Here is a 57,671-nt window from a genome sequence, read left to right as displayed (position 1 = left end):
CATTATGTTTTACCTGAGCATAACATTATGTAATTTATAGGTATTTTATTTTTTAAATAGGGGGTGGTCTTGTATTTGTTATCGAAAAACACCTGTTATTAAGCGTAAAGTTCAGAAAATAAAGGGGTGGCTAGTTGGCTTGTTTTGTGCATTACTAATAATGGTATCACGTGATACCCGTGTAATAAGGAGCGCATTTTGTCCAGACCCTTTTCTCAACTTAACCCGCTAGAGTGTTCTCAGCAGGCATTAGAATGGATCATGAGCGATACCCTTAGTCAGGAAGACATGGAGACGCTAAATAAAGAAACGCTTAACGCTTTTCGCGATTATGTTAACCCGGGTTTTCTTGAATATAGAAAGTCAGTCACCTCAGACGGAGGTTACGGCGTTGTCGAATGGCGCTCGAACAGCCCCAACACGTTACTCGATACGCAGGGAAATGAATATCTGGATTGTCTGGGCGGTTACGGTATTTTCAACGTTGGGCATCGTAACCCCACCGTTTTGGCCGCAGTAGAAAAACAGCTATCAAAGCAGCCGTTGCATAGTCAAGAATTGTTAGACCCGCTGCGTGGCATGCTGGCGAAAACGCTGGCCGCCATCACTCCCGGTAAACTGAAATACAGTTTCTTCAGTAATAGTGGTACGGAGTCTGTCGAAGCCGCCCTGAAGCTGGCGAAAGCTATCAGGCTCCCCACGGTAAATTCAGCTTTATCGCCGCGAACGGCGCGTTCCATGGCAAATCGCTGGGATCGCTTTCAGCCACCGCCAAGCCGGTGTTCCGCGAACCGTTCATGCCGCTGGTGCCGGGTTTTCACCATGTTCCGTTCGGCGATATCGAAGCGATGAAACAGCAGGTCCAACAATGCCAGCAGGACGGTGAAGGTATCGCCGCCGTGATCCTGGAACCAATCCAGGGCGAAGGCGGGGTGATTTTGCCGCCGGAATCGTATCTGCCCGCCGTTCGGGCGCTCTGTGATGAAATCGGCGCATTATTGATATTGGATGAAGTGCAAACCGGGATGGGGCGTACGGGCAAGATGTTTGCCTGCCAGCACTATGGCGTACAACCGGATATCCTGTGTTTGGCGAAGGCGCTGGGCGGCGGTGTAATGCCGATCGGTGCCACACTCGCGACGGAAGAAGTGTTCTCCGTCTTGTTTGAAAACCCGTTCCTGCACACCACGACGTTTGGCGGCAACCCGTTGGCCTGCTCGGCGGCGTTAGCGACCATCAATGTGCTGCTGCGAGACGATCTGCCGGGTCAGGCTGCCAAAGAGGGCAAGTTCTTACTGGACGGGCTGCAAAAACTCGCGGCCAAATATCCAGATCTGATCCTGGCGGCGCGAGGCAAAGGGCTGCTGCTCGCCTTCGAGTTCCAGGAAAACGAGATTGGTTACGCGTTCGCCAGCGAGTTGTTCCAGCGACACGTACTGGTTGCGGGTACGTTGAACAATGCGAAGTCGGTGCGTATTGAGCCGCCGTTGACGATTACGCATCAGCAATGCTGCCAGATTCTGACAGAAGCGGAACGCGCGCTTGAAAACGTGCGAGCGGCCTGCGAAAAGGAAGCTGAAACGAATTCCGCGGACACGGAATTCGCCCTGTAATTATCCCTGTAGCAAAAGCATAAGGTCGGCCTAGGGGGCTGGACCGGGACCCAAGCCAGCCTGTCAACAGGCTGGCTTTTTACTTGAAAGGTCAGGCTATTTTCGCTGGCTTATCTGTTTTATGCGTATCTTAATCAATTTTTTTAAACATGATTTTTGAGACCACGGCCACAAAAATCGATATTTACACTTCATGCTCGCCTCTCTGACTTCGCACTTTTTCGATAAAAGTTACTTCCTCATCAACATATTGATGGTTTAAGTCTGCCATTTGTAAGGATTTAATCAGTTTTACATCAAGAAAATAACACTTGTGTCCTCTAATTGTTAATGATAATCGTTGTCATCCAAAATAATCACAGGAGGTGGTGAAGGATGGCACAGCAGCAGTTGGCAATGAGTCGGCATCTTAATCAAAAAAATTCAGACTTCCTGACACGGCAGTCGTGGATGGAATCCAACGTGCGCAGTTACCCCAGAAAGTTGCCGCTGGCGATCGCCAAAGCGCACGGCGCATGGGTGACGGACGTGGAGGGCAAAGACTACCTCGATTGTCTGGCCGGCGCGGGAACGTTGGCGCTGGGTCATAATCATCCCGAAGTGGTCGCCAGCATTCAGGATTTCCTGCTCTCCGGTTTACCCATGCATACGCTTGATCTCACCACGCCGCTCAAAGACGAATTCAGCCAAACGCTCTTGGCGCTGCTACCCGGCGGCGCGGATAGCTACTGTCTACAGTTTTGCGGTCCATCCGGCGCCGATGCCGTAGAAGCGGCCCTCAAACTGGCCAAAACCTTCACCGGACGCGGCGGCGTTATCAGCTTCTCGGGTGGCTATCACGGAATGACGCACGGGGCGCTGGCCGTTACCGGCAACACCGGCCCGAAAGATCCGCTACAGAATCTGATGCCCGGCGTGCAGTTCCTGCCTTTCCCACACCTTTACCGCTGCCCGCTGGGGATTGGCGGTGAGGCGGGCGTGAAGGCGCTGAATCACTATCTCACTGATTTTCTCGCCGACGTAGAACGCGGAATGCCGTTGCCCGCCGCCGTGATTGTGGAAGCCGTACAGGGAGAAGGCGGCGTCAATCCTGCGCCGGACAGCTGGCTGCGGACGCTGCGAGACGTCACTCGGCAGTACGGCATCGTCCTAATTGTGGACGAAGTCCAGGCAGGTTTCGGACGCACCGGCACCTTGTTCGCGTTCGAGCAGGCCGGTATTGAGCCAGACATCATCGTAATGTCCAAGGCCGTCGGCGGCGGGCTGCCCCTTGCGGTGCTGGGGATCCGCCGTGCATTCGACGCCTGGCAGCCGGGTGCGCATAGCGGCACGTTCCGCGGCAATCAGATGGCGATGGCGAGCGGAAAAACCACGCTGGAGATCCTGGCCCGCGACCGGCTTCCCGAACAGGCCGCCGCGCGCGGTCGATGGTTGACGCAGGCACTGACTTTTCTGACGCAACGCTTCCCCTGCCTGGGGCAGGTCCGTGGCCGCGGTCTGATGCTGGGGATTGAAATCGTGGACGAGCGCTTGCCGCCGTCCTCCGACGGCAGTTACCCCATCGATGCGCCGCTGGCGGCCGCGATCCAACAGTGCTGCTTCCAGCAAGGTCTGCTGTTGGAGCGGGGCGGCCGCCATGGCAACGTGGTACGGCTGCTGCCACCTCTGACGATTTCACCGGCGGAGTGTGAAATCGCTGTTGCGCGCTTTGAGCGGGCGCTTGGCGAGGCGCTGGTTATCGCCCGCCCATAACGATTTATACGCGGGCGGCAATGCAGGCCGACGCGACATTTCCGGCACCGTCCCAAGGTCGGGCCGTATTTCTGGGAAAACATCACGAGGTCAACTGAATGAAGGCTCGGGCATTTTATGCGTTAACGCCGTTGTTGCTGTGGTCGCAAGCCAATGCGGCGGACAGCGTCGCCAACAATGATAACGAACTGGTGGTGACGGCCACGCGAACGGACACGGAAAAGAAGGACTCGCCGCAGGTTGTCACGATTATTTCGAAAGAACAGATTGAACAGCAGCGCCAGTTGACCTCCGACTCGTCGCAAATCTTGAGCAATTTGCTGCCGTCGATGGCGCCGAGCCGCCAGAAAATGAGCGGCAGCGGCGAAACTTTTCGCGGTCGCGCGCCGCTGATTCTGGTGGATGGTATCCCCCAGTCCAACCCGCTGCGTCCCACGGGGCGTGAAATGCACACCATCGACTTTTCAATGGTCGAGCGCATCGAAGTGATCCACGGCGCCAGCGCCAGCAACGGCATCGGCGCGACCGGCGGGGTCATCAATATCATCACCCGACGCCCCGCGCCGGACTCCTTCAGCCAGCATTTCAGCGTGGAAGCCACGACGCCGACGTCACAGCTGGAAGGCGATACCATGAACTACAAAACCACCTATGGTTTCAGCGGTCGCCAGGAGTATCTGGATTACCTGTTCTCGCTCAGCTACGAAGATCAGGGACTGTTTCTGGACGGCGACGATCGGGCGATCGGAGTCGATAACACGCAGGGCGATTTGATGGACTCACGCGCCTACGACATCCTCGCCAAGGTCGGCTACTGGCTGGATAACGACCAGCGCGTCCAGCTCAGCTTCAACCGTTATCAGATCAAAGGAAAAATGAACTATCTGAGCGTGACCGGCGATCGCGACAACGGTATAGCAACCACCTCGGAAAAAGGGCGTCCGGTCGGCGATGCGCCGCAGAACAGCGTCTGGACCACCTCCGCGACGTATGACAATTACAACCTGAGCGGCATGAAATTCAACGCGCTGGTCTATTACCAGAACTATGAATCCCTGTTTGGCGCGGACCGGTCGGCCTCCTTCCAGGATCCTGCGCTGGCGCCGAACGGCCAGCTCTACGACCAGTCGCGCGTCGTCTCCAGCCGCTATGGCAGCAAGCTGGCGCTGACCAAAGACGATATCTGGGACGATTACCTCAAGGCCACGCTGGGCTTCGACACCCTGTTTGATCGAGGCAAACAAGACCTCTGGCTGACCCAGCGTACCTATGCGCCGGAAATGAAATACACCGATCTGTCGCCGTTCTTCCAGCTGGATATCCAGCCGATAGACTCGCTCAAGCTCACCGCTGGGGTGCGTTACGAATACGCCAAGTTGGATATCGACAGTTTCCGCACCGTCGCGGCCAACAACGGCGTCGATGTTGAAGGCGGCAAGCTGGACTTCGACAAAACGCTCTATAACGTCGGCGCCGTCTGGACCACGCCTTACCAGCCGCTGAGCCTGTTCGCCAACTATTCACAAGGCTTCGGTATCCCGGACGTTGGGCGTACGCTGCGCGGTATTCGCACCGCCGGACAGTCTGTGTCCCAGCTGCCGCTGGAGCCTATCGTCACCGACAACATCGAAGCCGGGTTCCGCGTCCAGCAAGATCCGTTCGACCTTGAGGTCAGCTACTACGAATCCGCCTCCAAACTGGGCGAACGCGTGGTGGACGTGAACGGCACCTACCAGAGCGAACGCCAGAAAACCCGCATTGACGGCATCGAAGCGACGCTGGGCTACAAGGTTAACGACGACCATCGCCTGAAAGTGGGCTATTCCCACATTCGCGGCCGCTACGACAGCGACGGCAACGGCAGCCTTGATGGCAAACTCGATGGCCTGAATGTGCCGCCGGACCGCCTGACCGCGAGCTGGGCCGCGACTTGGTCGCCGAACTGGACGTCCTTTATCCAGGCCAACTATGCGTTTGATCGCACAATGGACGACGCGGAGAAAGACTTCAACGGTTACCTGCTGGTCGACGCCGCGGTGGGCTACGCGCTGCCGCGCGGCAAGCTCAAGCTGGCCGTGGCCAACCTATTCAACAAAGAGTACATCACCTACTACTCGCAAAGCGCGATTGTGAATTCCGAACGTTACTTTTCCGGGCGGGGAAGGACCCTCACGCTGGGGTACAGCGTCGATTTTTAACTCGCTTTTCAGGATGAAAAAAACGCTCGCCACGGTAGAGGCACCCGGACGATCGCACTATTTATGGAGCAGAGATGAATAACCTCGATCACGCCGTCTTATCGAGAATGACGGGCGAAAAAGCGGCCGTACACGGCTTGCTGAACTGCCTGATCAAAGAGTTCGCCATTCCGGAGGGTTATGTTCGTTATACCTGGCCCGATGATATGCGCGGTATCCCGCCCGGCGCTGACTTCGACGGAGCCGAATGGCGAGGGATCCCGCTGACGATCCAGCTTCCCGCGGAAGGGGAACTGTGGGTCATGGTTGACCGTCGGGATAGCCTTGGAAGTCAGTATTATCTCTCGGACGTTTATTTAAAACGGCCGGGCGAATGTTGGCACTGTCCGGTGTTCGACCGCTTGGTCGCGGACCTGCTCACCGCCTGCGAAACCTGGGTCGGCCGCCGCAACCCCGAGCTGCAGGCTCAAATCGCGCAGAGCCAACAGCTGGTGCAAGCGATTGTTGCGCACAACGGTCGTCGCCCGGCGGCTTCGCCTCTCAGCCACTATCTGCTCAGCGAACAGGGGCTGTGGTTCGGTCATCCCAGCCATCCTGCGCCCAAGGCACGGCTGTGGCCTAGCGAGTTGGGGCAAATGCCGTGGGCGCCCGAGTTTCAGGCCCAAGCGGCGTTGCACCAGTTCGAGGTGCCGAAGGACGGGTTGCACATCGGCGCTAACGGCCTCACGCCGGAACAGGTGCTGGACGGGTTCGCCGACCAGCGCCAGGCGGGGGCCGACCGGGCCATCATTTGCATGCATCCGGTTCAAGCAAGGCTGTTTATGCAGGACGAACGGGTGCAGCAGCGGCTGCGCGCCGGCGAAATCCGCGATCTGGGCGCCAGCGGCCGGTTAGCCAGTCCAACCGCCTCGATCCGCACCTGGTACCTCGACGAACACGACTATTTCATCAAAGGATCGCTGAACGTTCGCATCACCAACTGTGTCCGCAAAAATGCCTGGTATGAGCTGGAAAGTACGGTGCTGATCGACCGCCTGTTCGCCGATCTAATGGCGAGACAGCCAGACTCGCTGGGCGGTCTGGTGGCGGCCAGGGAGCCGGGCGTGCTGAGCTGGAGTCCGGCGGCGGCCAGCGAAAGCGATCGCCACTGGTTCAGGGAGCAGACCGGCGCCATTTTGCGGGAGAATTTCTGCCGTCGTACCGGCGCGCAAAACAGCCTGATGGCCGGAACGTTGTTCGCTCGCGGCACGGATCTGCGCCCGCTGATCCACCCCTTCCTGCATGCGCACTATGGGTATCCGCTTGACGATTTCAGCCTGCTGCGCTGGTTCGACGACTACCAGTCGCTGCTATTGCGACCGGTGCTGGCGCTGTTCTTCAACCACGGGGTAGTGATGGAGCCGCACTTGCAAAATAGCGTCCTGGTGCACCGGGAGGGACGGCCGCATCAGGTGTTGTTGCGGGACTTCGAGGGCGTGAAGTTAACCGACGAGTACGGCATGCGGGTGGTTGGCGACGAGGTGCATCCCCGCGTGCGGGCTTCGCTACGCTATTCGCGCCAGCAGGGTTGGAATCGCATTCAGTACTGCTTGCTGGTGAATCATCTGTCGGAAGCCGTCTTGGCGTTGAGCGACGCACGCCCGGCGCTGGCGCCGCAAATGTGGCAACGGGTGCGTGACCAACTGAAGGCAATCCAGAGCGAGCTTCAAGGTCCGTCACCCGAGTTGGAGGCCTTGATTGAGGGCCATCCGATCGCCTGTAAAACCAATCTCAAGGTACGGCTTTCCGCCGACGCAGACCGGGCTGCGGGCTACGTTCACCTGCCTGCGCCCTGGTTCGAAGAGGGACGCTATGACTGAGCTTCCGTCCCACGTCGTCGCGGCCATCCGACGCCTGCAACAACAGGAGTCCGACCCGCTGGCGGCCTTCGTCTATGACCTGACGGCGCTGAAACGGCATGTGATGGCCGTCACGGCCGCGCTGCCGCCCGGCGTCGAGCTTTACTACGCCATCAAGGCCAACAGCGAGACGCCGATTCTGGACACCGTCGCGCCGTGGGTCGACGGGTTTGAGATCTCGTCGGGCGGCGAAATCGAGCGGGTGGCGGGGTGTTCGACGCCGCGGCCTTTCGTGTTTTCCGGTCCGGGCAAGCTCGATGCCGACTTCGATGCGGCGTTGCAGCGCGAGGTGGCGGCGGTGCATGTGGAGAGCCTGCACGAAATCACCCGCCTGCAACGCCGCGCGGAGCGGCATGGGCGAATACAGCCGGTATTCATCCGTATTAACCCCCAGCTGTCCGACGGGCTGACCACCAAGCTGGCGATGGCGGGGAAGCCGACGCCGTTCGGCATCGACGAGTCTGAACTGGCGGCGGCGGTCACGGCGGTTGACGACGCCAGCCAGCTGCGGCTGCAAGGGTTCCACGTCCATGCCATGTCGCACCAGCTTCAGGCGGAGCGACATCACCAACTACTTGACTTCTATCTCAGCCGCTGGCCTGGCTGGAAAGCGCTGTCGCGCCAGCCGGAGACGATCACGCATCTCAACGTCGGCGGCGGTATTGGGGTGGACTACCTCAACGCGGCGCAGTTTGACTGGCCGTCGCTGTGCCGTTTTCTGGCGCAGCGGTTGGCCGCGCAGGAGGATGCGCCGGTGGTGCGCTTCGAACCGGGGCGGTTCATCAGCGCCTACTGCGGCTATTACGTCGTCGAGGTGCTGGACACGAAAGTCAGCCACGGCAAGGGGTTTTTGGTCTGCCGCGGCGGCACGCATCAGTTCCGTCTACCGGTCGCTCAGGGGCACGATCATCCGGTGATTCATCTGACGGAAGACGCGCGCGAACCGACAAACTGGCAGACGTGGACGGTCGTCGGACAGCTGTGTACGCCCAAAGACGTCCTGAGCCGAGACCGTCGACTGGCCGATGTCCGCATCGGCGATCTTCTGGTGCTCCCGATGGCGGGGGCCTACGGCTACAACATCTCTCACGCCGACTTCCTGTGCCATCCGCGTCCGCCGCAGTGGTTTGTGTCCGCCCCCGAAGAGGGCGAGGAGCGTCATGAGCGCTAGCGCCCGTGCTCGTGCGCTGGTGGTGACCAACGTCTTGTTCGGCACGATCACCGTCAGCCTCAGCAACAGCGCGCTCAACCCGGCACTGCCCGCGTTTATGAGCGCGTTCAGCGTCGGGCCGCTGCTGGCGACGTGGATCGTCGCCGGATTCATGGTCAGCATGACGATGACCATGCCGCTGACCGGATATCTCGGTGCGCGTTGGGGGCATAAAAGGCTCTATCTCATTGGCGTGACGCTGTTTATTGCGGGGTCGCTCGCTGGCGCGATGGCGACGTCAATGTTCGGGGTGATCGGCGCGCGCGTGATTCAGGGGATCGCCAGCGGCCTGATGATCCCCCTGTCGCTGACGCTGATTTTTGCGGTGTATCCGCGGGAGCAGCGCGGGGGCATCACGGGGATATGGAGCGCCGTGGTCATGCTGGCGCCGGCGGTGGGGCCGCTGTGCGGCGGGCTGTTGCTGGAGGTGTTCAGCTGGCGCGCGTTGTTTGCCGTCAATCTGCCGTTCGGGCTGCTGGCGCTGCTGATGGGCGGGCGGGTTTTACCCTCGATGCCCCCTAATACCAACGCGGCGTTCGACGCCAAGGGCTACGCGCTCATCGCCGCCGGTATTGGTCTGTTGCTGCTGGCGACCAGCCGCCTGCATCAGATCTCCGCGTTGTCCGAACCGCTGAATATCGCGCTGCTCGCGCTGGCGGCGCTTAGTTTGACGCTCTTCGCGTGCCGCGCCTGGCGCAAGGCCGAGCCGCTACTGAATTTGCGTATGTTCCGGCTGCGCGGTTATCGCCTGAGCGTGGCGATCACCGTGATTCAGTCCGTCGGCATGTTTGAGTGTTTGGTGTTGTTGCCGCTGCTGGTGCAGCTGGTGCTGGGCCACAGCGCGATCGACACCGGTCTGGCGCTGCTGTGTACCGCGCTGAGCGCCAGCCTGTTCGGGAAAATCGGCGGCGGTCTGCTGGATCGCCACGGGCCGTCACGCGTGGTCGCGACGGGTCTGTTGCTGACCGGTCTCGCGACCTGCGGGCTGGGCCTGCTGGGGCCGCAGAGTTCGCTCTGGGTGGTCTTCGTCCTGATGGTGCTGCGCGGCGCGGGGCTGGGCCTGTCTTATATGCCGGTGACCACCGCCGGATTGAACGTGCTGCCGGATGCGCTGGTGACGCAGGGCGCGGCGATGAACAACATCGCGCGCAGGCTGGCGGCCTCGCTGGCGATGGTGGTGGCCGCGCTCTACCTCGAATGGCGGATGACCGGCGGCCCGGCGGCGCTGGCGACCTTGCGGTCGTCGGCCATCGGCGAAACGTTTATCGCCACCGGCCTGTTGATTTTTCTGGCGCTGCCGTGCGCTCTGCGTTTCCCCCGCGCGGACGAGGCGGCGGATTTACTGGCCCCGTACAGGGAGCCGCACTGAAGCGAAGGATTTTGTTAACCGTCAACGGATAAAGGTAAAACTCATGGAGACATCGTTACCCGCCGCACAGCGTGCGTACGCCGCCGACTGTCAGTGGCTGTTGCAGATGGATAAGACGCGTTACCAGCAGGTGGTGCAGCGTGTGGTCGGGCAACTGCTGCAAACGCTGTTGTATGAAGAGGTGCTGACCTTCCGGCGGACGCCGCGTGATGACGGGCAGTCGCTGTTCGTGATTCAGGGCCGCGACGCGGAACACCGCACGGTGGAATATCGTTGCACAGGTCTGTTCAGCGACAGCTTCGATCTGATTCGACTGGACTACGCCAGCCTTCGCCGGTTCGATTGTGACGGTGGGGGCGCGATCCCGTCACTGCATCAGTTGCTGTCCGAGCTGTTGAGCGAGAGAGAAGATCCGGCCTGTCTGGCTCGCTTCGTCCAGGAGCTGGAACAGACGCAGCTAAAAGATTTGCAGTCCCGCGCGCAGTCCTACCCGCCCAACGCGGAGCCGCATCGGCTGGATTTCGACGCGTTGGAGCGCCACTTTATGGACGCCCACAGCTACCATCCCTGCTACAAATCCCGCATCGGCTTCACGCTGGATGATAACGCGCAGTGGGGACCGGAATTCGCAGAACCGATTTCGCTGGTCTGGCTGGCCGTGGCAAAGGGGCTGGCGTCCGTCAATCATTCATCGCGTCTGGATTTGGTCAGCTTTCTGGACGAAGAAGTGGGCGAGGTCTGTCGGCGAGCCTGGGCCGAGCAGCTGGAACGGCAGGGATACCGGCTGGAAGACTACTGGCTGATCCCGGCGCATCCCTGGCAGTGGCGCAACGTGATCCTGCCGGCCTGTCATACCGAGTTGGTTAGCGGCGCGTTGATCTGTCTGGGGACGACGTCAGACCGCTGGCAGGCGCAGCAGTCGATCCGCACGTTGGCGAACCGCTCGGTTAACACCCGGCCTTACGTCAAGCTGTCGCTGAGTATCACTAACACCTCCAGCACCCGAATTCTGGCCCGCCACACGGTCATGAACGGGCCGATCATCACCGACTGGCTGCAGCAGTTGATCGAAAGCGATCAGACCGCGCGTAACCTGAAATTTGTCATTCTCGGAGAAATCGCCGGGGTGAGTCTGGATACCCGTCTGCATCCCGCCAGCCGCAGCGCCCAGACCTATGGCGTGCTCGGCGCGCTGTGGCGTGAAAGTATTCACCCTTATTTGCAGCCGGGCGAACAGGCGATCCCGTTCAACGGATTAAGTCATGTCGAAAATCGCTATTGTGAAGGGGCGCCGGCTCCGTTTATCGACGTCTGGATACGGCAGTATGGGTTGGGCAACTGGACGCGGCAGCTGCTGAACGTCACGGTTTTACCGATTGTGCATATGCTGTTCGCCGAGGGGATCGGTATGGAGTCGCACGGTCAGAACATTGTGCTGATCGCCCGCGACGGCTGGCCGCAGCGCATCGCACTTAAAGATTTTCACGACGGCGTGCGCTACTCGCCGCAGCATCTGGCGCGGCCGGATCGCTGTCCGGAACTGGCGCCATTACCCCCCAGCCACGCCAAAATCAACCGCAATTCGTTCATTCTGACGGACGATGTGGACGCGGTGCGCGACTTCACCTGCGACGCCTTTTTCTTTATCTGTCTGGCGGAAATGGCGATTTTCCTGCGCCAGCACTATGGCCTGGAAGAATCGCGCTTCTGGCGAATGACCGCCGACGTCATTCTTGACTATCAGGCCGCGCATCCGCAGCACCGCTCGCGCTATAACCTCTTTGACGTGTTCGCGCCCACCTACGAGGTGGAAGCGCTCACCCAGCGCCGTCTGTTTGGCGACGGCGAACGGCGCTTCAAAGCGGTGCCGAATCCGCTCTATCCCTTTAGGCCGTCCTCATGCTGAGAGTCAACGCGTTGAAACGCAAGCTGGCGGCGGGAACGCCAGCCTACGGGCTGTTTGCCTCAATTCCGTCGCCCGCGTCGATAGAGCTGATCGCGGAGGCGGGCTTCGACTTTGTCATTATCGACACCGAACATGTGCTGATAAACCCGGAAACGGTGGAGAACATGATCCGCACCGCGGAATCTTATGCCCTGACGCCGCTGGTGCGGGTCGCCGACGGGAACCCGAAAACCATGCTGCGCCTGCTGGATGGCGGCGCTCAGGGCATCGTGCTGCCGATGGTGGAGCAGGCGGAGCAGGTGCGGGAGGCGTTGGCCGCCTGCTTCTATCACCCCAGGGGCATTCGAAGTTTGAACGCGGGCCGTCCCGGCGCGTTCGGCAAGGAGAGCCTGGCGGAGTATGTACGCCGGGCCAACCAGGAAATTCTGTTGGTCGCGATGATTGAAAGCGGGGTGGGCGTGGCGCAGGCGGAGGCTATCGCCGCCGTCGAGGGGCTGGACATGATTCTGGAGGGCGCGGCGGATCTCTCTCAGTCGCTCGGGATACCGTGGCGCATTGACGACCCGGCGGTCCAGCGCGCGCTGACAACGGTATGGCGGGCGGCGCAACAACGGGGCGTGCCCTATTGCGCTATTCCACGCCAGCCGGGAGACCTCGACCGTTGGCGCGCGCGCGGCGTCGGGGCATTTGTACTGGGGGATGAACGAGGCATCGCTTTTCGCGCACTACAGGCCAGATTGGCCACCACATTTTCGTCGGATAAGGGAGTCTAAGTATGGAAACGTCACTGTCCTTTCATCGTCTGCGGGCGGAACAGATCGTCATGCAGGATCTGATCGACTGCCTGCTGGCAGAGCAGTTTTTCGGCGCAGATGCGCTCACGCTGTTGACGGAAACCGCGTGGCGACAGAAGTACGGTCACCCCAGTCCATTGAGCGCCTGCCTGTCTTCGTCGGAGTATGCACGTCTGTGGCTGTGGCGCGGCCAATCGCCGGAGGCGATGACGCTGCTGGTGGCGCTCAGGCCGGGCATCACTCAGGCGTGGGAGAAAGCGCCGCTGTCGTCGGTTTATGTCGGTGATCCTGAAACGGCGGAGTGGCAGGCGCTGTCACCGGAAGACTTCATGCGCTGGGTCTTCGCCGCTCAGGGCGCATCGAAGCAAAACGCGGAGGGACAGCGGTTGTTTCTTGAAGCGCTGGAAACCAGCGTGCAGCAAACGGCGCTGTCGCAGTCACACCGTATTGAGACCGAGGGATTGCTTGCGCGCGATAATGCGGACTTCTTTCATATCATGGAGCAGTGGGCCTCGCTGCGCGACCGGCCATATCACCCGACCGCCAAGGCGAAGCAGGGGTTGAATGCACAAGATTATCAGCACTACGTGGCGGAGTTCGCCCGGCCAGTGACATTGTGTTGGGTGGCCGTCGCCCGTAACTGCCTGCTGTGCGGCGAAGGGATTGAGGAGCTTCCTCGACAAACCCCGGCGGACTATCTGTTGACGGCGGACGATCGCCTCCGGCTGGCCGACGAATTGGTGGATCGCGGACTGGACGAAAGTCACGTAGCGCTGCCGGTTCACCCCTGGCAGGACACGCACGTGTTGGATCAACTTTTGGGCGATGCGTTGCACGATGGACGCTGCCGCCGGCTGGCGTTTCGATCCGACGGGGCGTTGCCGACCTCGTCGTTGCGCTCCATGACGCCCGGTTTCGCCAGCGCGGATTACCTGAAGCTGCCGATGGCGATCTATTCGCTGGGCGCGTCGCGCTATTTACCCGCCGTCAAAATGATCAATGGCAATTTGAGCGAGGCGCTGTTGCATGAGGCGCTGGCGCGTGATGAGGAGCTAAAAGCGCGGTTGTTCCTCTGCGATGAACGACGTTGGTGGGCGTATATGCCGCCGCAGGCGACGCTGTTCGACGAAGCGCCGCGCCACCTGTCCGCGATGGTGCGCCGCTATCCGCCTCAGCTGTTGCAGGATGCGGAGTGCCGACTGCTGCCGATGGCGGCGTTAGGCACGTTATTGCCCGACAGCCGTCGCCACTTCTTCGACGACTGGTTGGCTTACCGTGCGCTGCCTGTCTCCGAAGAGAACGTATTGACGCTGTTCGCCGAGCTGTGCCGCTGCTTCTTCACGCTGAATTTCCGCCTGTTCCGGCTGGGGATGCTGGGGGAGATTCACGGCCAAAACGCGGTGCTGGTCTGGAAGGCGGGGCGGGCGCACGGCCTGCTGTTGCGCGACCATGACTCGCTGCGGGTCCACGTCCCGACGCTAAATAAGCATGGCATGCAGGACCCGGTCTACCGTCTTAAACCCGGCAATACCGCCAACACGCTCTATCACGAACGACTGCAGGACCTGCTGTTCTGGCTGCAAACGCTGGGCATACAGGTCAACCTGCGCGCCATCATCGACACGCTGGCCGCCGTCTACGCCATCGCGCCCGCCATGCTGTGGCGCACCTTGCGGGCTGAGATCGAACAGGCTATCGCGGACGTCATCGTGGAAGCGGATATACGGCAGATGCTGCACGATTCGCTGTTTGAGCGCGAAACCTGGCCGCAAAAGCTGCTGATCACTCCGACTATCGCCGCGCGGCGGACCGGGCAGCATGCCATTCGGCAAAGGCGAGGTGGTGAACCCGTTTGTGCAGCTAGAAAGAGGTTTCCACTAACGTGCATCGCAGACACCTTTCTCGCCGCAGCGCACTGCGGCTGTCGTTGGGCTTGCTGCCGCTGGGGCTGAACTGGCCGCGTCTGGCGTGGGCCGAGACGGCTGAACCTCGGGTGGTCACCCTGTTCCAGGGGGCGACGGATACCGCCGTGGCGCTGGGCATGACGCCCGTCGGCGTGGTGGAGTCCTGGAGTGAGAAGCCGACCTACCGTTATTTGCGCTCGGCGCTGTCGGGGGTGCCGATTGTCGGGCTGGAGACGCAGCCCAGCTTGGAAGACATCGTGATGCTGCGCCCTCAGGCGATTATCGCGTCCCGATTTCGGCACCAGCGGATCTCCGCGCTACTGTCGCGTATTGCGCCGGTGACGATGCTGGATGAGATCTATCAGTTCAAGCAAACGGTGCTGGCGATGGGGCAGGCGCTGCAACGGCAGGCGGCCGCACAGGCATTGCTGGCGGACTGGCAACGTCGGGTAGCGCAGTTGCAAGGACGGCTGCAACCACCGTTTGGCCGTCGGTGGCCGCCGACCGTCGCGGTGTTGGATATTCGCGAGGATCACATTCGCAGCTATCTGCCCGCGAGCTTCCCAGGATCGGTGCTCACCGAGCTGGGATTTGGCTGGAGCGAAGCCAGCCGCGCGCAGCCGGGCGTCTCGCTCAAACTCACCAATCTGGAAAGTCTTCCGGTCGTGGACGCCGATATCTTCTTCGTATTTCTGCGTACGGAGCGCGCTTCCGCCATGCGTCATTACGAACGCGTTATCGCACACCCGCTATGGCGGCAGATGCGTGCTCCGCAGCGGGGGCAGGTGTGGCGAGTGGACGGCGTCACCTGGAGCTTGTCCGGCGGCATTCTGGGCGCGCAGCACATACTGGAGGATGTCGAACGGGTCATGCAAGGCGGCGTATCATGAGTCGGGGCCACGCACGGGAACGTTATCGTGTTATCGCACTGGCGAGCTGTGTTCTGCTCGTCTTCCTGCTGGCACTGTTCAGCCTGACGGTGGGGCCGGTATATGTCCCGCCGACACAGGTGGCGGCGGCGTTTCTGGATCCGGACGTCATGAACGTGAGTCACAGCATAGTGACCTCGACACGGCTGACGCGGACGACGATCGCCATCGTCGTTGGCGGCAGTCTGGCCGTCGCTGGGGCGCTGATGCAGGCCTTGACTCGAAATCCGCTGGCGTCGCCGGGATTGTTCGGCGTCAATGCCGGGGCGATGTTTTTTCTGATTGTGTGTGCGGCGCTGCTGCCCTCGGCGTCGTTGCAGGTTGGCCAGTGGTCGGCCTTTGCGGGCGCGGCGTTGGCCGGCGGGCTGGTGTGGTTGACCGGCACGCTGGGGCAGGGGCGGCTCAACCCGCTGCGCATGGTGCTGGCCGGGGCGGCGATTTCGGCGATGTTCGCGGCATTCAGTCAGGCGATTCTGGTGGTGAGTCAGGAGGGGTTGGATACGGTCCTGTTCTGGCTGGCCGGATCGGTGGCAGATCGCGATCTGATGATGGTTCGCCCGCTGCTGGCGGGGTGCTTCATCGCGCTGGCGGCCTCGCTGCTGTTGGCGGGGCAGGTGAACGTCCTGGGCGCGGGCGAGGCGATTGCCCGTGGGCTTGGGCAGCGCACCGGCCTGATACGGCTAATGATGTGCGTATTGGTGGTGGTACTGGCGGGCAGCGCCGTGGCGATGGCGGGCAATATCGGTTTTATCGGTCTGGTCGTCCCCCATATCGCCAGGCGGCTCTTTCCCGTCGACCAGCGCTGGCGGCTACCGGGATGCGCGCTCTTGGGTGCGTCGCTGTTGCTGCTGGCGGATATTCTGGCGCGTGTCGTCATCATGCCGCAAGAAGTGCCGGTCGGGGTGATGACCGCGCTGCTCGGCGCGCCATGTTTCTTGTCTTTACTGCGTCGGGGAGGTCGGCATGGATAAGATCCTGCTTGTGCGTGGGCGCGGCTTTTCCCGGCAGATCAATGTCTCAACGGCGGTTCGTCTGCTTATCGCCTGTGTGGTGTTGCTGAGCCTGCTGCTGCTCTCGCTGTGTCTGGGCAAGATCCCGTTGTCGCCTTGGGCGGCGTTGCAGTCGTTGGCTGTCGGAGGACAGGGCGGTATCGCCTTTATCGTGACGGAATTGAGACTGCCGCGCAGCCTGCTGGCGATGCTGGTGGGCGGCGCGTTGGCGCTTTCCGGCTTGTTGTTGCAGGCGATGATCCGCAACCCGCTGGCCTCGCCCGATATTCTGGGCATCACCAGCGGGGCCAGCGCCGCCACAGTCTGCTATCTCTCTTTCCCGACGGTGGCGCTGGGGGCGGGCTATTTGCCGCTCGCCGCTATGACGGGCGCCGCCGTCGCGGCGCTGGCGGTATATCTGCTGGCCTGGCGGGCGGGCGTCTCGCCGCAGCGACTGGTGCTGACCGGCGTGGGAATTTCGGCGCTGCTGACCGCCGTCACGACCTTCCTGTTGGTGTTCAGCCCGTTAACGACCACGCTATCGGCTTATGTCTGGTTGACCGGCAGCGTCTACGCCGCCAGTTGGCAGGAAACCGGGACGCTCGCCGGTTGGCTGTTGGCGATCGTTCCACTCTGGATGGGGGTGGCGCGGCATGTGACGGCGCAGCGGCTCGACGATGATTTGGCGCGGGGGATCGGCCTCCACGTGCAGTGGATACGGCTCGGGCTGCTGGCCGTTAGCGTGGCGCTGGCCGGCGCGGCGATTGCCTGGGGTGGGGCAATGGCGTTTGTCGGACTCATCGCGCCGCACATCGCCAAGCGGCTGGTCGGTCCCGCTTTCGGCGGTCAGGCCGCCATGACCGCCCTATGCGGCGCGGGTTTGGTGCTGTTGGCCGACCTGTGCGGACGTACGCTGTTCCTGCCGCTGGACCTGCCGGCCGGTATTTTTGTCTCGGCGTTAGGCACGCCGTTTTTCCTGTATTTGTTGTTGAAACAACGTCATTGAGGTAATGGAAATGACTGCTATCACCAGCCGCGATCTGACGCTCGGCTATCCGCATCAGATCATCATCGACCGGCTGAACATTCAGCTGCCGCGAGGCAAAATATCGGTGCTTATCGGTAGCAACGGCTGCGGGAAAAGTACGCTACTAAAGTCGTTCGCGCGGTTGCTGGCGCCACAAGCCGGTGCCGTCCTCCTCAACGGCGAGGACATCCATCGCCAGTCTACGGTCGCCGTGGCCCGGCAACTGGCGATCTTGCCGCAGCGGCCGGATGCGCCGGAGGGGATTACCGTCCGGCAGCTGGTCAGTCTGGGGCGCTATCCCTACCAGAACTGGTTTCAGCAGTGGTCGCAGGAGGATGAAGTCCGTGTCTCTCAGGCCTTGCAGCAGACCGGGACCACGGAGTTGGCCGAACGGCCGGTCGACGCATTGTCCGGCGGCCAACGACAGCGGGTGTGGATTGCGATGACGCTGGCGCAGGATACGGAGGTATTGTTGTTGGATGAGCCGACGACCTATCTCGATCTGGCGCATCAGATTGAAGTGCTGGATCTGTTGCGCGATCTGAACCGTCAGGCCGGTAAGACGATGGTTATGGTGCTTCACGACCTGAATCTGGCCTGCCGCTACGCCGATCACATGGTGGCGGTGCATAACCGCACGGTGTTTGCGCAGGGGCGACCCGCCGACATACTGACGGAGGCAATGGTGAAAACGGTGTTCAACCTGGACTGCCGTATTATCCCCGACCCCTTTTTCCAGACCCCGCTGTGTATTCCTTTTGGCCGCGAGCGGCCAGCGTCAGAGAAGGCGATCCGATGACTTACGACCTATTGCCGCGTCAGCAGAATGCGAGCGACGATCTACTGGCCCAGTGGCGGCGAATCGAGACCTCCACGCTCGGCCATCTGACGGATGAGGGCTATTTGCGCGGCATTCGAGCGTTGTCTCCGGGCGTCAGTGTGGCGGGGAATGTGGTGACCGTCAGCCTCCGGATGCCGGACGGCGGCGCACTGCGCGAGGCGCTGCTGCTGAGTCAGCCGGGCGATGTGCTGGTCATCGACGCGATGGAAGACGCCGAGCGTGCCTGCTGGGGCGAACTGAGAACGTTGGCGGCGCAAATCAAAGGCGTGGCGGGCGTGATCGTGTCAGGGGCAGTGACGGATGCGCGGGCGTTGCGAGTATTAGGATGGCCGGTATTCTGCCGCGGTGTCAGTGCCATCACCACGCGGGCACAGGGACGCGGCGGCGAGGTCAACAATTCCATCGTCGTCAGCGGGGTGACTGTTCGCCCCGGCGATATAGCGCTGGCAGATGATGACGGCGTGTTTATTCTGAGCGCGGAACGCGCGGCTCACTGGTTTTTGCGGGTGAGTGAGAAGTCGCGCGCCGACGCCGAACGTCGGAAAGATCTGATACGGCGTCGCGGCTAACAAACAATCGGGAGGCCCTGCGCGGTTCGGGAACCGCGACAGGTCAGGAGGAGAACACCAGTTCGCGTTTGGTGACCCGGAACCAAATGATCCAGCCGAGCCCGATGGCCGACCAGACCAGACCCAGAATCATGGAATCCTTTTCCAGATGTGCCCACATGACGCCAATGGTGCCGATGCCGAGCAGCGGAAGAATCAGGTTGAATAGCCACTCTTTGGCTGAGGACAGTCGTTTGTCTCTAACGACATGAAGGGCGATGACCGACGCGTTGACCGCGGTGAACGCCACCAGCGCGCCGAAGCTAATCAATGACACGGCGGTATCCAGCCCAAAGAACATGGCGCTCATCGATAGTCCGCCGATAAACAGTACGCAGTACAGCGGGCTGCCAAGACGCGGGTGGACATAGCTGAACAACGACCCTGGGAAAATCCCGTCGCGTCCCATGATGTGCAGCAGGCGCGCGGCGCTGGCGTGAGAGGCCAGCGCTGAGGCGAACGTATTGACGAGGATCGCCACCAGAAACAGCGACTGAAACAGCGCGCCGCCCACGTACAGAACGATTTCCGGCATCGCCTCTGAGGGGTTTTTGAACTGCGCGTTGGTCGGGTAATACAACTGAATGAACCAAGAGGCGGTGAAAAAGATGGCGCCGCCGATCAGGGCGGTGAGGAAGACCGCTCGGGGGATGGTGTGCTTTGGCGAGTGTGTCTCGTTGGACAAGGTCGTCACGGCATCGAATCCCAGAAAAGAGAAGCACAGCACTGCCGCGCCGCCAATGAGCGGGATCACGCTGGTGTCGCCGTTCAGCAGGGGGCGCAGGGTCCAGACGGCATGGGGACCGCCCTGATGGCTGACGCCCTGAATCACCAGATAGATGAACACGCCCATCAGCACGACGGGCGCACCGACAAAGAGAAAGTTCAGGTTGGCTAATAATTTGATATTGCGACTGTTGATCCAGGTGACCAGCAACGTGAAGACGACAATCCAAATCCATGGCGGTAGCTGGGGAAACAGCGACCTCAGGTAAATTCCCGCGAGCAGCGCGTTGATCATCGGCAGCAGCATGTAGTCCAGCAGCGAGGCCCAGCCGACCAGAAACCCGGCCTGATTACCGCAGGTTTTACGGGTGTAGGTATACGCTGAACCCGCTTCGGGAAAGGCTTTCACCATGCGGCCGTAGCTGAGCGCCGTAAGCAGAACCGCCACCAGCGCCAGCAAATAGGCGAGCGGCACGCGGCCTTCGGTGAGGCCGGATACAATCCCGAAGGTGTCGAAAACGGTCATAGGCGTCATGTAGGCGACACCAATAATCACCACCTGCCATAACCCCAGTTTTTTTTGGTTGTCTGCGCGCTCTTTCGCCATAACAGTATCCCGTTCCATCTAAGAATTTATGATTGCTATGCGCTAACGGCAGCAAATAATGTGCCATCGCCAGTGTGTTAAACGGAATAATCCGGCCGGGATAATACACGTTCCTACTGTTATCGCCTATGCCGCGAGGGAAAAGGTAAGTTGGCGCCGAATAACCCGGGAGGGGCTGTGCCTTTTTGCGACGACGTCATTGCACTCTTTCTCAGCATGAGACTCCGGTCAGGCACCAATATGGAACAATGGTTTGATGGCTGATTATCGAGACAAGAAATTATAGTCGCGCCAGCAAGGAAGATGGTAACAGACGATCGCATGATATAGGGGTATTAAAATAAGACGTCCAATCGTGTGATTGATTTCATCGTGGCGGTGGTTTAATGGTGTTATTATTTCTTTAATTGATTCGTATTTAGATTTTAATGACGCATGTTTATCTGCTAGGAATGCAGTGTTTTTACAGTACGCAGGAGTCGGGCTTTTCTTATATCGATAAGTCAGAGAACCATCCCTTTGACGGTCCGCTATTATTACCTGTAACGAAGTGCTTTTAGTGAATATTGTTTATTTTATTTTTATATTCTCAATAATAATTAAAATTGACAGTTTTTTAGATTGACCTTGGTTAAATTTAAATAAATGACATGGATATAGTGTGGCTGGGCATTTTGCGATTTTTTAATTAAGGAGACAGAATCAATGTATTCACTTCATGGAAATGCCTTTACCAAACAGGATGTTTATTTCGCGTTAAGAGATCGTCAGTTATTAACGCTCACCATTATGCTGGAAAACATTTGTAATTTTAAATGTCCCTTCTGCTATACCCAGACGCAAAAGTTCGACAACGAACTGTCTACAGAAGAGATCAAAAAAATGGTGGACGATGGATTGGCGCTAGGCATTAAAACCGTGTTGGTCGCGGGGGCGGGAGAGCCGCTGCTGGCGCGTAATTTCTGGGAAGTGATCGATTATATTGGCGATAAAGGTCTGCACTGTATCCTGTTCTCTAATATGACGGCGATTAACAGTGATACCGCAGAGAAACTTTATGCGCGCGACGTTTCTATTATCGGAAAAATTAATAGTTTCAAAGACGATGTCCAAAATGAAATCGTCGGTGGCATTCATAATGCCGCGTCTAAAATGCGACGTGGGTTGAAAAACCTCATGGACGTTGGCTTCAACCGTTTGGAAAAAGGAAATACCCGACTGGCGATTGAAACGTCAGTTTTACCGGAGAATATCGACGAGATTTACGATATTTGGAGTTATTGCCGCAGTCACACTATTTTTCCGTTGGTTGATACCGTGCTGTATGAAGGCAGCGCCAAACAGCATCGTTATGACGATTTTCTTGTGCCCTATACGCGTCTGGTTGAAGAGGTTAGCCGCATCCGGCAATATGATCGGGAGATGGGCTTCGAATGGCCAATTAAAATCATTAAGCGTGAAAACGATCGCGGAATTATCGTCGGCGAATTGGCCGGAGATTGTCATCGTATCGGTACGAATCTGAACGTGAATTCCATCGGGGACGTTTACGATTGTTTCAATATGAGCCAGCCCACTTACGGCAATATTCGTGAGCGCTCGCTGATCGATATATGGAATGCGGACCGTCCCGACGATAAAGCGTTACGTGTTCATGGTTTGTGCCATTGTCGTCATTTGGATGACAGGAGTTCGATAAAGGGAGAAATGGCATGTCTGAGCAGTGCGGTAAGTTAAGTCTACATCAAGGAGTGGGTTTTCTGGTTTCTACGCTGTTAGGTTCAGGTGTTTTTATTGTTCCGGCCATGGTGGCCGGACTTGCCGGACCGTGGGCGTGGTTGGCGTGGTTGGGAATGACGATGCTGGTGCTGCCCGTGGTCTTCACCTTCGCGCTGCTGGGGCGTCATTTTCCCCACAGCGCGGGTACAGCACACTTTGTTGAACTGGCCTACGGGCATCGCCTGCGGCAGAGCATCTCCTGGTTGTACCTTTCCGTCATCCCCATCGGTCCGCCGGTGGTGGTGATCACCGGCGCCAACTACCTGGCGTATTGCCTCGGGCTTTCCCCGGTCTACTGCGGTTATTTCGCGCTGCTCATGCTGTCGCTGATTCTGATCGTTAATGCCTTCAACGTCACGCTCTCGGGCAATGTGCAGTTCGGCATCACGGTGCTGACGGCGCTGGTCTTGATCAGCGTCATTGTGGTGGGCTTCATGGAAGCACCGCTCGCCGCTCCTAAGGTCATACCGACTGGCGGCGATGGCCTGTTGTCGTTCTTCAAGGCGATGGGCATTATTTTTTGGTGCTTCGTGGGCATTGAGGCTGTAGCGCATCTCGCGCCAGAATTCGCGTCTCCTGAAAGAGACTTTCCCCGCACAATTGTCATCTCTCTGACTATCGCGCTCAGCCTGTATTGCTTGTTGAGCTATACCGTGCTGCGTTTTTCCGCCTTCGGCAACGAAGTCGAAAATATCTCCTCGTTGCCCCGGCTAATTGGACAAGCCTTTGGTCGAACTGGGGCAATAGTCATCGGCCTGATGGGTTTTTTGACCTGTCTTGCCGCAGTCAATCTTTACATCATCAGTTTTACCCGATTGATTGTTTCGATGAAGGGAGAGGACGCGATAAGTCGTTGTCTGGCGTACCGTAACCGTTTTCATGCGCCGGTCGTGGCGACGCTGTTTGCGGTACTTCCCGTCGCCATCACCGTCGCCCTCAAGTACGGTTGGTCTATCGGTCTGGATAGCCTGATCGCCTGTGCTAACGGCGTCTTTGTGATGATCTATCTGGCGGCTTCTCTGTCGGCATGTCGCTTGCTTCACGGTCATCAACGAGTGATGGCGCTGTTGGCGAGCCTGTTTTGTCTTGGCGTCGCCGGAGTCATCGGTGACAACATGATGTATGCCGTCGTCATTATGTTGCTCGCCTTTGTCTGGAGTTCATGGCGCCTGCGTCAGACGACGCCTTCCGGTGACTCTCGGGCATAAAACATCCGAGCGAGCGGGCCCTATTCCGGGCCCGTATCCCACGGCGGCCTGCACCTAAGATCTGTTTTAACGAACGCTGCGCGATGCGCCGTGCTATTTAGCGGCTGGCGCATCGCGCGGCGCTTGTCATTTTCTCTCTACGACGGCATCACCCCCCAGGCAATTTCACATGTCATCCAGCTACCAATGGCTAACAGCAACATGGCCGGCACTTGCGAAAGGAAGAAATCGATATCGTTGACGCTCCGTTTTTTAAGCCAGGGAGACAGGTAGCAATACGCCAGATTGAACGCCGTAGTCCCCAGGCAAAACAGCGATCCCATCAGAATGACCTTATCGCCGGTGCTGCTCGGCGACATGAACTGGGAAAAGAAGGCCAGATAAAAGAGGCCCCCACGGAGGTTCTGCAGGCTGCGGGTTGTCCCCTGTAGAAAGAAGGATGAGGGATGTATTGTGGTCATCGCCGTGTGTTTAGACAAATAACGCGACGCGGGAGGCATACGGTAAATGCGGCAGCCTTCCCAGATTAAAAACAGCGCGCCCAACAGCTTGAGGACAGTCAGTACGACGGGGGGAGCCGCCAGCGTGAAGCTGACGATCAGCCAGGACAAAATGACATAGCAATAGTAGCCTAGCGCCAGTCCGACGATTCCGCTCAGGGCGGCTCTCTTGCCAAACCGATCAAAGTTACCGGTAATGCACTCCACATCCTTTCCAGGGATGGCGCAGAAGGTGAATGAGGCGATGAGAAACAGCGGCCAGTTAACGTCAGTCATGGGATCCCTCGGCCAGTCTGGGCGCCAATTTGCTTGGCAGCAGGTGGCCTCGACGCCATTTATTGAGTGCATCCGCCATTCCCGCCTCACCCGCCGGCGTCAACCCGTTGGCGCTCTGTTCGTGGCGTCGGCTGTACAACAAATAGAATTCCCCGCTGGCGAAATATTTCCAGCGCCGCGACCGCATAATCAGCGGCCCGCTGTGGCCCGCCTTTTCCTCTCGGTACAGCGTGTTATCGCTACAAGCCCATTTCATTTTTGCCTCAGATATTTTTAACGGTCTGATTATCGCAAGCCAAATAGGGTAAGGCGAGAGTGTGAAATAAAGCCTGTTCATATTGTGTAAAAGATAATTGTTTTTCATAAGAGTCACATCGTTAAAGTGAAAGAAAAAGGGAGCTGGCCGGTGGTTTTTTGCTTGGAAATAACGCCTAAGCAGAACCGGATGATAAAAAGAATACATAACTATTATTGGTAATAAAATAAACGGGAAGTGAGTAGTGGAATCGTTTACAGGAAGAGGGTGTACGGGAGTGTTGGCGCTGGAATGGGGAGGTTTTAATGGAACTATATGACAGTGCACTGTTTTTTTGCTGGGTGGCCGCATTGGGCTTTTCTGATGTAATCGGCCTCTATCAAATTTTATTTGCTGTTTTCGGTTCCCCTGTGCGAGAAAGCGTTCACCGATGGGAACTATTTTCAAGATCTTATATATCACCTTAAAATAAGGGGAATCCACTGCCGTTTGTTCAGCCACGATATTACACTCCTTGTAGCATTAGGCTTGGAGATAATCCGGTTTAGATTGAAGTTTATATCATTGAATACTTAATCTTACGGCATTTACGTTTTCACAATAATATCCCTTTTTGTTAAAAAGGGAAAGTTATGGCCGGTGAGATAAAATAAGACTGTTAAGGGAAAAGTCCGTCGCAAGCGGAGGAAATTAACGAGTTATTGCTTAATTTTTGTTGATTCGATCACCGGTTCGCAGTGCACCTCGAAATTCACCGAACGGGCGATGAAACACATTTCGTGAGCCTGATGGTGCAATTCACATGCCGTTTGCAGATTTGACTCTGCGGTCACGATCAGCCGTGGTCGCAGCGTGACCGACAGAAATTGTCCCGCGCCGTTTTGCTCCTCGACCATGACGCCCTCAGCGGCGTCCTCGTACTCCAGCACACTCACGCCTGCCCCGGCGCAAAGACCCAGATACCACAGCTTATGACAGGCGGAAAGGGAGGCCAGCAGCAGCTCCTCCGGATTCCACCGCGTCTCGTCGCCGCGAAAGCAGGGATCTGACGAGCCCGCGAGGGTGGAGGATTTCCCCTGGGCGCTGATTTCATGGCTGCGGCTATAGCCGCGATAGCTTTCAGTTCCGCTGCCCTGATTTCCCGTCCAACGTACGTTTACTCGGTAAGTATGCTGTTTTTCGGCCATGATATTCTTCATTGGTTTGATATGAGCGCGCTTGCAGGCAGCGGCACCTAGTGATAGGCGCGATAGAATTCATGTTATGTCAGTCTTGGTAGGCTCGGCAAGCAGTGGCTGGCCGCGATTGGGCCGGAATGTGAGAGCATTGAGTTGGAAAGGGGCTTCAGATAGGTTCGAACAATGAGGTCTCGGCGTGCGCAAGGCGAAAGTCGCGGGGACGAAGCGGGTTTGACTCGTTAACGTTATGCATGGCACCGAGGACGTTAACAGAACAAGAGGGTAACGGTGATGGGGATCATATTGCGTCCGATGACGCAGGCCGACTGCCTGGCTGGTTATCGACTTACCCAGCAGTTGCACTGGCCGCATCGGGTGGAGGATTGGCAGGAGGCGTTGCGACTGGGCGATGGGACGGTTGCCGAGTGCGAGGGGCAGATAGTGGGCACGGCGCTGAGCTGGCGCTGGGGAGCCGAGTGGGCCACGCTCGGTTTGGTTGTGGTCGATGCGGAATTTCAGGGGCAGGGCATAGGTCGTCGCCTCTTGGAACAGCGAGTCGCGGCGTTGGGCGAGCGACAGCTCAGGCTGCATGCCACCGTCGCCGGGCTTCCGCTGTATCAGTCGTTGGGCTTCACGGCGGTCGGCGAAACTCAGCAGTTTCAGACCGCCTGTCTGACGGCTGTTCCGCGCGTGGAAGATAAAGCTGAGCAGCGGCTTCGTCTTGCGCGCGAAGAGGATCTCCCCGACTTAACGGAACAGGACTGGCAGGCCAACGGTCTGGTGCGTTCGGCGCTGGTGTCCGATCTGTTTCGCCATGCGGAACTCTGGGTGTTGGAAGAAGGCGAGCGCATCGTCGGTTGGGGCGGCCGTCGTCGTTTCGGACGCGGCTGGACTCTCGGTCCGGTTATCGCTTGGCGCTTGCCGGATGCGCAGCGGATCATCGCACAGCTTATGCAGGACAGAATGGGCGATTTTGTGCGTATTGATACGCATGCGTCGCAGGGGCTGGGGGAATGGTTATCACGGTGCGGTCTGATGCAGGTAGATGCCCCGGTGGTGATGGTGCGCGGCGAACCGTGGAAGAATGATGGCAAGGGGCCTCGGGCGTTCGCGCTTATGTCGCAGGCTATGGCCTGAAAAAAAGAGAGGGACCCGGTAACGGGTCCCGTCATCGATTAATGCGCCAGTGAGCACTGGGGGTCGATCAGCTCAGAGGTCGAACCGCGGTTAAAGCCGAAGCGGACGCCCCGGTTAGCCAGCAGCAGTTTCTCGCCATCGGGCGTGACGGTCAACGCCAGTCCGTAGTTGTCTATGCTATCCCCCTGACGCTGTGCATAGGCGTAGAGCTCTTTAAAGGGGTCGTCTCGCGTCAAATCCTGCGTGGTCAGCTTCTTCGCCAGATAGCGATGTCCACGCAGCTCTTCGCCCAGCGGCTGCCAGTCGGTTGACAGGGTATTTCCCTGCTCGCGCAGCGTCTGGTAGGCCTCGGGCCTCAGGCAGGAGATATGGATGTGCAACTGTTCCTGCGTGCGCGCATAGCGTGAGTTGACGGCCAACACGAGGATATCATCCGGCAGCGTTTTACCTGCTTCGTGGGACAGGTGCTTACGGGCCTCCCAGGCGGCAGCGAAAAAAGGTGGAGCCGTGTGCGCTTGCAACGCGGGGCTTTCGATCCCGGAGATTTTCTCCGTCGGCAGCAATAGATCGTGGTAGGGACCATTTCTGTCTTTAAGTAGCGCGGATTGAGTACTGCTATTAACCGCAAGGCAAGGCGCGGGAGATCCCTGCTGCTGACTGGGGACGCACTTTTCCGAGACCGTATTCCACAGCGCATCGCTGCTGTCTCTAAACAGGAAGAACCCGACCAGCACCAGCAATACGATGACGGCAGCTGCCGCATACTTTATCTTCTGTTTCCTCTGCATGTATTACGCCTCCTGCATAATTGAACGATGGGCTCCAGATGAAAACCAGTTTGTATCCCATCCTCACAGCCGAGAGTGATAACGGTTACATGGTGGATAGAACCTGATTCTGAACCGAAATTTTACACCTTGTCGGGTCTGGAACCACAGATAATATAGCGGAGTTACACGGCGAAAACATGGGGGAGCCGGTATCAGCGCAAGGATAAATTGTTCGAACGCGCGGCAATGCGCTTTGTTTCCAGAGTATGCGCCTGACGAAATGTCCAACGCAGGGCGACTCAAAACGGTTGATGACGTGGCGTGCGCGCCGACCTTCTCCGTCGATAGGGGGAGGGGGCGTAGGCGGGGGATCTGGCGGTCTGAAAAATGCGGGTTGTGATGTCGCGGAGAAGGACTCACGCTTAGCCGGTTCGGTGCCGTTTACGGCATTTTGACGCATAGTCTTCAATTTGCTCAGGCGCGTGGCGTCAGAGCGAGTGGCGCAGAGGCGCTCTGCCGCCGCCAAGGTCCCAAAAATGGGCGGCATCCGGCTGTCAGGCGGCGACGGTCGCCAGATTTTCGGTCTTCCACAGCGCTTTCAGTATCGCATCGTTATCTACGGCGAAAGGCAGGAGCGCGGCGGAACGAATGCGCACATGGCGCGCTATGCTTTCTACCTGCTCCGGTTTGTCCGCCAATCCTAATTGGGTCAGCGTTAACGGACTGCCGAAGCGCGACAGCAGCGCGAGCAGCGGCTGCTGTTCCTCTTCCCGCTCGGTATTTAACAGCGCCTGCACCACCAGCCCGAAACCGACCTTCTCGCCGTGCAGCCAGTGATGCAGCTCGGGCTGGCGGGTCATGCTGTTATGAATGGCGTGCGCGACGCCGACGCGGGCCACATCGTCCTTCATGCTATTCGCTAATCCAGCCAGCGCAATATTAGCGTCGATGACCTGCCGCAGCGCGCTCGTGACGCGCTGTGCTTCAATATCCTTCAGCGCCTGGTCGCCGTGACGGTTAAACATTTCCAGCGCCAGACCTGCGGCCCGCGCCTTCAACACCAGCGCCAGCGACGTGGGATCCGCCTGCAAATAGGGTTGGAATTCGTACCACTTCGCGAGCGCATCCACGATGCCGGCTTTGAGATAGCGTGCGGGACTACGTGCTATCACCTCACTGTCCACCAGTACCCACACCGGCAGTCGTTTCAACGGCAAGGGGGCGACATGCGCGCCTCTGCCGTCATAGATCACGCTAATCGGCGACCAGGCGGCACAGGTGGCGGCAATGGTCGGGACGGCGACTACCGGCAACTGCCCCAGGAGGTCGCCGACGGCCTTAGCGCAGTCCAACGCGCGGCCGCCGCCGACGCCCAGAATCAGCTCGGCGTTCCATGTTCTGGCCGCCGTCGCCACCTGATCGATAGCCTGATGAGTACACGGACCTTGCTGGAAGGTCACTTCATACAAGATGTTATGTTGACGCAGGCTGGACTCAATAGCCTGAGATGTCGCCTGCCAGGCTTGAGGGCCAGTGACAATCAGAATGCGTGAGGCCAGCGGCCCGACAAAGTCGCCCACTTCGCTGATTAATCCGTCGCGGTTGAGATAGTTTTGCGGCGCCTGGATAGCCATCATGTGCAGAGTCTCGCGGGTAGGGAGAGAGATAGCTCACTTATAACAACGCCGGCTGGCGAATCAAAAGCACCAATCTGGCAATGCATTACTCCAAAAAGAGATAACTCACCGGCGGCTGAGCCCCTGCTCGGAACGCCGTGATGTCGGAGTGAAACGGCGTGGGGTTTTTTGCCGACGCCAGGCCGCTGAGCACCTTCGGCCCTGCCGATCCGTGCTTTCAGCTGACGCGCACACGCGTGATGGCGTGCGTCAGCGGCGGATGTTTTCCGCGCGCCAGCTTCACTGGATTAACGGTAATTATCTGATTAATCAGCATAAAAATTATTGCTGTGTATGGGGGTTCATAAAGCCATAGCGCTTTCGATAAAACTGATGGCGTGATATCTATGGGGTATCGACTCATTTTGAAGAGGCGCCTGACGAGTATGCTAACGCTACGTCAACTCCGGTACTTTATTGCCGTTGCCGAGACCGGCTCCATTTCGGCGGCCGCACAAACGGCCTTTGTTTCACAGTCGTCCCTCACGCTGGCGATCCAACAGTTGGAAACCGAGACTGGGGTGCGTTTGTTTGAACGTCACGCCAAAGGCATGACGCTCACGCATCAGGGGCATCAGTTTTTACGGCAGTCTTACCTGATTCTGGCGACGGTGGAAAATGCCACCCGTAGCCTGAGGAGCGGCAGTGAAAGCATTACCGGCTCCTTGACCGTGGGCGTGACGAGCCTGGTGGCGGGCTATTTCCTCGTCGACCTGCTTAAACATTTCAAAGACGCCTATCCCAATGTGGTGGTCCAGGTGGTGGAGGATGAGCGCCGCTACATCGAACATCTGCTGGTGAGCGGCGAGATCGACATCGGCGTGCTGATCCTCTCCAATCTCGAAGATCGCGCCGCCTTGCAGACCGAAGTGCTGTGCCATTCGCCGTACCGCCTGTGGCTGCCGCCGCTGCATCCGTTGTTAGAGCGCGAGAGTATCAGCCTGGCCGATGTGGTGACGGAGCCGTTAATTCAGCTCAATGTCGATGAAATGGATATCCACGCCCGGCAGATATGGAGTAAAGCCAGTCTGAAACCGGAAATTGCCATGAAAACCACTTCGACCGAAGCCGTGCGAAGCCTCGTCGCGGCCGGGATGGGGCTGTCCATCCTTCCAGACATGACGTATCGCGCCTGGTCGCTGGAAGGAAATATGATAGAAGCGAGCACATTGACCGATCCAATCGAACCATTAGAAATCGGTATGGCTTGGCGCAGAGGCAGTACCCGGCCCAAACTGGTTTCCCCCTTTCTTACCGTAGCCCGCGAAAACAGCGGGCTGCGCAAGAGTTCCTAATCCCACCAGTATTGAAATCGAACAGCATTCGATTTATTCGAATGCTGCATTCAATATTTAATAGTGGTTGATGGCCGCCGTGTTTTCCTATTGTGTTTTTAGACGCGCTATTTCACACCACGTTGGCGTTGGTTTTATGCAGATATCACCTTCCGGAGCGCGAAAGTAGAAACAGGGAGACGCGATGTCGGATGAGGAATTTATTGGCCGCTTTTCCAGCAAGCAGCTGATTGATGGGCAGTTGATTGATGGCGAGGGAACGTTGCAGGACATCGTTAACCCCGCCAATGGGGCGATTGTCGCCAGGCTGGGAGAAACGTCCGCCGGGCAGGTTGACGAAGCGGTAGAGGCGGCTCAACGAGCGTTCCCCTCATGGGCCAGGACCACGCCGGCGCAGCGCGCCATGGCACTGTTGCGTATTGCGGAGGCGATAGAGCAACAGGCCGCGTCGCTGGCGCAGCTGGAAGCTATTAACTGCGGCAAGCCGCTATATCAGGCGCTCAATGACGATCTTCCCGCCGCCGTCGACGTCTTTCGCTTTTTCGCCGGCGCGGTGCGTTGCCAGCAGGGGCAGTTGGCAGGTGAGTATTTGGACGGGCATACGTCCATGATTCGCCGGGACCCCGTCGGCGTCGTGGCCTCCATTGCGCCGTGGAATTATCCGCTGATGATGGCGGCCTGGAAAATCGCTCCAGCGCTCGCGGCGGGCAACACCGTCGTATTTAAGCCTTCCGAACATACGCCGTTGACCGTATTGGCGCTGGCGCCAACCTTCAAGGCGCTGCTGCCGCCGGGTGTGCTGAATATCATCACCGGGCGCGGCGAGAGTGCCGGCAGCGCGCTGGTCAATCATCGGAAGGTTCGAATGGTATCTGTGACCGGTGATATCGTGACCGGTCAGCGAATTTTGAACGCTGCCGTCAGCAACGTGAAACGCACCCATCTGGAGCTGGGCGGCAAAGCCCCGGTTATCGTCTGTGACGACGCGGATATCGATGATGCCGTCAAGGCGATCGCCACCTGGGGCTACTACAACGCGGGACAGGATTGTACCTCCGCCTGTCGGGTATATGCGCAGGCGGGTATTTATGCGCAGCTGGTTGACGCGCTCGGAGCCGCAGTGTCCCGTTTGCGTCTGGCGCAGCCGCGAGATGAAGACAACCATCTGGGACCCTTAATTAGCGCCCGCCAGCGCGACCGGGTTTCCAGTTTCGTCGAACGCGCGCTGAATCAACCACACATAGAACGTGTTACGAGTGCCAGCGCAGTGGACGGCCCCGGTTTTTACTACCCGCCGACGCTGTTAGCCGGTTGCCTGCAAAGCGACGAGATTGTGCAGCGCGAAGTCTTTGGCCCGGTAGTCAGCGTCACCCGGTTTACGTCACTCGAACAAGTGCTGTTGTGGTCGAACGAATCGGAGTATGGGCTGGCGTCTTCGGTGTGGACGCAGAATGTTGATACCGCCATGCAGATGGCGGCCAGTTTGCAATACGGGACGACGTGGATTAATAGCCATTTCTCGCTGGTTAGCGAAATGCCGCACGGGGGATTAAAACGTTCTGGATATGGTAATGACCTTTCAAGTTATTCATTACAAAGTTACAGCGTGGTTCGGCATGTTATGGCCAAATTTAAACGACAATTTTAATGCCGCGATGCGGTGATAGTATTTTCTTATTAATAAACGCCGACACAGATAATAAAAAATGGGTGGCGTTATCGTGCCAAAAATAAGCCAATCTTGACGGGGGTAGTATGGAAAAATATTATGCCAAGGTGTCATTGTCCGCTATTTGTCTGGGCGTCTTGTGTGCATTGAATATGGCCCAGGCAACCGCGCCGGCATTATCCGCTCAAGGAGAAGGGCGTCTCGATATCGTTGCCTGGCCCGGATATATCGAACGGGGTCAAAGCGATAAAAACTACGATTGGGTCACGCAGTTCGAACAGGAAACCCGCTGCCAGGTCAATGTCAAAACCGCGGCGACTTCGGATGAAATGGTCAGCCTGATGGCGAAAGGCGGATACGATCTGGTGACGGCCTCCGGCGACGCCTCGCTGCGACTGATCTATGGCAAGCGCGTTCAGCCGATTGAGCCGGCCGCCATCCCTAACTGGAATAGTATCGACCCGCGGCTGATCAATGCGCCGTGGTACACGGTCGGCGGCAAAGTCTACGGCACTCCGTATCAGTGGGGTCCTAACCTGCTGATGTATAACACGAAGGTCTTCCCGTCTCCGCCGGAAAGTTGGTCGGTGGTATTTACCGCGCAGGCGTTGCCCGACGGTAAGACGAATCAGGGGCGGGTGCAGGCTTACGACGGCCCGATTTACATTGCCGATGCGGCGTTGTACCTGAAAAACACCCAGCCTGAGCTGGGTATTTCCGACCCTTATCGACTGACGGAGCCCCAGTATCAGGCGGCTCTAACGCTGTTACGCAGCCAGCATGCGCTCATTCATCGCTATTGGCACGACACTTCCGTTCAGATGAGCGACTTCAAAAATGAGGGCGTGGCGGCATCGAGCGCCTGGCCGTATCAGGCGAATGCGCTCAAAACCGAAGGTCAGCCGATTGGCACCGTATTGCCAAAAGAGGGCGTGACCGGGTGGGCGGACACCACCATGCTGGCATCGGACGCCAAACATCCGGTGTGCGCTTACAAATGGATGAACTGGTCGCTACAGCCCAAAGTACAGGGCGATGTCGCCGCCTGGTTCGGCTCCGTACCGGCTGTGCCGGTCGCCTGTAAAGACAATGCGCTGCTGGGGGCTGAAGGGTGTAAAAATAACGGCGCAACGCAGTTCGATAAAATCGCATTCTGGAAAACGCCGCAGTCAGAAGGCGGGAAATACGTCCCTTACAGCCGTTGGACGCAGGATTATATTGCCATCATGGGCGGGCGTTAACTTCAACGGATGAAGAGAAAATAACAAGGGACTTTCAGTCGGCGAAATGAAATTCATTATTTCTCGGCGGAGAGGGGCATCCTTCGTCTTTTTCTAATTCAAATCACATCCGTTATTTTTTTGCCATTTTTGTTTGGTTTTAGATTGGGTTTTTATTTCCGAGATAAATAATCCGGCCTGCCAGGAGTTTATTATGCCCAACGCTGTGGAGTTTATTGACGTATCCCGACTTTTTGGGAATGTGCGTGCCGTGGACCATGTTTCCATCGAGATAAAAGAGGGTGAATTCTTTTCCATGCTCGGTCCGTCTGGTTCAGGAAAAACCACCTGTCTGAGACTGATCGCCGGCTTCGAACAAAGTTCCTCGGGTTCCATCCGTATTCACGGACGCGAAGCTACCGGGCTGGCGCCTTATCAGCGTGATGTGAACACCGTTTTTCAGGATTATGCGCTGTTTCCGCATATGACCGTGCTGGACAACGTGGCTTACGGGCTGCGTGTAAAGGGCATGGGGAAAAGCGAACGTCGCGCCCGAGCGCAGGAGGCGCTGGAACGGGTGGCGCTCGGATTTGTGGCGGCGCGAAAACCGGCTCAGCTGTCCGGCGGGCAGCGTCAGCGCGTGGCGCTGGCGCGCGCGTTGGTCAACCAGCCTAGCGTGCTGTTGCTCGATGAGCCGCTCGGCGCGCTGGATCTCAAATTGCGCGAACAGATGCAGGGCGAACTCAAGACGCTCCAGCGCCAGCTCGGCATCACTTTTATCTTCGTGACGCACGATCAGAGCGAAGCCTTGTCGATGTCTGACCGGGTGGCGGTATTCAATAACGGCCGCATCGAGCAGGTGGATACGCCGCGCGAGCTGTATATGAATCCCAGGACGCCGTTTGTGGCGGAGTTTGTCGGCACGTCCAACGTGTTGTCGACCGATCAGGCGTTGCGGCTGACCGGCGCGGCGGAACGTTTCGCCGTTCGCCCGGAACACATCCGCCTGCTGGATCCCATGTCGGGCGGTGGCGCTGAGGATATTTGCGTCTCGGCGCAGATTAAGGATATTCACTATCTGGGCGCCGCGACCCGCTACGAGCTGATGCTGGAGACTGGCGAGCGCCTGCTGGCGAGCGAAACCAACCATCAGCGCGTCGCCGCTCAGCCCGCCAGGACGGTCGGCCAACCGCTCATCGCCTGTTGGGCGCGTAACGCTATGATCGCGTTGCAGGAGGTGGGCTGAGATGACGACCGCAGACAGCTTGCTTCCCGCCGTCCGTCGAGGTGCGCTGCATCGACTGTTCGACTTCTTCTATCGTCGTCCGGGCTGTTATCTGGCGCTGCTGCTGGCGCCGCCGCTGCTGTGGTTCGGGACGGTCTATCTGGGCTCGCTTCTGACGCTGCTGTGGCAAGGGTTTTATACCTTTGACGATTTCACAATGACGGTGTCGCCGACGCTGACGCTGGCGAACATCGCGGCGCTGTTCAGCCCGACGAATTACGACATTATTGCGCGCACGGTGGCGATGGCGGTGTGCGTCACGCTGTTCAGCGCCGTGCTGGCGTTCCCGATCGCTTATTACATGGCGCGCTACACGCGGGGTAAGCAGAAAGCCTTTTTCTATGTCGCGGTGATGATGCCCATGTGGGCCAGCTATATCGTCAAGGCCTACGCCTGGACGCTGTTGTTATCGCGGGATGGCGTCATTCAGTGGTTTCTGCGTCACCTCGGGCTGGAAGGCGGCTTGAATAGCCTGCTGCTGCTGCCCGGCATTGGCGGGAGTACGCTGTCGACTTCCGGGCTGGGGCGCTTTTTGGTGTTCGTCTATATCTGGCTGCCGTTCATGATCCTGCCGATCCAGGCGGCGCTGGAACGTCTGCCGATATCGCTAATTCAGGCGTCGGAGGATTTGGGCGCGCAGCCGCGACAGACCTTTCGCTACATCATCCTGCCGCTGGCGGTGCCGGGCATCGCGGCGGGCTCCATCTTCACATTCTCACTCACGTTGGGCGACTTTATCGTGCCGCAGCTGGTGGGGCCGCCAGGCTATTTCATCGGCAATATGGTTTATTCGCAGCAGGGGGCCATCGGCAACCTGCCCATGGCGGCCGCGTTCACGCTGGTACCCATTGTCCTGATTGCGATTTACCTCTCTGTGGTGAAACGATGGGGGGCCTTCGATGCACTCTAAACGCGCGCCGTTACCGCTCCGGCTGGCGGCCTGGGGCGGACTGCTGTTTCTGCACGTTCCGCTGCTGATCATCGCTATTTACGCGTTCAATACCGAAGAGGCGGCGTTTAGCTTTCCGCCTAAAGGCTTCACGCTCCACTGGTTCCATCTCGCGGCGGAGCGGCGGGATATTTTCGAGTCCGTCAGCCTGTCGTTGCAGATCGCCTGTCTGTCCACACTGATTGCGCTGGTGCTGGGCACGCTGGCCGCGGCCGCGCTGTATCGTCAGGACTTTTTCGGTAAGAACGGCATCACGCTGATGTTGATGCTGCCGCTGGCGCTGCCGGGCATTATCACCGGTCTGGCGCTGCTGGCCGCTTTCCACGCGGCGGATATCGAGCCCGGCATGATGACGATCGTCATCGGCCACGCCACGTTTTGCATTGTGATTGTGTTCAACAATGCCATCGCTCGGTTTCGGCGCATTTCTCACTCTCTGATCGAGGCGTCGATGGATCTGGGCGCCGATGGCTGGCAGACCTTCCGATACATCGTGCTTCCCAACCTGGCGACGGCGCTGCTGGCCGGCGGGATGCTCGCCTTCGCGCTGTCCTTTGATGAAATTATCGTCACGACGTTTACCGCAGGCCATGAGCGCACCTTGCCTATTTGGCTGCTGAATCAGCTGGGGCGGCCGCGCGACGTGCCGGTGACCAACGTTGTGGCGCTATGCCTGATGATCTTGACCATGATCCCGATCCTCGGGGCCTGGTATCTCACAAAAGAAACCACAGAGGTGTCCGGCGATGGCAAATAGCCCGCAGGCCGCCGCAAAGAAACATCACAGCGTGCGTGCTGTGATGAGAAACAATGACTGAGGACAAAATGATGCAGACAAACATGGTGATCAACGGACATCTAGTCGCCGGCGAAGGCAGTCTCCTGCCTGTCTATAACCCGGCGACGGGAGAGGAAATCGCGCACATTGCTCAGGCGTCCCCGGCGCAGATCGCGCGGGCGGTGGAAAGCGCCGATCGAGCTTTCGCATCGTGGGGACAGACCACGCCGAAAACGCGCGCGGAGTGCCTGCTGCAGATTGCGGACTGCATCGAACAGAACGCGGAGACCTTCTCTCGCCTGGAGTCGCTCAACTGCGGCAAGCCGTATCACGCCGTACTGAACGATGAGATCCCGGCGGTAGCGGATGTCTTCCGCTATTTCGCGGGCGCCTGTCGCTGTATGAACGGGATGGCCAGCGGAGAATATCTGGAGGAACACACGTCGATGATCCGCCGCGATCCGCTTGGCGTCGTTGCCTCTATCGCGCCCTGGAATTATCCGCTGATGATGGCGGCCTGGAAGCTGGGCCCGGCGCTGGCGGCGGGCAACTGCGCTGTCATTAAACCCTCGGAGCAGACGCCGCTGACGACGCTGAAGCTGGCCGAACTGGCGATGGGCATTCTGCCCGGTGGGGTGCTGAACGTGGTATTCGGCGACGGACCTACCGTCGGCGATGTCCTGACCTGTCATGACAAAGTGCGGATGGTGTCGTTGACCGGCTCTATTCCGACCGGGCAGCACATCATTCGCCATACCTCGTCCACCGTAAAACGTACGCATATGGAACTGGGCGGCAAAGCGCCGGTCATCGTCTTTGACGACGCGGATATCCCGGCGGCGGTAGAGGCGATCCGCAACTTCGGCTTCTACAATGCCGGACAGGACTGTACCGCCGCCTGTCGTGTCTATGCCCAGAAGGGGATCTACGGTCGGCTGGTGGCGGCGTTGGGCGAGGCGATTGCCTCACTCAAGGTGGGGTCTCCGGAGGATGAAACCACGGAACTGGGGCCGTTGATCACCGCCGCGCATCGCGACCGCGTGGCTGGATTTGTCGAACGGGCGAAGGCGCTGCCGCATATTTCGGTGGTGACCGGCGGGGCGAAAGTCGCGGGCGCGGGGTATTACTTCCAACCAACGCTGCTGGCCGGGGCGTTGCAGGAGGATGAGATCGTCCAGAAAGAGGTGTTCGGGCCGGTGGTCAGCGTGACGGAGTTTGATGACGAAGATCAGGTGCTGGCGTGGGCCAACAGTTCAACCTACGGGCTGGCCTCCTCCGTCTGGACGCGGGATTTAGGCCGGGCGCATCGCCTGAGCGCGCGACTGCAGTACGGCTGTACCTGGGTGAATACGCATTTCATGCTGGTCAGCGAAATGCCGCATGGGGGCCAGAAACAGTCCGGTTACGGCAAAGACATGTCGATGTACGGGTTGGAGGATTATACGGTCGTACGACACATCATGATTAAACACTGACGGAAGGGCGGGCGCCCATCGGGACGCCCGCCGAGGTTTCTCAGACATTATCCAAATTGATGCCGCGCGTTTTCGGCCCCCAGACGCCCACCGACAGCATCACCATCAACATACTGAATACGATGAAGATCACGACGCTGACACTGCCCACATGCTGTAACAACAGCCCGATCAGGATACTGGTGAACGCCGTCGACAGCCGGCTAAACGAGTAACAAAAGCCGACGGCCCGCGCGCGAATGCGCGTCGGAAAAATCTCGGCCTGATAGGCGTGGTAGCTAATTGTCAGCCAGGCGTTGGAGTAGGTGATGAGGAAGCCGCAGGCGATGAGCAGCAGCGGGTGCGTCTGCTGGGTGAACAGCAGGCCGAAGATTACGGTCATCAAACATGAACCGACTATCTGCCATTTATGCTCGAAGCGTCCTACATACAGGCTGCACAACAGACAGCCGATGGGATAGGCCAGCGTGATGAAAAAGGCGTAAAACAGGCTCTGGGTAATCCCCGCGCCTTGCCCGGACAGTAGCGACGGCAGCCAGTTGCCGAAGCCAAAGAACCCGATGGATTGGAAGAAGTTCATGGCGACCAGCATCAGCGTGCGCTGACGATATGCTGGCGCCCAGATTTCGCGGAATCTGCCGCGCGGAGCCGGCTTCTGCGACGTATTCTTCGCGTGTACATAATGGCTCTGCGGCGTCATGCCGCAACGTTGCTCCATATCGCATAACACCTGATGGGCTTCGTCATGTCTTCCTTGCTGCGCCAGCCAGCGGGCGGACTCGGGCAGGTTTTTGCGCAGCACCCAGATCAAGATCGAACAGGCGGCGCCCGCGATAACGACCCAGCGCCAGCCGCTGATCTCGAAAAAGGTGTGAGGCACCAGCCACCAGGACATCAGCGCCACCGTCGGCACCGAAAGAAACTGAATAAAGAAGGCGAAGGCGAACGCTTTGCTACGCAAAGAGGTCGGCATCCATTCGCTGAGATAGGCATCAATGGTCACCAGTTCAATACCGAGCCCGATACCGACCAGAAAACGGCACAGGATGACGCCTTCTGCGCTGCTTTGCATCGCCATCAGGAAAGAGAGCGCACCGTACCAGGCCAGCGCGTACATGAAGGTCATCTTGCGACCCAGCCTGTCGGCCCACGGCGCCAGGAGGCTGGCGCCGACGAACAGGCCCAGAAACGTGGCCGATGCAAAGCTGGCCTGATCGGTAATGTGGAACAGGCCGGCTTCGCCTACGTGAAAAATATGTTCGGCGACCAGTCCGCTGCTGATGTATGCCGTTTGAAAGAGGTCATAGAGTTCGAAAAATCCCCCGAGCGAAAGCAGGGCGATAAAACGCCAAAGCCCTGCGGAAGAGCGTAGTCGGTTAATACGCGAGGCGAGATCGAAACCGGCGTGCGCGTCGTCGTCGGCGTCCAATGGGGTGCTGGGGGTGTGCATGTTGTGTCTTCCTTATCACGATAAATGCGTTATGCGGATTGATTCAGACGGCGACAGGTATCGCCTTGAGCGTCCAATATGGCCTCGTCCGGGTTAGCGAGGCGGGAACACCTCTTGGGCACATAGCGGGTCATCATAAGATGCCGCACCGACGCTCGCCAGTCTGGCGTGAGTGTTGGGGGATGACGCCGCCCATATTAATAAGCTTTTGCTATTCGTGTCCGCAGAAAAAGTTCTTAATATGAAAACCTCTTTTGACGTTTAGCCGAAGGGTCCGCAGGTGTTGACGGGCGTGAACGGGTTTTCAACGTCAGGCCGTTCCCACGGCTTCTCTCTAGACAAGGAACTGCTATGTTCAACTCCGAAGATGCCATCACCTGCGCGACGCTGATTCGCCAAAAACGACCGGATTTTAAGCCGAACGCGGCGTTGATTCTCGGCTCTGGTCTCGGCGAGCTGGCCGACGCTATGACCGACATCGTTGAATTCGACTACGCCGAACTGCCCGGTTTCCCGGTCAGTAGCGTGGAAGGCCATGCAGGCAAGCTGGTGGCGGGCTACCTGGAAGGTGTTCCCGTTTTATGCATGAAAGGCCGTGGCCATTACTACGAAGGCCGGGGCATGACGGTGATGACGACCGCCGTGCGGACGTTCCGGCTGTTGGGCTGTGAGTTCCTACTGGTGACGAGCGCGGCGGGATCGCTGCGTCAGTCGGTGGCGCCCGGCCGGTTAGTGGCGTTGACCGACCATATCAACTTCATGCCGGAATCGCCGCTGGTGGGTGAGAATGACGAACGCTTCGGGCCGCGGTTCTTCAGCTTGGCCAATGCCTATGACAGCGAGTTGCGCGGGGAGCTGCATCAGGTCGCCACCCAATTGGGGATCGATCTCGCCGAGGGCGTGTTCGCCGGGTACACCGGTCCTAACTTCGAAACGCCAGCGGAAATTCGCATGATGAAAAGGGTGGGATGCGATGTGGTGGGGATGTCGGTGGTCCCCGAGGTTCTGGCCGCGCGCCACTGCGGTTTGAAGGTGCTCGCAGTATCTGCGATGACGAACTATGCCGAAGGGATGTCCGATACGGTGCTGTCGCATGCGCAAACGTTGCGATGCGCGGCGCTGGCCTCCGGGGACTTCATCCGGTTGATCCGCGCATTTTTCAAAGCGCGCGTCGCCTAACGACATCAAGGACTGGCAGGCTTTCTGGCTGACTTTCGCCGGCTACACGCTGGTGTTGGGGATTGTGTTTGGCGTGGCTTTCCGGTATCGACATTCACGTCGCCAGGCCGTTTCTGGGCCGTTGGCCTAACGTGATGCGACGCTGATGCTGTGTGTCGCATTTTACCGTGGTTGAACGGGGGAGCCATTCTGACTAATCCCCTTTTGTTGATGGAAAAAGAGGAGACTTGGCGGGTCCGGGAATTTGCGAGAGGCGCGGATACCCCGCCGTCGTAGCGACTGGCGCAGGGCAAAAATCAACCGGGCGTGTGAGGAAAAACAGGAATGCGACTGTGAATAAGATCGCGCCATTCCTTGGCGATCTTGTCAGGAATTGATGAGGAACCGGCCTATTGCCTGAACGCTCGGCTCAGGCAGCGGGGGTTAACCTCGGGGCCAAAGGGGCAGCCCGGCGCTTTATAGCGCTCTAGAAAAAGAAACGCGCCGGCCGTTTTCGCCGGCGCGTTTTACAATGGCGACAAAATGTCGCTTTCCCTGGTATTGGCCTTTCTTCTTATGTTAACTAATCTTTCTTTGCAGAAAACTACCGACGGTTTTCATGCATTCTTCGCGCTCTTCGACATGCGGCATATGGCTTGAGTGTTCAAAAATAACCCACTCAACATCAGCGATGCCGTCTGCAAAAGGTTGGATGGTTTCTGGGGATGCTTCGTCGTAACGCCCCGAAATCAAAAGGGTTGGGACGTTGATAGCCTTGACGCGATCGATGATGCTCCAGTCTTTCAAGCTGCCGATAACATGAAACTCGGTCGGTCCATTCATGGCGTGATAAACCGTAGGATCTGCATCGATAGCATCAAAAGTGCGTGTTACCTCTGCCGGCCACGGATTTAAGCGGCAGACATGACGTTGATAAAACACCTGTGATGCTTCGCGATAAGGTTCGCTATCCACTGTTCCCGCCGTTTCATGTTCCAGCAGCGTGGCCTGGACCGCTTCTGGCAATTCGGCGCGCAGTCTCTTGGCGGCCTGCAGCCATAACGGGATAGACGCCGGCGAGTTGGCGATAACGATAGCTTTCAAACCGGTTGGACACCTTACGGCATGTTCTGAAATCAGGATGCCGCCCCAAGACTGACCCAGCAGTGCGTAGTCGTCCTGAATGTTAAGATGTTTTAACAGGTTATCCAGCTCATCAAGGAATAAAGCGATCTGCCAGAAATCGGCTGGTTTTTCCCGTAAGTGCGTCGAACGGCCATTACCTAACTGATCGTAATGAACGACAGGGCGCCCTGTGTTGGCGATATCTTTAAATGAATCAACGTAATCGTGGGTGCAGCCGGGACCGCCGTGGACAACGACCAACGGTGTCATACCATTATGTAAATCACCGGTGATTCGGTACCAGGTTTGATACTGGAGAAAAGGGGCAAAACCTTCGCTGACAGTGTTCATAGATGACGGCCACTCTTATGTCTGTTAAGTCTGGCTTAAGAGTATGTCGCGTCAGCGAAAGCGGAAAGCTAGTAAAATAGATAGTTTTAGCTATCGAGGAGGTGATAGTACATGGCGCGAACGACGGCCTGCACCCGATTATTCGCCCCTAGCTTCTTGGTGGCGTTGTTCAGATGCAGCGTAACGGTCGCGACAGAACGGTTCAGTTTGCGGGCGATCTCTTTCGCCGTCAGACCTTCCGCCGACCACGCCAGGCATTCGCGTTCGCGTTTGGTCAGGTGGACGTACTGACAGGTCATCAGATCTTCGCTGAACAGGGGGAATGCCGATTCCTGGAAGCGGTGAGCAATAAAGGTCAGATCGGACAAGGTACTGCCGATATCCTGTTCTTCATGAGCGCTATTCAAAATGGCGGTTACGGTGGCGAAGCCTCCGCGAGGCAGATGTAAAGGAACGGTCGCGCCGCATGGCATGCCGTTTTCACGCATATAATGCGTGACGCACTCATGTTCTTCGCCGATACGTGAGCGAAGGGGGGTCCGTTCTGGACGTTGATATGACCACACAAACGGCGCACAGGTCTCCAGAGCGTGATGCTGTACGACATCCATCTGAAAGAAACCATTCTCGAACCATTGCAACGGCATGTCTTCCGGCACGTTATTGACACGCAGCAGCGAAGGGTTGATCAATTTCCCATCCATTGTCCGGGGAACCGGAGCGTAGTCATAAATCACCCGGTCGAATCCGAGGTGTAACGTTTGCGCGAACATATGATCAAAAGCGTCGTCCAGCGAAGTCGCTGAACATTTCAACGAGGTAAGCTGAGTAGTCTTATCCATGATTACCCTCCGCAAAATGTAGCCCGTTAAAAAGAGGACGATGGTCGGTACAGTTGCCAGAGCGCATGTTCGGCCTCAACCCGGTCAATAACCAAGCGTAACCTAGCATTTTTACTAAGGCAAAACTAGCATTTTTGCTAACTATTCACGGCCGGTATGATTGGGTAGATTCCCGTCTGTCAGGGGTTTTTGTGATGTTTTGTGTTTTTCTTTCATTAGTAACCCTTATGTTGAATGAAATGAAAAGACAAAAAAGGCATACTATTGAAGTGAATGGTCATTTTTGGGTATGGATACTCGTCATTTTGAAAAATGATGCTTTCACCGACCAGAGCTTCATTCTGGTAAGTCGTTAATCCATAAAAACGACCTGGTAGGCTCCCTAGCAATCGCGTTATTGCGGCCGGTTTCTTCATTTCCGGTCACGCTGCGCGATGCTTGATTTTTGGCTCAACCCGTTTGTGCCAAACCGTTCTTAGCGGTGTCATTAATAGATACGCCAGCATAAACACAGGGAATTAGTATGCATCGTTATCGGTTTATATTATTTAGACCACTGCAATTGCTGCCGGTGCTTTTCGGCATCAGTATCATCACCTTCGCGATGGTGCGAGCGATCCCCGGCGACCCGGCCCGAATTCTTCTCGGCGTGCGTGCCACCCCAGGTGCGCTGGCCCGGGTGCGCGAACAGTACGGCTTAGACCAGCCGGTATGGTTACAGTACTTCTACTTTCTTCGTAATCTGTTTCACGGCGAGCTGGGCAAATCCATCGTTTATAAAGTCGATACCCTGAAAGTCATCGGTTCGCGTATTGAGCCGACGATTTGGCTGATTGCGGGTAGCGTGGTTTTAGCGCTCTTGCTCACCATTCCGCTGGCGTCCTGGGCGGCGCGGCGGCGCGGCAAACTGGCCGATCAGGTGATTCGACTTTTCTCCACCGCCGGTCTGGGTTTTCCCGCTTTTTGGCTCGGCATCATGATGATCCTGTTGTTCAGCATTGAACTGGGTTGGTTCCCGGTGTCCGGTTATGGCCGCGATCTGCTGGATCGCCTGCATCACATGGTGTTGCCTTGCCTGACGGTTGCGTTGGCGCTATCTGCGGTATTGACCCGCAACCTGCGCGCCAGCCTGCTGATGGAAATGAAAAGCGACTACGTGACGGCCGCGCGCGCGCGCGGGCAACCGGAGTCGCGTATTTTCTGGCGGCATATTTTGCCGAATTCGCTGGTGCCGACCATCAATCTGCTGGCGGTTAACATCGGCTGGCTGATCGGCAGCACCGTGGTGATTGAAAGCGTATTCGCTATCCCCGGCATGGGGCAGTTGTTAATCAAGGCCATTTTCAGCCGGGACTATATGGTGGTGCAGGGCGTTGTGCTGGTTTTTGCGTTGGGGACCGTCACGGTTAACCTGATCGCCGACCTGCTCACGGTCGCGCTGGATCCGAGGATCAAACTATGAGTCAGATACCTGTGACGCGGCGGCTGCCGTGGCTGGCGTTTCCCCGCCATCTGGCATTACGCGGCGGCCTGACCATCGTCGGGCTTTGGGCGTTACTGGCCGTGTTCGCGCCGTGGGTCGCGCCGTTCGATCCGATCGCGCAGGACCCCACCGCCAGCTTGATGCCGCCGGGCCTCAGTCACCTGTTCGGCACTGATAACTTCGGCCGGGACATCTTCTCCCGCGTCATCTGGGGCGCGCGCGTTGACCTGCAGATCTGCCTGCTGGGGGTCATCTTTCCCTTTATGATCGGTACCTCGATTGGCGCGTTGTCCGGCTACGTCGGCGGCGTCGTGGACACGCTGCTGATGCGCTGTATCGACATCATTCTGGCGTTTCCGTTTTTGGTGCTGATGCTGTCGATTATCGCGGTCCTGGGGCCGGGATTGGCCAGCTTTTATATCGCGATGGCGATGGTGGGTTGGGTCACGTACGCCCGACTGGTGCGAGCTCAGGTACTGTCGTTAAAGCATCGTGATTTCATGCTGGCGGTGCGCAGTCTGGGATTCAGCCACCCGCGTATTCTCTTCGTTCATTTGTTGCCTAACGCGCTGACCGGCTCTGTGGTCTTCGCCATGTCTGACTGCGTGCTGGTGCTGCTTAATGGCGCCGCGATCAGTTACCTGGGGCTGGGCGTACAGCCGCCGACGGCCGAATGGGGCGTGATGGTGGCCGAAGGGCAAAGCTTCATTACCACCGCCTGGTGGATCACCACGTTTCCCGGGCTGGCGATTGTGCTGTTAGCAATGGGCTTTAGCCTGCTGGCGGACGGTCTGGGCGACCTCTTAGGAGAACGGCCATGACGTTACTGGCGTTATCACATCTAACGGTCGTCAACCGCCAGGGCATTGCGCTGGTGGATGATGTTTCACTCCAATTGCGCGAGGGCGAGATCCTCGGGTTGGTGGGCGAAAGCGGTTCCGGCAAGACGGTGACCTGTCGCGCGATGATGCGGTTGCTCCCCGGAGAAGCGCTGCGCGTTGTCTCTGGCGAAATTAACCTTAACGGACGCGATATTCTCTCGCTGTCGGATCGGGAACTTTCCAGCGTGCGTGGTCGGCAGGTCGGCATGATTTTCCAGAATCCGACCAGCCACCTAAACCCGGTGATGACCGTCGGCGCGCAGATTGCCGAAAGCCGACGTCTGCACTTCGGCGCCAGCCGCCGCGAGGCGAAAGCGCACGCCGTGGCGCTGTTGCGGCAGGTGGGGATCCCTGACCCCGAACGACGGATACACAACTATCCCCATGAATTCTCCGGTGGTATGCGTCAGCGGGCGATGATCGCCGTGGCGCTCGCGTCCGAGCCCAAAATACTGATTGCTGACGAGCCGACGACGGCGTTGGACGTCACGGTACAGATGCAAATCCTGCGGCTGCTCAGCGATTTGCGAGACCGGCTCGGCGTGGCGATTATTCTGATTACGCATGACCTCGGCGTCGTGGCGCAGACCTGCGACCGGATCGCGGTGATGTATGCCGGGCGTCTGTGTGAGCTGGGCCGTAAACGCGAGGTGCTGGCCGATGCCTTGCATCCCTACACGCAGGGGCTGATCGACTGCCAGCCGGTCAGCGCCGGCGGCAGCGGACACATGGCGACCATCAAGGGCCAACCGCCGGTGGCGGAACATTTTCCCGGCGGTTGTCGATTCCATCCTCGTTGTCGTTACGCCACCGAGATTTGCAAAGCGGTACGACCCGATATGTACAGTGAAATGCAGAATCATACGCACGGCGCCGCCTGCCATCACCCGTTCGCCACGCTGAACCACGAGGAGAGTCTATAGTGAGTCCGGTTGAATCTACGGCGCCGCTACTGGCGGCAGACAATCTGCAAGTCAGTTTCCCGGTCGGCGGCTTTCTGTTTAATAAACGGAGTCTGCACGCGGTTAACGGCGTCAGCTTGCATATTCAGGCCGGGGAAGTGCTCGGTTTGGTCGGCGAGTCCGGCAGCGGCAAAAGCACATTGGGGCGAGCGCTGCTCCAACTGGAGCCCGCCGTTGGCGGCCGCGTGTACTTTGACGGCGAGCCGATCACGCCGGGCAGCAAACAGGAAATCGCCCGTTTGCGGCAGCAAACGGCCATGATCTTCCAAGACCCGTTCTCCTCCCTGAACCCGCGTCAGACCATCGGCGACAGCATCGCCGAGGTGCTGCGTGTGCATCACAAGGTGCCGAAATCCGCGATCCAGGAACGCGTGAGAGAACTGCTGATTCTGGTGGGACTAAACCCAGAGCATGGACTGCGTCGGCCCGACGCCCTGAGCGGAGGACAGTGCCAGCGCGCCGGCATTGCCCGGGCGCTGGCCTTGGAGCCGCGGCTGATCGTCGCCGATGAGTGCGTGGCGGCGTTGGATGTCTCCATTCAAGGGCAGATCATCAACCTGCTGATGGACCTGCGGGACAAAATGGGCCTCGCCATCCTGTTCATCGCCCACGATCTGGCGATAGTACGACGCCTGTGCGACCGCGTAGCCGTCATGTATTTGGGGCGCATTGTCGAGTCGGGTCCGGTCGAGGCGGTGTTTACCCATCCGCGCCATCCTTATACCGCGGCGCTGATCACGGCCATTCCGGAAATCGATCCCGACCGGCCGCTGCCCGCCCATCCTCTTTCAGGCGAACCGCCCAGCCCGCTAGCTTTGCCGCGTGGCTGCGCGTTTCACCCGCGTTGCCCCTATGCGTTGTCGCGCTGCCAGCATGGCGCGCCGCCAGAGACCCGACATATTGTCGGTCATACCTTCGCCTGCGTGTTGGACGACAAAGGCGAACAAGCCATTAATCCGTTAAATGAGGGAATGTTTGATGAAGCGTAAATACTTAAAGGTTGCAGCTGCCGGGCTTTTGCTGGCGGCTTGTGTGGCAAGTGAGATGGCGCAAGCGGCAGGCGTGCTGACGATTGGACGACGTGAGGACAGCACCAGTTTCGACCCGATTAGAACCACGCAGAATGAAGACAACTGGGTGTTCTCCAACGTTCTTGACCGTCTGATCTGGGTGGATAAGACCGGCACCAAACTGGAGCCCGCGCTGGCTGAAAGCTGGACGATTTCTCCGGACGGCAAAGTCTACACGCTGAAAATCCGCGATACGGTATTCTCGGACGGTACGCCGGTGACGGCCAGCGACGCCGCATTTAGCCTGCTGCGCCTGCGTGACAATGAAAATTCGCTGTGGCGCGACCCGTTTATGGTGATGGATAAAGTGGAAGCGCCGGATCCGCGTACGTTGGTGATCACCCTGAAAGCGCCGTCCGTGCCTTTCCTATCTCAGCTGGCTTTGCCGAATGCGTCCATCATTTCTGAAAAAGCAATGAAGGAGATGGGCGAAGAAGCGTTCGCGGAAAAACCAGTCGGCTCCGGCGCATTCAGCGTGAAAGAGTGGCTGCGTGGCGACCGTGTGGTGCTGGTCAAAAATCCGCATTACTGGCGTGCGGACAAGGTCTCTTTGGATGGCGTCGAGTGGCAGACCATTCCGGACGACAACACGCGTATGCTGAAAGTGCAGGCGGGCGAACTGGATGCGGCGATCAACGTTCCGTTCTCGCGTATCGTTTCCCTGCAAAAAGATCCGAACCTGGCTATCCATCTGGATCCGTCAACGCGTGAAGATCATCTGCTGATCAACCACGAACACGGTCTGCTGTCGAAAGTGGAAGTGCGCCAGGCGCTGGACTATGCAATCGACAAGGATGCCATTGTGAAAACCGTTACCTTCGGCTACGGTCAGGTGGCGAACTCGTATATTCCGGCCGGTGCGGTTTACCACTATGCCAACAACCTGAAGCGTCCCTATGACGTGGAAAAAGCCAAGAAAATGCTGGCAGAGGCGGGCGCGTCTCATCTGAAGCTCAACTACGTGGTGAACGCGGGCGATGAAGTGGATGAACAAATTGCTATCCTGTTGCAGCAACAGCTGGCTAAAGCCGGTGTGACCGTTACGTTGCAGAAAGTGGACCCGAGCCAGAGCTGGGGCATGCTGGTATCCGGCGACTATGATATCTCTGTCATGTACTGGACCAACGATGTGCTCGACCCGGATCAGAAAACCACTTTCGTGCTGGGTCACGATGCGAACATGAACTACATGACTCGTTACCACAACGAGAAAGTGAAGGCGCTGGTTGCGGCGGCACGCCTGGAAGTCGATCCTAAAAAACGTGAGCAGATGTACATCGATTTGCAGAAAATCGCGAAAGCCGACGTGAACTGGATCGATCTGTACTACAGCCCGTACCGCAACGTCAGCCGTAAAAACATCAAGGGCTTCTATCAGAACCCGCTGGGCCGCTTCTTCCTCGAAGATACGGTCAAAGAGTAATCTTCCCCCTTACGGCCGGTATCCTGCCGGCCGTCATTCCCAAAGCCGCACGGTGTTCCCTCGTCTTCGCTAGGAGACTGTGGTCTGGTCAATTTTCTTCGCCCGGTTTCCGCGCAATATTCCGCATACTGGGTTCCTTACGGCGTGACGCTAAATGCGTTTTTTATCGCCGCCCGATATCCCGCGCAAGCAGCCGTCATGGGGTTTCTTCTCCGCCGTGGATCTGAACACCAACGTTATCGTTTGAAAAAACGGAACGGAACCGTGCGCGATAGCTCGCCGTTGCCGCTGCCGTTCAACGTTGGCAGGCCCATGTTGGGCGCACCAGTCACCAGCGCGGGGAATGTGCTGTTTTTCGCCGCGACGGCGGACAACTCGCTGTGGGCGTTTAACATCACCAACGGGGTGCGGCTCTGGGAGGCGCGTCTGCCTGCCGGCGGGCAAGCGAGCTGAGGACCTATGCCGTTAACGGCTAGCAATACGTGGTGATTGCCGCCGGGGGCATGGGTCGTTAGTCACCAAACGGAGCGATGACATCACTGCGTATAAATTACCGGGGACAAGTTGAACAGGCGTCACGAATGAGGCCGCCGCCCCGCATAACCGGGGCGGAAAAACGGAAGATTAGCGGTCGGAATTGCTGGTACGAACGGCTTTTTCGAGCTGGGTGACGACGCCTAACCGATGGGCCAGAAGCGTCAGATTGTCTGGGTCGATACCCAGTTTCTGGGCCGCCGCTGAGATATTGCCATGATGTTGATGGAGCGTCCGCTCGATGAGCTGCTTCTGGAAGGCGTTGACCGCCGAGCGCAGATCCTGCTGCGGCGCTTCTTTCGGGGTGAACTGTTGCGGCTCATTGGCCGCAACGTCATGCTGCAGCCTCTCGTGCATATCCAACCCTAGATCTTGCTCGCTGATAGTGACCAGGACTGCGCGTTTAGCCGGGTAAGACCCGAGTCGTCCGGTCGCACGCAGCGTGGCGCGGCTGAGGGTTTGTTCCAACTCGCGCACGTTGCCCGGCCACGCGTAGCGGGACAGCGTCGTTTGCGCCGTGGGTGACAGCTGTAGCCCTTTCAGCCCCATGCGATTGCGGTTTTGTGCGACAAATGAATTCGCCAGCTGAGGTATGTCCTGCTGACGTTCTCGCAGCGCCGGAACATGAATGGGGAACGCACACAATCGATGATAGAGATCGGCGCAAAATATGCCGGACTGAACTTCCGCGAACAGGTTGCGATTTGTGGCGGCGATGAGTCGAATATTCACGTTATGTGGGTTAGACGAGCCGATGCGCCGCGATTTTCCGTTCTGCAATACGCTGAGCAGTTTGGCCTGCGTTTCCTGTGAAAGCTCGCCGATTTCGTCGAGAAAGAGTGTGCCGCCGTTGGCGAGTTGAAATTTGCCGCGGCGGTCTGAAGCGTCTCCCGAAAACGCGTCGCGCACGTGGCCGAAGAGGACGCTCTCCAGAACAGGGGCGGGGAGGCCGGCACAGTTGATCACGATGAACGGCGCATTGGCGCGACGAGACCGCGCATGCAGCCGACGAGCGACCAAATCTTTACCCGCCCCGGTCTCGCCGGTGATGAGCACCGTCATATCGCTGGAGGCGACCAATTCAATATCATCCATCAGCAACTGAAAGGAGTCGCTGCTGCCGGTGAGTTCGTCGTGTCCATTGACCGCCGTCAGGCGAAAGGCTTCGGCGCGCAGGTTTTCGCTTTGCAGCGTAGACTTAAGCCGATCAACCTGGGTACTAGCCGACAAGGTCGCGGAGGCTATCTCGCCGAATATCTCCAGGGTTTTAAGCGCATCGGCGGAGAATGCTTGGCCGTCAAACGCATGCAGCGTCAGCAATCCCCAGATGTGCTGATCCAGACGCAAAACGCAGCTGAGGGTGTCGGTCTTGATCGCCGGGCTCCGGTCGCTCTCGTACAGGCCGACGAAGGGATCTGGCGCCCCGCTATCCGGCGGAAAGCGCATCACGTTGGCGGTAGCGAGCATCGCAGCGAAGCGCGGGTGTTCGTCTAGAATGAAACGGCGTCCCAATGCGTTGTCATGAAGACCTTGCGTCGCCACCGGGGTCAATTCTTCGCCTTTCAACCGCAGCAGCGCGCAAGCGTCCGCCGGAATCAAGAGGTGCAGCGAATGGAGCAAGCGTTGATAACGTACTTCACACGGTATCTCTCGCGAGAGATCCGCAACCTGCGGCACCAGCGCATTCAACAACTTCAACATCTGAGTCAAAAAAACCCTCTCTTCAATATAACCGGTGTCTTTTTCACTTAAAGTTTAGACCCGATTTAGCCGGGTGCCATTGAGATTGCGGCTTTCAGCGCTTCGTGTTCGAATGATAACCAGCAGCAAATATCAGGCACTAATGTTGAACGTGGGAAGGTCATCTGGACGCGTAAGCGCGCTCCGCGACTGGAAGCAGAAAGCGGCGTGAGTGACGGAGTCATACGGCTTAAAGGATCTATTGAATACTGATTCCACGTGGATGATGAATTCTTGGTGGCGTTATTCTTATTTTAATGTGTTTTCCATTTATCACCGTGTCTTCTCTCCACTCGCTGGTTATTAAATGGCATTTAAATAAAGGATAAACGAAATGTTTATTTCGTATTTTTCCGCTTTATTATTCGTCGAATTCGGAGATTAAGTAATAATGACTATATTCGAAAAAATACATTATCAGTAATTAACAATTCTCCGTTAAAAATCATAGTGTATATATTAGCGAACTACATTTATAAATATATCAATCTGAGGTTGAGTATCATTTAATTTTAACCATATGATAGTTAGTAGTTTTCAGTACATCTACTCCGAAGATGCGGCGGTATTGAAATTTGAGGGGGTAAAGATTTACGCAGTATTTTGAAAATTTACCTATCACTTTTCTCTTTATTTATTTTATGATGTTCCCGACGTACTGAACTGCGCTGGTATCGGTTCTGTTATCAAGTATTACTTAACTCCGTGAGCAATAATAAAAACGCGAAATTGAGTCATGAATAAACCAGCCCCTGGAATCCTGAGGGTGTATTGTCTCTTATTCGCTGTTGTTTCGAGTGATAGTGATGTTTTGCTCGAAATGGTTATCCAAAATAATGGTTATTAAGAATATAGTCAGGTTCGCAAGAATTAATTCCTGGCTGTGTCGTCAAGGATAATCTTATCGGTGATGCCGGTTGCGACAGTGCTAAGTCGTGAGGCATCACACGAGTCTTCAGTTGTCGGCCGCCGGCAGCGTTTTTTTTGTCGGCGTTTTTTTATTCTTTGAACGCGTGTAGCCGCCCGAGCTGCGCGCGTTTTTTTTCAACTGAAAAAGTAAAAGGTCGGGAAGTGCTCGATAAGATGATGAATTATCTAGGATGTTATCCTTAGATGTTGCCGGGGTAATGTGATGAAACGACCGATTTATAGCTTGCGTCGCCGTGCTCATATGTGTGACGGAAGCTATAGTGCGATGAGCCGAGTCTCCGTCTGGTCATAATTGTGCTCCTTACCATCGCTGACGGTGTTATCATCATGCCCTATCGTTTAGCTCCTCTCTTCTCCCGCGCTCGCAGGCGTTGAAATTCCTGAACACCCACTACTCTTGGCTGGCTGCTCATTCTCAATAACCATTGTCTTCCGATGAATCTTGTATCGAACACGGTATTTTAGCCACCAAGACTCCAGCATTATTTGCGAGGCTAAGCGACCCATCAATGACGTAGTTATCTTCAATGTGAAAATAATGCCTGGATCTGTTTCAGGGAGTTGGAATGCTAAAAAAACCCGTGCTGTATTTAATGAATGAACGTCATTTTCTATCGAAGTGTCTGTTATTTTATGAACACCCTTAGGTGGTGTTGTTTTTTGAGTGTTCATCGAACTAGGATAAGCGTTGGGTAAGTCATTGTTGAGCACTTTTTTAGGAGGTAATGATTTTTTTCCTTTTTTTGTGTCGGGGGAATAGGGTTGTTGTGAACAACGAAGATGAAAGGCTAACTTTTATTTCAGCTTTATGTTTTTCGTGTATATAAGATTGGCGTTTTCAAGGGAAGTCAAACCCTGTAAGTGAATATCTTATTATTTACAGGTATTCTTGTTTTTTGAAGTAAGGAGATGATGATCTTATGTGTTGACTATCCGGGGATGTTTATGAGGGCATATCGTGAGAAGAATTTTTCAGTTTAAATAATTATTTTTTCTCTGCTATCGACTTTTTACCTTGTATGATGGCCGAGTTTTTCAATAGTGAAACGGGACATCATAATCCCTCTCAGGGTAATAGCATGCCGGAGGAGCCTAATAGGCGAAAATATGCCAGAGAAGCAATGCAGGGCTATCTCTGTTTCGAAAGGACACAAAAGGTATTCATTGAAACTATTCAAAGGCGATTGAGTTGAGTGAGCAGCGGGATATGGGTGAATAACTCATTATTTTATTCTTTATGTCATTGTAAATATTAGTTTTTTATATATTTCCTCGCGACAGGGGCTCTTTTTTGGCTGGATATCCTCTTGATTTAAATGAAAGTCAAACAATTAACATAGAGCATGCGCGACAATAAAGAGAGCGAACAATAAATTAACATGGGTATTCATTTGAATCTTGTGGTGATCCATTTTCCCCCCGTGAGTGATTTTTATCCGCTGATTTATATCTAAACTCTTTGGTGTGGGCGTTATTAAGGTTTCTTTCATGGCGTCATTATAAGTTTTTTTAAAATCTCTTAGGAGGTAACACACGTTTTCGAGAGTAAATCCAACAATATTGATTTTTGATTTTACTTAGTTTAGGCCAAAAATAAGCCAGTAAAATGTATTGATAAGTCTACGCACTATGTGTGTGCAACTATAAATATAATACAGAATAGGTAGCCACTAAGTAAAAACCCTGAGTCTTGAACCCATTAAGAAAATGCGTATTTCTCTGGTTGTTTTTCGTTCATCTATAAAAAGTTAAATATCTTGCCATCGAACGGTATATGCAGGCGGCATAGGTGTTTTTTGTTTTTATTTAAAAAGGTTATTCGAATGATTAGTCTGCTGCAATCCATATCTCGTCTGACAAAAATACTTTCTCCCCACAGGCAACTGGCCCAACCCACTGAGGTGGTTAAGGGAAAGCGCAGATATCATTTCCATGTTGCAGAGACTCGGCTGATTTATTTTATCGAGGAAGGCGAGTTTCTAATGAAAAGCGCTAAAGACAACCGAGTGCTGTGTGTGCTGTTGGCACCCTGTATTGTCGGTTGGTCTACCGCAATTTACGGCGCAAACGAGGTTTATATTGAAAGAATCGATTATGGGAAAATTTCCTGTTTATCTTTCGATACCGCGTTACGCGTGGTGACGGCCTATCAACGGTTCGATGATGTTCTCAATATAGTTAACTACCATTTTAATTCGTTGCTAAATTATTGCGTTGATAACGGTGGTGATTCGGTTTCTGTCGTTAAAAAAATGTTGGCCGCGCTGGAACGTTTGCCTCCCGACGTGAGAAAACGCTTTACCGTGTTGTCTTTCATCAGTCAGCGAACTTCTCTCTCCAAAAGCACGATCCTGCGCGTGATTAAGAAGCTACAGGAGGAAGGCTCTCTCACTATGTCGCATGGAAGGCTGGACAGCTTTTCCCCTTCGGAACCGTTGCGTTGTGACTCGCCCAGCGCAACGGTTACCAGCGATGATACTACTGATAATTGAGTGAAAACCTGGCGTAGCCGTTGGCTGAACCGGCGTAACGGTGCCGCCTGTCGCCACATATTGGCCGTAAAACACCAAACACCAGTGATGCGTTGTTGGTGTTGCTGGAGAGCATATACGCTCGCTGTTTTGGCCAAACGAGATGCGATGGCGGTCTGTATTCAGAATGGTGATGCCCAGGTTCGTAGCGCTGCTGGGCTGTTCAGGGCAAGCCGCGTGCTGTCGGAGCTGTTCGCCGTCTTGCAAACATCACCTGCACGCCGGCCGCGCAGATTGATCAGGAAACGCTTCGCGGCGGAAGTGATGCCGGTCGTTGAGAACGGTTCGGCAGCCAGGTTGCCAAGGTCGACCGTTTGCTCCTGCGACGCTTGATTCACGCTACAGCTGTTGTCGACATTCGTGGCGGTGAGCGTGACATCGGCACTCGCCGCATCCTCAAGCGTAAACGGCAGTACGCTGAATAGATCATTCGGATAGAGTGGGCTGTCGCTGCTGTTGGTGATCACGAAGCCAACGTTCGCGTTGTCGGAGACGATAGCGTTCCCTGATATTGTTTCACCCTGAATGCGCATCGATTCCATTGCACTGAATCGACATGTTTCGGGTGACAGGATTGACGCCGTCAGGCTTCACGCTCGCTGTTTCTCCCCCCGTTCAGCCATAGTTGACCTGCCGGTAATCGCGGTTGTAGTGGTAGCCGATATGGCTATTGCTGTAGGCGCCCTGATAGTTCAGGTTGCCGCTGCCGCTGATGTTGCAGCAAATGCCGAGAAGTCAGTAGATAGCAGAGAGGCCCCAATGAAAGCGTCGAGTAATATTTTATGCATCAGTTACGATTCCTCATTACTTATAGCCACGCTAATTGGTCATCAATTAAGAGGGTATTACCGCTACAAATATTTCTCTTCTGCCAGCTCTCTCCGGATTGGCAATAAAAAGGTAACGGCTTTATTGCCTCAGTCAGGCCAACGTGACGGAGAAAAAATTGCTGAGGCAGAACTTCCTGTTGCTCCACTTCAGTATTATCGAGAATGACTTTTGCAGGTGAATACAGCCTAAAAGAAAAAAATAAGTATAAACAAATAGTTAGTTTAGAATCTTTTGCCATAAAGAAAAGTTGAATAGCATATGATGCACTTATATCAATCTATTGCTTTGCTGAAAGAATGAATAATGTGAAAATTGAGCGGGGAAAGGGTAAATAAGTGAATGCATTTGTAAAGAGTGTTTTTAATATGTTAAATGGCGGCAAGTAACACCGTTTTTAATTAATGGGGGAGAATCAATTAAACGCTTTGGCTTATTTTTATAGGGACAGTACTTGAGCGTAAATATCTAATTCGATATCTATCATTTGGGGGATGAATAATTGCATGATGTATGGACGCCAGATAATCTGATCGCAAACCGCGTTAAATCAGGCTGGTGAGCTGCGGGCAATGAGGTCGGCAACGACGGCGCAACGTCTCAAAAAGTCTCTCTGTGGATGGAACTTGCGGACGATGCCAAATCCGTCATGACAATCAAAATAAGCGATGGCATCGGCTGTGGATGAATGTGAAAGTTAAAGCGTGTTAAGGAAAAAATATGGCTGTGTTTAAGTTGGTGCTCTTGCGGCATGGTGAAAGCGAATGGAATGATCAAAATCGATTCACCGGGTGGGTCGATGTGCCGCTGACCGACAAGGGACGAGCAGAAGCGCGGCTGGCGGCGCAATTGCTCAGACAGGCAGGGTTTACGTTTGACGCCGCCTGTACTTCGGTGCTGAAGCGCACCGTACATTCGCTGCAAATTGCGCTTGATGAGCTGGGTTTGCAGTGGCTGCCGGTTGAAAAAAACTGGCGTCTGAACGAGCGCCATTACGGCGCGCTGCAAGGCTTGAACAAGGCGGAAACGGCCCAACGGCTCGGCAAAGCGCTGGTGCATCAGTGGCGAAAAAGTTACGACGTTCCGCCGCCGCCGCTCACGTCAATTCACGATCGCTTTTCCGGCTACGATCGTCGTTATGCGCATCTGGCGCCGAGCGAGTTTCCGTTAGGGGAGAGCCTGCGCATGACCGGCGATCGGGTGATGCGTTACTGGCAGACGTCGCTGGTTCCTAGAGTCCGCGCGGGCGAACGCCTGCTGGTGCTCGCTCATCGCAATTCAATTCGGGCGCTGGTCAAGCAGTTGAACCACCTCTCAGACGAGGAGATCAACCGTGCGCAGATCCCTACCGGCATCCCTCTGGTGTATGAATTTGATGAAGACATGCGGGTGCAGCGTTCCTACTTTCTCGGCAGCGATATCGCCCTGATTGAGCGGTGACGTTCATCATCAATGGCATAACGGCGTCCTTCACATTATCGTGCGCCGTTATGTCGAGTTTGGCGTCGGTGATATATTCTGCTTCTTGCTTCTTGCTTCTTGCTTCTTGCTTCTTGCTTCTTGCTTCTTGCTTGCGCCCATCCGACCTAAATTACTGCCTTAGGGTTCCTTTCTTGTGCTCTCTTCCCACTTCCTGAAAATCAGCGCCCGAAACGTTCATAGGCTGAGGGGCGTGTCGTGTGCGATCTATGCTGTCCGCACGTCGCTAGACGACCGGTCTATTTAATGTTACTTTGATGTTATGACTTCGATGAGCAAATCAAAACAGACGCGTCAACAAATCCTCGACACCGGCCGTTTATTGGTGCTGCGTCAAGGGTTTGTCGGCGTCGGGCTAAAAGCGATTCTGGATGCCTGTCAGGTCCCCAAAGGGTCGTTCTACCACTACTTTGCTTCCAAAGAGCAGTTTGGTTGCGCGCTGCTGGCCGATTACGTCAACGAATATCAACAACGTCTGGACACGCTGTTCAGCACTGAAGCGGGCAGCGGTCGCGAGCGGTTAATGCGTTACTGGACCGCGTGGATTGACGATCCCTTGCTGGGCAGTTGGGCCGAACACTGTCTGGTCGTCAAACTGGCTGCGGAAGTCGCTGACCTTTCCGAAAATATGCGGCTGATATTGTGCGACGGCGTGTCGCATCTGGTGGCGCGTATCGCAGAGACGGTAGCCGATGGGCAAGCCGATGGTTCGTTACGCTTAACGCTGTCTCCGACGGAAACCGCGCAAACGCTGTATCAGCTGTGGCTGGGGGCGGCGCTATTATCCAAATTGAGCAAGGATAAAACGCCGTTGCGCCAGGCATTGATCACCACTGAATTACTACTTCCCCCCGCAGGGGGCCTTAGGGACGTCGGAACGGTTCTCGGCGTGCCTTCATCCTCTTTTTAGGAGTCTTGTATGAACATTCTGATGGTATTAACGTCGCACGATCGTCTTGGCAATACCGGCAAGAAAACGGGTTTCTGGCTGGAAGAGTTTGCGGCCCCTTACTACGTATTCAAGGATGCGGGAGCGGCTATCACTTTGGTATCCCCGCAGGG

General features: G+C 56.7%; 45 protein-coding genes and 2 pseudogenes. 36 read left to right on the top strand and 11 right to left on the bottom strand.

The genetic code is table 11. The features are described from left to right. The first annotated feature begins 198 nt into the window (after nucleotides 1–198). From ygjG to AU511_RS09000, 14 genes and pseudogenes are all read left to right on the top strand, one after another. Nucleotides 199–1,613, top strand: a pseudogene (gene ygjG, locus AU511_RS09065) (putrescine aminotransferase). A gap of 375 nt (nucleotides 1,614–1,988) precedes the next feature. After that, nucleotides 1,989–3,365, top strand: coding sequence for a diaminobutyrate--2-oxoglutarate transaminase (locus tag AU511_RS09060; RefSeq protein ID WP_094109452.1), 1,377 nt, complete (start codon nucleotides 1,989–1,991; stop codon nucleotides 3,363–3,365). 98 nt (nucleotides 3,366–3,463) lie between these two features. Then, nucleotides 3,464–5,563 carry a TonB-dependent receptor gene (locus AU511_RS09055; RefSeq protein WP_094101675.1) on the top strand — a complete coding sequence of 700 codons (2,100 nt, stop codon included), beginning with the start codon at nucleotides 3,464–3,466 and terminating at the stop codon, nucleotides 5,561–5,563. Between the two features lie 74 nt (nucleotides 5,564–5,637). Then, nucleotides 5,638–7,422, top strand: coding sequence for an IucA/IucC family protein (locus AU511_RS09050; RefSeq protein WP_094109451.1), 1,785 nt, complete (start codon nucleotides 5,638–5,640; stop codon nucleotides 7,420–7,422). After that, nucleotides 7,415–8,632: a type III PLP-dependent enzyme gene (locus tag AU511_RS09045; protein ID WP_094109450.1), complete on the top strand. Its 1,218-nt coding sequence runs from the start codon at nucleotides 7,415–7,417 to the stop codon at nucleotides 8,630–8,632. The genes AU511_RS09050 and AU511_RS09045 overlap by 8 nt, the downstream gene beginning before the upstream one ends. Next, the gene (locus AU511_RS09040) at nucleotides 8,622–10,040 is read left to right on the top strand and encodes a DHA2 family efflux MFS transporter permease subunit (RefSeq protein WP_094109449.1); all 1,419 of its coding nucleotides are present in this window, start codon (nucleotides 8,622–8,624) and stop codon (nucleotides 10,038–10,040) included. Before AU511_RS09045 ends, AU511_RS09040 begins: the two co-directional genes overlap by 11 nt. 43 nt (nucleotides 10,041–10,083) lie before the next feature. Then, nucleotides 10,084–11,946, top strand: coding sequence for an IucA/IucC family protein (locus tag AU511_RS09035; protein WP_094109448.1), 1,863 nt, complete (start codon nucleotides 10,084–10,086; stop codon nucleotides 11,944–11,946). Then, nucleotides 11,940–12,719, top strand: a complete 780-nt coding sequence (locus AU511_RS09030) for an HpcH/HpaI aldolase family protein (protein WP_094109447.1) — start codon at nucleotides 11,940–11,942, stop codon at nucleotides 12,717–12,719. Before AU511_RS09035 ends, AU511_RS09030 begins: the two co-directional genes overlap by 7 nt. 2 nt (nucleotides 12,720–12,721) lie before the next feature. Then, nucleotides 12,722–14,692, top strand: a complete 1,971-nt coding sequence (locus tag AU511_RS09025; protein WP_240503800.1) for an IucA/IucC family protein — start codon at nucleotides 12,722–12,724, stop codon at nucleotides 14,690–14,692. Then, entirely contained in the window at nucleotides 14,623–15,534 is a 912-nt protein-coding gene (locus tag AU511_RS09020) for an ABC transporter substrate-binding protein (RefSeq protein ID WP_094101669.1), read from the top strand. The genes AU511_RS09025 and AU511_RS09020 overlap by 70 nt, the downstream gene beginning before the upstream one ends. Then, nucleotides 15,531–16,544, top strand: a complete 1,014-nt coding sequence (locus AU511_RS09015; RefSeq protein WP_094109446.1) for a FecCD family ABC transporter permease — start codon at nucleotides 15,531–15,533, stop codon at nucleotides 16,542–16,544. The genes AU511_RS09020 and AU511_RS09015 overlap by 4 nt, the downstream gene beginning before the upstream one ends. Then, on the top strand, nucleotides 16,537–17,568 hold the full coding sequence (locus AU511_RS09010; RefSeq protein WP_094109445.1) for a FecCD family ABC transporter permease: 1,032 nt from the start codon (nucleotides 16,537–16,539) through the stop codon (nucleotides 17,566–17,568). Before AU511_RS09015 ends, AU511_RS09010 begins: the two co-directional genes overlap by 8 nt. Before the next feature lie 10 nt (nucleotides 17,569–17,578). After that, entirely contained in the window at nucleotides 17,579–18,388 is an 810-nt protein-coding gene (locus AU511_RS09005) for an ABC transporter ATP-binding protein (RefSeq protein WP_094109461.1), read from the top strand. Next, complete coding sequence (locus tag AU511_RS09000; RefSeq protein WP_094109444.1) at nucleotides 18,385–18,999, top strand: RraA family protein; 615 nt, start codon at nucleotides 18,385–18,387, stop codon at nucleotides 18,997–18,999. The genes AU511_RS09005 and AU511_RS09000 overlap by 4 nt, the downstream gene beginning before the upstream one ends. Nucleotides 19,000–19,042: 43 nt before the next feature. On the opposite strand, the gene AU511_RS08995 is transcribed toward AU511_RS09000, so the two are convergent. Beyond that, the gene (locus AU511_RS08995) at nucleotides 19,043–20,371 is read right to left on the bottom strand and encodes an APC family permease (protein WP_094102034.1); all 1,329 of its coding nucleotides are present in this window, start codon (nucleotides 20,369–20,371) and stop codon (nucleotides 19,043–19,045) included. 705 nt (nucleotides 20,372–21,076) lie between these two features. Here AU511_RS08995 and AU511_RS08990 point away from each other — a divergent pair. Further along, nucleotides 21,077–22,108, top strand: a complete 1,032-nt coding sequence (locus AU511_RS08990) for a radical SAM protein (RefSeq protein ID WP_094109443.1) — start codon at nucleotides 21,077–21,079, stop codon at nucleotides 22,106–22,108. Continuing rightward, nucleotides 22,084–23,358 (top strand): L-methionine/branched-chain amino acid transporter, encoded by a 1,275-nt coding sequence (gene yjeH / locus AU511_RS08985; protein ID WP_085652631.1) that lies wholly within the window; start codon nucleotides 22,084–22,086, stop codon nucleotides 23,356–23,358. Before AU511_RS08990 ends, yjeH begins: the two co-directional genes overlap by 25 nt. A 137-nt stretch (nucleotides 23,359–23,495) precedes the next feature. Here the strand turns inward: yjeH and AU511_RS08980 are convergent, their stop codons facing one another. The 3 genes from AU511_RS08980 to AU511_RS08975 form a co-directional block, all read right to left on the bottom strand. Next, nucleotides 23,496–24,134: a LysE family translocator gene (locus AU511_RS08980; protein ID WP_167372012.1), complete on the bottom strand. Its 639-nt coding sequence runs from the start codon at nucleotides 24,132–24,134 to the stop codon at nucleotides 23,496–23,498. Then, nucleotides 24,127–24,390 (bottom strand): hypothetical protein, encoded by a 264-nt coding sequence (locus AU511_RS17430; protein ID WP_139823951.1) that lies wholly within the window; start codon nucleotides 24,388–24,390, stop codon nucleotides 24,127–24,129. The genes AU511_RS08980 and AU511_RS17430 overlap by 8 nt, the downstream gene beginning before the upstream one ends. A 698-nt stretch (nucleotides 24,391–25,088) precedes the next feature. After that, a complete protein-coding gene (locus AU511_RS08975; protein WP_094109442.1) occupies nucleotides 25,089–25,577 on the bottom strand; it encodes an OsmC family protein in 489 nt (162 codons plus the stop codon). A gap of 282 nt (nucleotides 25,578–25,859) precedes the next feature. Between AU511_RS08975 and AU511_RS08970 the strand changes: the two genes are divergently transcribed. Further along, the gene (locus AU511_RS08970) at nucleotides 25,860–26,705 is read left to right on the top strand and encodes a GNAT family N-acetyltransferase (protein WP_094109441.1); all 846 of its coding nucleotides are present in this window, start codon (nucleotides 25,860–25,862) and stop codon (nucleotides 26,703–26,705) included. A gap of 38 nt (nucleotides 26,706–26,743) precedes the next feature. Here the strand turns inward: AU511_RS08970 and AU511_RS08965 are convergent, their stop codons facing one another. Then, nucleotides 26,744–27,493 carry a CDP-diacylglycerol diphosphatase gene (locus tag AU511_RS08965; protein ID WP_094109440.1) on the bottom strand — a complete coding sequence of 250 codons (750 nt, stop codon included), beginning with the start codon at nucleotides 27,491–27,493 and terminating at the stop codon, nucleotides 26,744–26,746. A 536-nt stretch (nucleotides 27,494–28,029) separates the two neighbouring features. Then, entirely contained in the window at nucleotides 28,030–29,112 is a 1,083-nt protein-coding gene (locus AU511_RS08960; protein WP_094109439.1) for an iron-containing alcohol dehydrogenase family protein, read from the bottom strand. 425 nt (nucleotides 29,113–29,537) lie between these two features. Here AU511_RS08960 and AU511_RS08955 point away from each other — a divergent pair, with 425 nt between their 5' ends. The 7 genes from AU511_RS08955 (at nucleotide 29,538) to patD (ending at nucleotide 37,822) form a co-directional block, all read left to right on the top strand. Continuing rightward, the gene (locus tag AU511_RS08955; RefSeq protein ID WP_094109438.1) at nucleotides 29,538–30,446 is read left to right on the top strand and encodes a LysR substrate-binding domain-containing protein; all 909 of its coding nucleotides are present in this window, start codon (nucleotides 29,538–29,540) and stop codon (nucleotides 30,444–30,446) included. Between the two features lie 184 nt (nucleotides 30,447–30,630). Next, nucleotides 30,631–32,094, top strand: a complete 1,464-nt coding sequence (locus AU511_RS08950) for a gamma-aminobutyraldehyde dehydrogenase (protein WP_094109437.1) — start codon at nucleotides 30,631–30,633, stop codon at nucleotides 32,092–32,094. Nucleotides 32,095–32,201: 107 nt separating this feature from the next. Continuing rightward, entirely contained in the window at nucleotides 32,202–33,356 is a 1,155-nt protein-coding gene (gene ydcS, locus AU511_RS08945; protein WP_094109436.1) for a putative ABC transporter substrate-binding protein YdcS, read from the top strand. Between the two features lie 193 nt (nucleotides 33,357–33,549). After that, nucleotides 33,550–34,581, top strand: coding sequence for an ABC transporter ATP-binding protein (locus AU511_RS08940; protein WP_094109435.1), 1,032 nt, complete (start codon nucleotides 33,550–33,552; stop codon nucleotides 34,579–34,581). A 1-nt stretch (nucleotide 34,582) separates the two neighbouring features. Next, the gene (locus tag AU511_RS08935; protein ID WP_094109434.1) at nucleotides 34,583–35,530 is read left to right on the top strand and encodes an ABC transporter permease; all 948 of its coding nucleotides are present in this window, start codon (nucleotides 34,583–34,585) and stop codon (nucleotides 35,528–35,530) included. Further along, nucleotides 35,520–36,326, top strand: coding sequence for an ABC transporter permease (locus AU511_RS08930; RefSeq protein WP_094109433.1), 807 nt, complete (start codon nucleotides 35,520–35,522; stop codon nucleotides 36,324–36,326). Before AU511_RS08935 ends, AU511_RS08930 begins: the two co-directional genes overlap by 11 nt. A gap of 71 nt (nucleotides 36,327–36,397) precedes the next feature. Continuing rightward, a complete protein-coding gene (gene patD / locus AU511_RS08925; RefSeq protein ID WP_094109460.1) occupies nucleotides 36,398–37,822 on the top strand; it encodes an aminobutyraldehyde dehydrogenase in 1,425 nt (474 codons plus the stop codon). Nucleotides 37,823–37,862: 40 nt separating this feature from the next. On the opposite strand, the gene AU511_RS08920 is transcribed toward patD, so the two are convergent. After that, entirely contained in the window at nucleotides 37,863–39,272 is a 1,410-nt protein-coding gene (locus AU511_RS08920) for an MFS transporter (RefSeq protein ID WP_094109432.1), read from the bottom strand. 351 nt (nucleotides 39,273–39,623) lie between these two features. Between AU511_RS08920 and xapA the strand changes: the two genes are divergently transcribed. Further along, nucleotides 39,624–40,451, top strand: a complete 828-nt coding sequence (gene xapA, locus AU511_RS08915) for a xanthosine phosphorylase (protein ID WP_094109431.1) — start codon at nucleotides 39,624–39,626, stop codon at nucleotides 40,449–40,451. 558 nt (nucleotides 40,452–41,009) lie between these two features. Here xapA and AU511_RS08910 read toward each other — a convergent pair. Next, nucleotides 41,010–41,906 (bottom strand): proline iminopeptidase-family hydrolase, encoded by an 897-nt coding sequence (locus AU511_RS08910; protein ID WP_094100119.1) that lies wholly within the window; start codon nucleotides 41,904–41,906, stop codon nucleotides 41,010–41,012. Between the two features lie 86 nt (nucleotides 41,907–41,992). Next, the gene (locus AU511_RS08905) at nucleotides 41,993–42,748 is read right to left on the bottom strand and encodes a LuxR family transcriptional regulator (RefSeq protein WP_094100120.1); all 756 of its coding nucleotides are present in this window, start codon (nucleotides 42,746–42,748) and stop codon (nucleotides 41,993–41,995) included. 523 nt (nucleotides 42,749–43,271) lie between these two features. On the opposite strand from AU511_RS08905, the gene AU511_RS08900 reads away from it, so the two are divergent. From AU511_RS08900 to AU511_RS08875, 6 genes are all read left to right on the top strand, one after another. Further along, the gene (locus AU511_RS08900; protein WP_094109430.1) at nucleotides 43,272–44,210 is read left to right on the top strand and encodes an ABC transporter permease; all 939 of its coding nucleotides are present in this window, start codon (nucleotides 43,272–43,274) and stop codon (nucleotides 44,208–44,210) included. Further along, nucleotides 44,207–45,052 carry an ABC transporter permease gene (locus AU511_RS08895; protein WP_094100121.1) on the top strand — a complete coding sequence of 282 codons (846 nt, stop codon included), beginning with the start codon at nucleotides 44,207–44,209 and terminating at the stop codon, nucleotides 45,050–45,052. The genes AU511_RS08900 and AU511_RS08895 overlap by 4 nt, the downstream gene beginning before the upstream one ends. Next, nucleotides 45,049–46,035 (top strand): ABC transporter ATP-binding protein, encoded by a 987-nt coding sequence (locus AU511_RS08890; RefSeq protein ID WP_094100122.1) that lies wholly within the window; start codon nucleotides 45,049–45,051, stop codon nucleotides 46,033–46,035. Before AU511_RS08895 ends, AU511_RS08890 begins: the two co-directional genes overlap by 4 nt. After that, nucleotides 46,035–47,063: an ABC transporter ATP-binding protein gene (locus AU511_RS08885; protein ID WP_094109429.1), complete on the top strand. Its 1,029-nt coding sequence runs from the start codon at nucleotides 46,035–46,037 to the stop codon at nucleotides 47,061–47,063. Before AU511_RS08890 ends, AU511_RS08885 begins: the two co-directional genes overlap by 1 nt. Beyond that, nucleotides 47,053–48,567 (top strand): ABC transporter substrate-binding protein, encoded by a 1,515-nt coding sequence (locus AU511_RS08880; RefSeq protein ID WP_094100124.1) that lies wholly within the window; start codon nucleotides 47,053–47,055, stop codon nucleotides 48,565–48,567. Before AU511_RS08885 ends, AU511_RS08880 begins: the two co-directional genes overlap by 11 nt. Nucleotides 48,568–48,711: 144 nt before the next feature. Continuing rightward, entirely contained in the window at nucleotides 48,712–49,020 is a 309-nt protein-coding gene (locus AU511_RS08875; RefSeq protein ID WP_476738470.1) for a hypothetical protein, read from the top strand. Between the two features lie 171 nt (nucleotides 49,021–49,191). Here the strand turns inward: AU511_RS08875 and norR are convergent, their stop codons facing one another. Beyond that, a complete protein-coding gene (gene norR, locus AU511_RS08870; RefSeq protein WP_094109428.1) occupies nucleotides 49,192–50,802 on the bottom strand; it encodes a nitric oxide reductase transcriptional regulator NorR in 1,611 nt (536 codons plus the stop codon). A gap of 2,792 nt (nucleotides 50,803–53,594) precedes the next feature. Between norR and AU511_RS08865 the strand changes: the two genes are divergently transcribed. After that, on the top strand, nucleotides 53,595–54,263 hold the full coding sequence (locus AU511_RS08865; RefSeq protein WP_094109427.1) for a helix-turn-helix domain-containing protein: 669 nt from the start codon (nucleotides 53,595–53,597) through the stop codon (nucleotides 54,261–54,263). Between the two features lie 161 nt (nucleotides 54,264–54,424). Here the strand turns inward: AU511_RS08865 and AU511_RS08860 are convergent, their stop codons facing one another. Beyond that, nucleotides 54,425–54,844, bottom strand: coding sequence for a fimbrial protein (locus AU511_RS08860; protein ID WP_139829361.1), 420 nt, complete (start codon nucleotides 54,842–54,844; stop codon nucleotides 54,425–54,427). A 121-nt stretch (nucleotides 54,845–54,965) separates the two neighbouring features. Between AU511_RS08860 and AU511_RS17230 the strand changes: the two genes are divergently transcribed. The 4 genes and pseudogenes from AU511_RS17230 to AU511_RS17725 all read left to right on the top strand — a co-directional run. Beyond that, complete coding sequence (locus AU511_RS17230; protein WP_139829360.1) at nucleotides 54,966–55,298, top strand: hypothetical protein; 333 nt, start codon at nucleotides 54,966–54,968, stop codon at nucleotides 55,296–55,298. A 552-nt stretch (nucleotides 55,299–55,850) separates the two neighbouring features. Next, nucleotides 55,851–56,570 (top strand): 2,3-diphosphoglycerate-dependent phosphoglycerate mutase, encoded by a 720-nt coding sequence (gene gpmA, locus AU511_RS08855; protein WP_094109425.1) that lies wholly within the window; start codon nucleotides 55,851–55,853, stop codon nucleotides 56,568–56,570. Between the two features lie 310 nt (nucleotides 56,571–56,880). Beyond that, on the top strand, nucleotides 56,881–57,519 hold the full coding sequence (locus tag AU511_RS08850) for a TetR/AcrR family transcriptional regulator (RefSeq protein WP_240503799.1): 639 nt from the start codon (nucleotides 56,881–56,883) through the stop codon (nucleotides 57,517–57,519). Nucleotides 57,520–57,528: 9 nt separating this feature from the next. Then, a pseudogene (locus tag AU511_RS17725) lies at nucleotides 57,529–57,671 on the top strand (type 1 glutamine amidotransferase domain-containing protein); the annotation flags it as partial.

The organism is Lonsdalea iberica (assembly GCF_002111585.1).
In the GTDB taxonomy this organism is placed as follows: domain Bacteria; phylum Pseudomonadota; class Gammaproteobacteria; order Enterobacterales; family Enterobacteriaceae; genus Lonsdalea; species Lonsdalea iberica.
Note: the sequence above shows the minus strand (reverse complement) of the source record. Positions and strands in the feature narration are given on the sequence as shown.

Excerpts from the sequence above, each read along its gene's own strand:
- AU511_RS09060 (WP_094109452.1), top strand. The coding sequence starts at position 1,989 with ATGGCACAGCAGCAGTTGGCAATGAGTCGGCATCTTAATCAAAAAAAT.
- AU511_RS09055 (WP_094101675.1), top strand. The coding sequence starts at position 3,464 with ATGAAGGCTCGGGCATTTTATGCGTTAACGCCGTTGTTGCTGTGGTCG.
- AU511_RS09050 (WP_094109451.1), top strand. The coding sequence starts at position 5,638 with ATGAATAACCTCGATCACGCCGTCTTATCGAGAATGACGGGCGAAAAA.
- AU511_RS09045 (WP_094109450.1), top strand. The coding sequence starts at position 7,415 with ATGACTGAGCTTCCGTCCCACGTCGTCGCGGCCATCCGACGCCTGCAA.
- AU511_RS09040 (WP_094109449.1), top strand. The coding sequence starts at position 8,622 with ATGAGCGCTAGCGCCCGTGCTCGTGCGCTGGTGGTGACCAACGTCTTG.
- AU511_RS09035 (WP_094109448.1), top strand. The coding sequence starts at position 10,084 with ATGGAGACATCGTTACCCGCCGCACAGCGTGCGTACGCCGCCGACTGT.
- AU511_RS09030 (WP_094109447.1), top strand. The coding sequence starts at position 11,940 with ATGCTGAGAGTCAACGCGTTGAAACGCAAGCTGGCGGCGGGAACGCCA.
- AU511_RS09025 (WP_240503800.1), top strand. The coding sequence starts at position 12,722 with ATGGAAACGTCACTGTCCTTTCATCGTCTGCGGGCGGAACAGATCGTC.
- AU511_RS09015 (WP_094109446.1), top strand. The coding sequence starts at position 15,531 with ATGAGTCGGGGCCACGCACGGGAACGTTATCGTGTTATCGCACTGGCG.
- AU511_RS09010 (WP_094109445.1), top strand. The coding sequence starts at position 16,537 with ATGGATAAGATCCTGCTTGTGCGTGGGCGCGGCTTTTCCCGGCAGATC.
- AU511_RS09005 (WP_094109461.1), top strand. The coding sequence starts at position 17,579 with ATGACTGCTATCACCAGCCGCGATCTGACGCTCGGCTATCCGCATCAG.
- AU511_RS09000 (WP_094109444.1), top strand. The coding sequence starts at position 18,385 with ATGACTTACGACCTATTGCCGCGTCAGCAGAATGCGAGCGACGATCTA.
- AU511_RS08995 (WP_094102034.1), bottom strand. The coding sequence starts at position 20,371 with ATGGCGAAAGAGCGCGCAGACAACCAAAAAAAACTGGGGTTATGGCAG.
- AU511_RS08990 (WP_094109443.1), top strand. The coding sequence starts at position 21,077 with ATGTATTCACTTCATGGAAATGCCTTTACCAAACAGGATGTTTATTTC.
- yjeH (WP_085652631.1), top strand. The coding sequence starts at position 22,084 with ATGTCTGAGCAGTGCGGTAAGTTAAGTCTACATCAAGGAGTGGGTTTT.
- AU511_RS08980 (WP_167372012.1), bottom strand. The coding sequence starts at position 24,134 with ATGACTGACGTTAACTGGCCGCTGTTTCTCATCGCCTCATTCACCTTC.
- AU511_RS17430 (WP_139823951.1), bottom strand. The coding sequence starts at position 24,390 with ATGAAATGGGCTTGTAGCGATAACACGCTGTACCGAGAGGAAAAGGCG.
- AU511_RS08975 (WP_094109442.1), bottom strand. The coding sequence starts at position 25,577 with ATGGCCGAAAAACAGCATACTTACCGAGTAAACGTACGTTGGACGGGA.
- AU511_RS08970 (WP_094109441.1), top strand. The coding sequence starts at position 25,860 with ATGGGGATCATATTGCGTCCGATGACGCAGGCCGACTGCCTGGCTGGT.
- AU511_RS08965 (WP_094109440.1), bottom strand. The coding sequence starts at position 27,493 with ATGCAGAGGAAACAGAAGATAAAGTATGCGGCAGCTGCCGTCATCGTA.
- AU511_RS08960 (WP_094109439.1), bottom strand. The coding sequence starts at position 29,112 with ATGATGGCTATCCAGGCGCCGCAAAACTATCTCAACCGCGACGGATTA.
- AU511_RS08955 (WP_094109438.1), top strand. The coding sequence starts at position 29,538 with ATGCTAACGCTACGTCAACTCCGGTACTTTATTGCCGTTGCCGAGACC.
- AU511_RS08950 (WP_094109437.1), top strand. The coding sequence starts at position 30,631 with ATGTCGGATGAGGAATTTATTGGCCGCTTTTCCAGCAAGCAGCTGATT.
- ydcS (WP_094109436.1), top strand. The coding sequence starts at position 32,202 with ATGGAAAAATATTATGCCAAGGTGTCATTGTCCGCTATTTGTCTGGGC.
- AU511_RS08940 (WP_094109435.1), top strand. The coding sequence starts at position 33,550 with ATGCCCAACGCTGTGGAGTTTATTGACGTATCCCGACTTTTTGGGAAT.
- AU511_RS08935 (WP_094109434.1), top strand. The coding sequence starts at position 34,583 with ATGACGACCGCAGACAGCTTGCTTCCCGCCGTCCGTCGAGGTGCGCTG.
- AU511_RS08930 (WP_094109433.1), top strand. The coding sequence starts at position 35,520 with ATGCACTCTAAACGCGCGCCGTTACCGCTCCGGCTGGCGGCCTGGGGC.
- patD (WP_094109460.1), top strand. The coding sequence starts at position 36,398 with ATGCAGACAAACATGGTGATCAACGGACATCTAGTCGCCGGCGAAGGC.
- AU511_RS08920 (WP_094109432.1), bottom strand. The coding sequence starts at position 39,272 with ATGCACACCCCCAGCACCCCATTGGACGCCGACGACGACGCGCACGCC.
- xapA (WP_094109431.1), top strand. The coding sequence starts at position 39,624 with ATGTTCAACTCCGAAGATGCCATCACCTGCGCGACGCTGATTCGCCAA.
- AU511_RS08910 (WP_094100119.1), bottom strand. The coding sequence starts at position 41,906 with ATGAACACTGTCAGCGAAGGTTTTGCCCCTTTTCTCCAGTATCAAACC.
- AU511_RS08905 (WP_094100120.1), bottom strand. The coding sequence starts at position 42,748 with ATGGATAAGACTACTCAGCTTACCTCGTTGAAATGTTCAGCGACTTCG.
- AU511_RS08900 (WP_094109430.1), top strand. The coding sequence starts at position 43,272 with ATGCATCGTTATCGGTTTATATTATTTAGACCACTGCAATTGCTGCCG.
- AU511_RS08895 (WP_094100121.1), top strand. The coding sequence starts at position 44,207 with ATGAGTCAGATACCTGTGACGCGGCGGCTGCCGTGGCTGGCGTTTCCC.
- AU511_RS08890 (WP_094100122.1), top strand. The coding sequence starts at position 45,049 with ATGACGTTACTGGCGTTATCACATCTAACGGTCGTCAACCGCCAGGGC.
- AU511_RS08880 (WP_094100124.1), top strand. The coding sequence starts at position 47,053 with ATGAAGCGTAAATACTTAAAGGTTGCAGCTGCCGGGCTTTTGCTGGCG.
- norR (WP_094109428.1), bottom strand. The coding sequence starts at position 50,802 with ATGTTGAAGTTGTTGAATGCGCTGGTGCCGCAGGTTGCGGATCTCTCG.
- AU511_RS08865 (WP_094109427.1), top strand. The coding sequence starts at position 53,595 with ATGATTAGTCTGCTGCAATCCATATCTCGTCTGACAAAAATACTTTCT.
- AU511_RS08860 (WP_139829361.1), bottom strand. The coding sequence starts at position 54,844 with ATGGAATCGATGCGCATTCAGGGTGAAACAATATCAGGGAACGCTATC.
- AU511_RS17230 (WP_139829360.1), top strand. The coding sequence starts at position 54,966 with ATGGCTATTGCTGTAGGCGCCCTGATAGTTCAGGTTGCCGCTGCCGCT.
- gpmA (WP_094109425.1), top strand. The coding sequence starts at position 55,851 with ATGGCTGTGTTTAAGTTGGTGCTCTTGCGGCATGGTGAAAGCGAATGG.
- AU511_RS08850 (WP_240503799.1), top strand. The coding sequence starts at position 56,881 with ATGAGCAAATCAAAACAGACGCGTCAACAAATCCTCGACACCGGCCGT.